Below are 56,364 nucleotides of genomic sequence, written 5' to 3' on the forward strand. Positions count from 1 at the left end.
CCAAGCACTGCACGTACGGCTGATTCCTGTGCTCGTAGTGTACGTCAGAAGGGTTGCCCATTTCGAGGTAATCAAGTATGTACGCGGAAGGCTCATACCTAGAACTCGGTACGTGTTTTGACCTATGTGGTGGGTACCTATACAAAACTAAAACCCTCGGAACTATATGGTTAGAAGCCCTTATGTCTTACTCCGTGCAGTATTCTTTGAGCAGGTTAGCAATCCTATCTAGTTGCTCTGCTTCAAGAACTTTCTCCTCGAGAACAAGGAGAGGCCTTATCTCGTCGTGGGATTGAGGACAAATATTCATTAACATAACAATGGTTTCTTCCTTTAAATTGAGGGAACTCAGCTTTTCACGTAGCTCCTCCGCCTTCTCCGGCGGGATCTTCACGAACTTGTACAGGTACTCTATAACGCGCTGAACCAGTAGGGGGACAGTACCGGTTTTGCTCCGTTCCCTCTCGCTGTATTCCTTCAGGTACTTTAATGCCTCACTATTCGAAATCAAACGTACCTCGTATACTTTAACTTTTAGAGGAGTGGTCAAAAGATCACCATTCACTTTTTTAGGGGAAAACTATTTACTGGGTTTGCGTGTTTGTATTGGGAGCTTTAACCGGTGTTGTTTGAAGGGATGCAGGCCTAAGGTGCTCGGGCCTTATGAACAGCACTTTCTCCTTGCCACCTAGTGAAACTTTAACAACGTAGCACCTGCCCCGTTTACCTACAATCTCGCCGGTCTTTCCGTGAAACCTTCTGTGAGGCATGCCCTTATGTATGGATGGGTTTGCCACTATATGGACTCTGTCCCCCACACTGTACTGGACCATTAAGAGGCTTAAACTGGGTATTGCTCCCCGCTCCCTCACCCTTTTCCTCAACAAGCACCGCGTTCCATGCCGATAACCCCTAGGTGCCTTGACCAATCACTATCACCATTCCAAAAGCAAACCAGATTCCAGCACTTGAAGTAGTATAGAAGAGCCTTTTATTTTTATTCCTCCACGTAGATAACATCCAGCTCTATTGGAATAAGAGCCTTTCCGAGAATGCCCGCGAAACACGGTGTAGTTCTCCCGTCGTCACAATGTACGAGCTCCTTCACGTAGAGTCCACCTTCGCAGAGTACCAGCGCCTCGAAGACCTTGTCGGAGACCTGCAGTGTTTTCACAGTATAGACCTTTCTCGCACGGACCCTGTCTTTCTTACACCTGAGTATCCTTAGAGGCGTCCTCTGGCGCACTTCCCGGTTCTCGAAGAATTCCTCGAGCCTCTTCAACTCGCTTACTTCAATGCCTTCTTGGGAGTAGATAACCACCCTATACGTCTTCCTCTTACGCTTGGAGTGCTCCTTAATCAGCGTAACCAGCCCTCTAGAAGCAGTAGAGGTTATTCGTAGCTCTACCGGTACGTTTAACGATCTGAGCTCCCCTTCAACGAGCAGCCTTAACGCATCCACGTCTACGCCTCTTCTCCTAGGTGACTTCACCTCCACGATCACTGGACGCCCGCTCCCGACCATCCGGGTGTCCACATCTTCGCGCCCTGCCGCGTGGATGACGACTTCTTCTGCTTCAAAGATCTTCTTGAACACCCTTTCAACGGCTTCTTGAACACTTAGCGGATACTTTTTCACGCCTGTCTCCGTATACCAGGGTATATGCGAAATCCTCCTACCCAGCTTCCGGTAGCGCCCGGCGTAAAATAGTGGGTTGGATTGAACAGATATTTCGTAGTTGAATGTTGAGTCTAAGTTTACGATCAAGACCACTTCGGGGCTTGAAAACTGGGGGGTCGCATTACATAGCGCCATCACGGCCTTCCCCACCTCTCTCTTGATCTCCCGCTTAATGGACTCCGAGCTTTCTACGCCATGCTTTATGATCAACTCCAGCTCCTTGCCTAGAACCTCGTTACTAATGGTGACTCCTATGAGGAATTTTGATGCTCCATACTCCTTCAACTTCACGCATACATCGCCGGCAATCCTCTCTACTAGCTCCCTCCCTAGCTTCCCTCCGCAGAGGTAGCAACTGTCAACTGCCACGTCCTCGCTGAACAGCTTTCTGTACATTGACGCAATGCCGTCTCCCGCGTGAGCGGCAAGTACCTTTAAGCTATCCCTGTCGGCCACGCCTTTAGCGTAGTCGTTGTGGAGCTTCATCGCTAGTAGGGTCTTTACCATTAACCCCCTTTCGTAGTTACCTAATCCGACACCGTGCCTTGCGAATAGCCTCCCCAAACAACTATTACATAGAGGATATTCCTTGAGTATTTTCTCCGCCTTTTCGAGCAGCCTTACGACCAGTACCGCGAAGTTTTCCTGCATAGTGCACACTCCGCAGAGAAGGCCCCGTCATACCTCCAGGTCCAGGCCTTCTACCGCTTCTGGGATCTTTATGCCCAGTTTCTTTAAGACGTCTTTTCTCCTTATGGTCTTGAGGATCTTCTTGACTGCCTCGTACTGTTTAAGTAGCTCCTTAACGTCTTCGGTACTCACTCCCGCCCCGTAAGCTATTCTCTTAATCCTCGACCTATCCACGATCTCGGGGTTATCCAGTTCTTCGTAAGTCATGGAGTTTATTATTGCGATCCACTTATTGAGCTTTTTCTCGAGCTCCTTGGAGTCTACTTCAAGTGGCAGTTTAAGCTCGAATCCTGGAATCATTTGTAGCAGCTTTTTGAGAGGCCCCAGCCTCCTCAAGTTGATTAGCTGCTTGTATATCAGCCTCATGTTTATCCTGCCCTCGAAGAGCTGCTTAACGTCTTCTTCCGTGAATTCCAACCGGGCTCTCCTCACGGACTCCACGAGGCTTTCCACGTCACCTAGTCCGAGCATTCTCGAAATAAATCTCGAAGGCCTGAACACCTCGAGGTCCTCAACCCCCTCCCCAATTCCAACAAACTTTACCGAGGCCCCGGTAGCAATAACGGCGGAGAGCGCTCCACCACCTTTTGCCGTGCCATCAAGCTTCGAAATCACTATCGAGCCTATGGGTGTTGCCTCGTGGAACTTCTTGGCTATGGTGTATGCCTGCTGGCCTGTTGAGGCGTCTATCACTAGCATTATCTCGTCGGGTTTTACGGCCTCGTAGATCTCTTTCATCTCTTCGAGAAGCGATTCTTCCTTGTGGTGCCTTCCAGCCGTATCTATAATGGCTACGTCAAAGCCCCGTTGAACGAAGTACTCAACACCTCTCTTCGCTATGCTGACAGCGTCTTTTTCTCCGGGCTCGCCGTATACTGGTACGCCTATTTGGTCCCCCAGCTGCTTTAACTGATCGTAAGCAGCCGGCCTGTAGGTATCAGCTGCTATGAGCCCTACCTTGTATCCTTCTAGCTTGTAGAAGTATGCTATTTTCGCCGCAGTAGTTGTCTTACCACTACCCTGCAAGCCTACTAGGAGCATGACCCAGGGCTTTTTAGACGGCCTTACCGGAGGCTTCTTGTCGCCTCCCAGGAGCTTTAGTAGCTCCTCGTACACTATGGTGATGAACCAGTTCTTCCTGGAAATACCTGGCGGGGGCTTCTCGCCAATTGCTCTTTGTCTAATTCTACTCGCAATTTCCGAGACGAGCTTTAAGTTTACGTCTGATTTTATCAGCTCCTTTTGCAGGTCTTTTATAAACTCGTTCACAGCATCCTCGTACTTATCCTGCCGTAGAAACTTCCTCAAAGCATCCTTTACTCCATCAAACACCAATTACCATACCCCACAAGCACCAGTATCGTGTCCTCAAATACATGAACCCGCTATTATGTCTTTAGCCGGCGCGCTTCGATCGTAGCATTATCCCAGTGCAAGGAGGACTAGAGTAATGCGGGGGGTGGGATTCGAACCCACGCAGGCCTACGCCAGCGGATCTTAAGTCCGCCCCCTTTGACCTGGCTCGGGCACCCCCGCACCACTATAATTCAATTTAATTATGGGCTTTAAAAGTAATCAGCTCGTCGCGAATTAATCACTGTTCATTCTGGAGCGGCATCATCATCTAGTTTATAGTTAGTATAGACCACTTATTAAGGGGTTACCTCGAAAGCTACACTTTTGCTCTGTCAATGTATTCTCGCGCTTTTTTGAGCGTGCCCGTCGTTCTTATTGGTATTACGATGCACTTTCTCCCCTCGATGTTCTTTACAAGGCCCATCGCGGCGACTACATAGTCCACATACGTGTGTAAAACCCTCACAACGCCGCGCCCTACCTTCTCATCGAAAAGCACCACGTGGGGAGAGGCCTTGTGAAGCGTGCCTTGCCCATAGTACTCGGTGATTTTTTCTTTGATGGACTTCTCGACTTCGACTTGCGAAACACTGCCTTCGCACAGGGTCGTAAACACGATGTATCGCTTTCTAGGCTTCTTGGAGGTCGTAGTCTTAGCTTCGAGCATGCTTTTAACCGCCTTGTAGTACCTGGCGGTCTTCCTTAGCAACACGATCAAGGCGATGCTCATGGCGATTGATAGTACAAGCAATATTAAGGTGACGTATTCAAGCATCATTGTACCCCTTTACTAGACAGGATCTGCCTGGGAACGTCGGTCAGCGATAGTAACGCTGTCTTTTCCGGTATGTCATATTGCGTTGACAGGAGCTTAATTAGCGATATAGGTGGGACAAGGTCAACCCATTCCCTTGCAGACGAGCCCACAACAAATGCAATATTGCTTCTAACAAACATGTTTAACCTCCTGTAGAGCATGCCCCGCAACTCGCTACTGGTGTAAAGGAGGTGTGGTAGGTGAACTTCAAGGGCCTTCGCGTAGTACTTCATCACGCTTGCCTGCCTTTTATCGAAGATCTTCATGTTTTCCGGGGTCATTAGTATGCTGTCCACTCTACTGTCGTGTGCAGCCCACCTGGCAGTTTCTACCGTGACCGGGTACACAGTTACAAACACCTTTTTGTAATTGACATCCCGCAACGCGCTTCTCAGGTCCGAGAGCCTTTCAGCCGTAATTATTGCCTTTTCAAAGACCCTGACGTAGAAGCCTTTAGGGGTATCGGCGTGCACTTCACTACACGCTAAGGTAAAGTAGCCGAGTCTTAACGCAACTTCCAGTAACCGCGAATCACACCGCTGAACGTGCACGTCAACGAATATCCTTGTAAGCAGAATTACACCTCCATTGCCCTGCCTAGGCTATTAAACCAGTGTTCCTAAAGAAGTTTAGGGCGTCAGAGCGTTTTTTAGCGCTTTTCAGGTGAAAAACAACCTTTACTACGTCATCTGAGTCGGTTATTCTGAGACGCCCTAAAAGTAAATCCTGCTTAGAGAACCTCACCACAAATCTCCCTGTTTTGGGGTCGTATCTAAGATCGAACGTAGATTTCAACACAGCCTTCTCAAGTGGACCTAGAGATACTGCGAGGTGTTTCGTGATCAGTTCAGCGTACCGCTCATCCGAGATTCTAGCAGTAATGATGCTTATTGGATTGCCGTAGTATCCCTCCTTCTCCACGCGGTTTATTCTAATAAGCTTCCTGAGCTCCTGTGGAAAGACGTTTCTTACCGATTCCTCGACACGAAAACAGTCTTCCGTTGCATGGCAGAAAGCCGCTACTTCAATATGCGAGATTTCTACTCCTCGCCTTCTCTTAGTTTCTCTACTGCTTGCCATGGTTCACGAGCTCCCCTACTAGCTTCGTGCCGTTTCTTTAGTTCACGTTCCTTCTGCTTCCTTTTCCACTTGTAGTATACTGTCCCGCGCAAGCCTCTACTCCTCCTCAATCCCCTAACCTTCTTACCCGCGCTAGTGAGCCCCCTGAAGGCCCTTCCTCTATGTTGTGGTTCGCAGATCCACTTGATGTCAGGGTCACTACATATAGCTGGATGATTCCTGTCAACTAAGATTACTTCATACCACTTGTACTTGCCGTCCTCCCCAACGTAGTAGCTGTTTAGAACTTCTAGGTTACGGTATTTTCTTGCAGCCCTTTCCTCGGCGATAAGCCTCAAGCTTTTCGCTGGGGCGTACCCGTATACCCCCATTCTCTTAGGTCTTCTACCGCTCCGCGGTCTCGGCCTTCTCTGCCCTCCTTTTCTTACCCTTACTCTAACAACTACGAATCCCACTTTTGCCTTGTAGCCCAGAGCCTTCGCCCTGTCTAGGCGCGTTGGTTTATCTACTCTTAGCACTGTTGGTTGCCTCCTCCACTCTATGAGCCGCCTCGCTAGTAGCTCTCTGAGCTCGCCCCTGTATATCCTATGCCACGTTTCAGCAATGTAGTGGTACATGCCCTTAGCCATCCGTAATCACCACGCCAGGTGTACTTAAATTACTAAGAGGGTTTTTATAAAGTGGGCCACTAAGATGCCTCCCCCGGAGAAGCTAATCGGCATAGTCGGTAAGACTAACGTGGGCAAGTCAACACTATTTGCGGCCATGACAATGATCCCGGTGAAAATAGCTGATCATCCGTTTACCACAATAGAACCTAATGTAGGGGTAGCCTACGCGAGGAAAAAGTGCATTCACGTCGAGCTAGGCCTTGCAAAGTGCAATCCGAGAAGCGGCTTCTGTCAGCGGGGATTCAGGTTCATACCGGTCAAGGTGGTTGACGTAGCGGGGCTCATCCCGGGAGCTAGTAAGGGGAGGGGACTGGGTAACAGGTTTATGGATGACTTGAGGCAGGCAGATATGCTCATACATGTGGTAGACGCGTCTGGCTCCACGGATCCCGAGGGCAATAGGTGTAAGCCAGGTACCCACGACCCCGTAGAAGACGCGGTGCTGATTCTCTCGGAAATCAATGAGTGGTTTAAGAGCGTTGTTTTGAGGATATGGAGTAGTAAGATATCGAGAGCTATTATAACGGCGCAGAACCCCGTAGAACTCATATACCAGAATCTCTCTGGCATAAGCGTTAGGAGGAAGCACGTAGTAGACGCAATTAAACTTGCAGAGCTAGAGAGTAAGCCTCCTAGGAACTGGTCTCAATCAGATGTAGAGGAGTTTGCAGTGAAGCTCAGGGAGGTATCAAAACCCATCATAATTGCGGCCAATAAGGCAGACTACCCAGAAGCCGTTGATAACGTTAAAAGGCTTGTGAAGGCGTTCGGCGAGGATAACGTCGTGCCCGTGAGCGCGCTTGCAGAACTAATTCTTAGAAAAGCCTACGGGTCGGGAATTATCGACTACTTGCCAGGAGACCCTGAGTTCAAGTTTAAAGTACCCAGAGAGGCTGTTCCGGCCGATCATGCCAAAGTGCTTGATCTGATTCAGCGCAACGTGTTGAAAACGTACGGGTCAACGGGAGTCCAAGAGCTGCTCAGGAAAGCCGTATTTAATAAGCTCGGGTTAATAGCCGTCTACCCCGTGGAGGACGAAAACAAATACACCGACCACCACGGCAATATCCTTCCAGATGCATACCTAGTCGAACGCGGCACCACCGCGAGGGAGCTCGCATATATGGTTCACACGGAGCTTGGTGAAAGCTTTATTTACGCGATCGACGCGAAGCGGGGAAGACGCGTAGGAGAGTCGTACATCCTCGAAGACGATGATGTAGTAAAGATCGTGGCCGCGAGGGCTAGGTAGACTCCTCGAGTACCTCTTCACCCTCAGTTTCTCTAGCCGGCTTAGTCTCCCGCGTTCTTGCCACGCCCCAGTAGCGCATGGCCTGTTTGTAGTAATAGTCGTCCTCTTTCCTCCCACCGAAGGCATCTATACCCCCCTCTCTAAGCTTGGCTCTGAGCCTTTCAGCCTCCTCGAAAGACAGCTCGTTGCGCTTCACGAGGTAGTCTATGACCTCGAAGGCTTCTTCAACCGTCCGGCACCTTCTAATATAGTCAACAGCCGTCGGGATGTAACCTCTCCATGGGTCGAGGATGCTGACCCTCAAGGCCAGCTTCACGGCTTTCCCTCCGAACACCTCGTCTGCTAACCTAGGGTAGCGCCTCTTGAACTCCTCTACGTTGTACTCTGGGCACATCTTCTTCACTCATCTTTTAATGTGGGCTTCGGGGGTATATAACGTTGCTCGGTACATCTCTGTAAACAACGGTTCCAGGTAGAATCCAGCTACCAGAACCTATCTTTACGCCAGGCATTACCGATACGTTTACGCCCGTTTTCACGTTAGCACCTATGATTGCGCCTAGCTTCCTTCTACCTGTATCCACGAGAACGCCCTTCACGCTCATCTTAACGGTCTTTTCGTCGAACCGGAGATTGGCCAGCACTGTTCCGGCACCCAGGTTTACGTCCTCGCATATGACGCTATCACCAATGTATGATAGGTGGTGAGAGTGCACGTTTTCGAATAAAACGCTTTCTTTTACTTCTACCGAGAAGCCTATTTTCGAGTTATCACATATAACACTCCACGGCCTTATGTAGGCATTTGGGCCGATCTCGGCTTTTCTTCCAATGTATACGGGACCTTCAATAGTGGTGTAAGGGTAAATTGTCGAGTCCTCATCTATGAAAACCCTGCCCACCACGCGGACGGGCTCGATAATTCTGCCTTTAAGGGAGGTTTCTATTCCCCTGAGCGCGATTTTGTTTGCTTCAATGATGTGCCACGGTTTACCGACATCGATCCACTCCGTGCTAGATAGCAACACCGTTATGGGCTTCCGCGACGCTATTCTGTTAACTATATCCGTTAACTCTATCTCGCCGCGTGGACTTGGAGTTAGGTTAGCGTTTTCAAGTATGTCGCTCGTATTAAGCTTGTATATACCGGCGTTAACTATGTCGGTTTCCGGGGCTTCGGGTTTTTCAACGACTTTCTCCAGGAAAGACCCTTTCATATAGAGTATCCCGTATTCCCTTGGGTTACTAGACTTGACTCCTACAATGACGTTGCCGTTTCTCGAAGCCACCTCTGGCACGGTGTTCCAGTCGCTCAAGAAAATGTCTGAGTACACAACTAGAACATCCTCACCGTGCCCGACGGCTTCACTCGCCTTTATGACTGCATCGCCGGTGCCCCTGGGCTCTCCCTGATCGATCAGCTTGACCCTGCTACCTAGTAGTCCCCGGGCTTCAAGGTACCTGCCAATGTAATCTTTCATGTAGCTTACAACAACGTAGATCGTTTCCACGCCACTACGGAGTAGCGCTTTTAGATGCCACTCCAAGAGGGGCTTACAAAGAACCGGGATCATGGATTTAGGCCTAGTTTCCGTGACAGGCCTTAAGCGAGTGCCCTCACCCGCTGCGAGGAGTATTGCCTTTGTCAAGCCCCTCTCACACTCTTCAACAACTACTAACTGGCATTCCCTATTTAAAACCGAGAAGAGGGGAGACCAGTCTACGGGTGCGCGGGTTAACGCGATTACGCTACACGTAAAAGTGAAAACGAGGTCGCTTATGAAGGGGTCGCGCGCTTAAGCTGTATGGGTGAAACTACGACGGCGGGTCTAGGTCCTTCAGGTGTCGGTATCATCAATAACTTGGTCTTGTACACCTCGACTCTCCTAACAGGGTATACCTTTCTAGCTCGCTCGGCTATGTCGTTCGAGATCGAACCTTTCAAGACTTCTTGAATAAGCTCTGATAGCGTGAGTTCGGCTGCCTTCTGTAAAATGTAGTCCCCTACAACCCTTCTGATCGCCCTCTTCTGGCTCGTTTTACACCTATAACTCGTTAAAGACACTATTGTTATTCTAAGTACGTAGCCGTCTCTCGTCTGAACGTCGAAAATGCCCTGCACCTTACTACTTTTCCTTCTGACCAGGCTCTTCATGTAGTCTCTCGCTAGCTCGTGTCCCTTAAACCTCGTGTAAGCCCTATCGCCTTCGACTTTAACGATCTGGAAGTACAACTTGACGTGTACCTGTGTAATGTCACCGGTAAGGTCGTAAAGAGTGGTCTCCATTACCCTTCCAATAAGCTTATCGGGATCGTCCGATGGTATGGTACCCAGGCTAATGCCTCCGAAGATTTCCGGTGCTACCACCTCGTACCATCTCTTCGCCTTCCACTTATCTTTTATTACGGGTCTCGTGGACAAGCTTTTTAAGCACCTCGCGTCCTCTACTGAAAACCCCTTTAAATCTTAAAGGCTTATTAAGCGTTTCCACCAACACGCTTCTCTCTCATCGCGAGCTCGAATGCTTTACCTAGGGTTTTTACGATCGCGAGAACCTCGTTGACGGTAGACCGGGCTCTCTTCAAAGACCTCTCTGTACCCCCTTTCACCTTTATTTTAATTCTGTAAATGCACTCGCCTGTAGATGTCCATTCCATCGCCTCCTCTATTTTCATGTCTGATGGGGCCCTAACGTTATCCGGTTCCAGCGCCTTCCTTATCGCAGTTACAAGTTCACACTTTTCCGAGGAGACCTGTATGGCTACTTCTACTTCGCCGGGCATAACTGGTCGTCTCTACACGTAGCGTAAGCTTCTTCGGGTTTAACGCCTACCCTTAAGAGCTCCCTGAGAACGGTCACCTGCTCTCCTTCAAATAACAGCTTTACGGGCTTGCTCCTAGGTAATGCGTTAATGTACGATAATGTGTCTACCACGATATCGGGGCGCTTGATCGTTTCATCGCCGCTAACGGGTTCACCGGTTTTTGCCCTATCTATTTGATGCGCGAGGTAGGCCGCAACCCTATCAACGTAAACCTCGTATACGTGTATTATTTGTGAGAAGAAGCTTTTTTCAAGGGAGCTAAGAGCTATGTCTACGGGGCATAGCCTGCACAAGCTTTCGTAGACAACAAAACCACCTATTAACTCGTGTGCCTCGATCTCGCCCGCGCTTTCGAGTTCTGGTAATGAAATGTAGAAGTCCCCGAGTAGCTTAAAAGCCAACTGAGGGTCCTTCGCCCCCTCTGTGAGCACTTTTATGAGGGAAAGAATGTAGTCTTTACTTTCATCCGCGCGGAGCTCTTTTTGCTTCACGCTGAAGGGGTCCGATACCTTGAAGACATCTGCAACCAGCTTCTGTGCCTTATCGATGTTGCCCGTTACCCCGGGTATGAACGGCATGAACGTCCTGGCCATTACCTGTACGAGGCTTTTTCTCTTTGCGCCCCAAAACCTTAACCCGGTAACTTCGTATAGTACCTTTTCGCTTGCAAGCTCCTTTGCGAAGGTATTTTCGATTCCCCTAAACGCCCCCGACCTGAAATCGTAGAGTCCCCTGTAGAGGCCTGCCAGCACCGCTAGCAGTTTATCCCACTTGTCAACTCCCACGAGCTTGTCCAACATGGATACTACTGTCGCGGTTATCGAGCTATTTTCAGCGGCTGTTAGTTGCAAGTGGTTTTGCCTATTTACTGGAGATATGCTGACAACTATTGCGGGATCTGTAGGGTAGTCCACTAGGAGCTTCGTATCTAGTGAGAGCCTGACGTCAAGGCCGTGGTCTACGAATTTCCTTAGTAGAAGGCCCGCGGCTAGTAGTGAATCAGGCGACGTGTCCGGTATAACTACGAAGCTCTTATAAGCCTCGATGAATTCTGTTAGGCTCTTTTCACCTTTACTCAAAAAACCACCCATTGTAAGAGGGTGAAGAAGCGCTCGATAAAATGCTAACTACTTGATTCCGGGAACCTGTAAATGCCTGTCGAGATGACCAGCTTGGCCGCTTCGGGGTCGTATTTCCAGTCGAGGGGGAGTTTTCCTGCGCGCTTGTAGTACTTAACAAGCCTGTGAATCTTCGACTCTATTTCTGTTAACCCCCTTTCACTGTGGTAATCTTTGGGATGCTCTTCGAGGTGTCTTCTTAGGTTCACGGCTCTTTTCATTAAGTTGAAGAGGTCTTCGGGCACTACGAGCTTTATACCGTGTTTTTCCAGGATCTCCTCGACTTTCTTACCGATTACCTGTTTAACGAGCGGTATACCGAACTGATCCCTTAGAATAATCCCTATCATTGACGGCGTGTATCCCTTCTTAGCAAGCTCTAAAACCAGTAGCTCTATGTCACTTGGACTCATGTCTAGTTTCAACCACCTTGGTGGACCGGCTCTTGCAGGCCTTGTGGAGTGCGATTGTCCCCTATCCCGTCTCTTGTTCATCATAAGCACCTAATCATCTCACTAGATTTCATTTTGTGGCTTATAAATGTACAGCATTAGCAAGAACCTTAATGAGCGATTCAAAGACCCTTCTAACGGCCTTCGCACGGTGGCTGTAGAGGTTCTTTTCACGAATGCTCATTTCCGCGAATGTCCTCGTTTCACCGCTTGGCACGAATATGGGGTCAAACCCGAAACCTCCAGACCCGCGGGGAGTGCTGGGGATGACTCCGCAGACCTCTCCGGTAGAGGTGAAAACTCCCTTGTCATGTACCAATGTAACAGCGGACTTAAAGCACGCTTTACGGTTTTCGACGCCATTTAATAACTTTAAGATCCCGTCTATCCCTATCGTTCTATAAACGTAGCTACTGTAAGGCCCAGGAAACCCGTTGAGCGCTTCTATGAAGAGGCCAGCATCTTCCACGAGTACTGGCCTATTTAGGAGGATGTGTGCCAGCATTGCGGATTTTAAAACAACATCTTCGATGTTGTCGGCTTGGAACTCGAGCTTAAAGCCCTCACACATCTCGAGTTCGACACTATACTCCTTCGCGACTTCTAGGATCTCCTCGAACTTGTGTTTATTGCTTGTTACAACGCATATCCTATTCAATGTACCTTTCCCTCATCACGGTCTTTCTCAGCTCCCTGTCCACGTAGCGCCCCCTTATACTTATTTCCCTCATTCTCTTAATCACCTCTTCGGCGTTTCCCTTGTAGCTACCACTGTAAGCTTCCAGCACGTGCTCGGTGAAGCTTTTAGCTTTCTCGGGGTCTGCGACGTAGGCGCTCCTGCTCATCAGGTGCAAATCTATGGCGTACTCCTCTATGTCAGTACTGTAGCCGGCGAGCCCGAAATCTATGACTACTACACCGTGGTCGCTCAGCAGTAGGTTTGCCAGGGTGAAGTCCCCATGGTAAATCTTCATGTTGTGCATTTGAGCGGCAAACCTGCCCACTTCCCCGGCGATAGATACCAGGGCGTTGCCGTCTAGACTGTCGAATACCTGGGATGCCCGTATACCCTTAATATATTCCATTACTATCACTCCGTTCTCGTCATCGACAAGTAGCACTGCAGGGACCCTAAGACCCGCGTTATAAAGCTCAGAGAGGACTCTAGCTTCTACTCTGGTCCTGGACTGTATGAACACCTTGTCGAAAAGCGGGTTTCTATAGGGCTTGCTTACGCGCTTTTTAACTACTGCTCTCACCCCGAAGAAGTCTACTAGGTAGATCTCCGCCTCTGCTCCCCGAGAAACGGGTACAGGCCTGGTCAAGGCAACCATGGGTATGCGTCCTCATCAAGCCTAAATCTCTGCCTTACCACAATGTTTTCAGGCGTGGTGCGCACGCCGTACAGGTACTGGAGTAGCCCCACATACGCGATCATCAGCCCGTTGTCGCCTGCTATTTCGGGAGATGTGCCATAGTACTTTACGCCATAGTAGTTCGCAACGGACTCCAGCTTCTCGCGGAGAACCTTATTGGCGGCCACGCCCCCAACGAGGAGTATGCCCTCCTTGTTCGTGAGCATTAGCGTTCTTTCAGTAACTTCGACCAGCATGTTAAATGCCGTTTCCCTTAGACTTCTACATACGTCTCCAAGCCTTCTTTTATCGGGTAAAGCGCTTTTAGCAGCGCGCAGTGCTGCTGTGAGGAGCCCCGAGAAACTTAAATCGCAGCCTTTAACCGTGTAAGGGAGTGGTAAGTACTCGCTACCCCACTCGGAGCAGACATCCACGGCGTGGTTTCCATCTATCGTGTAAGGCGGCGCTATGCCGGTTTCTCTTGCGAACGTATCTAGTAGGTTACCAAGCGGTATGTCAAGCGTTTCACCGATGACTCTATATCGGTGGGTTTTCTGAACGACGACCATCGTGTTGCCACCAGATACGTAGACGATTACCGGATCGTGGATGCCGCTCACGAGTTTGCCTATTTCAATGTGGGCTACAGCATGGTTAACCGGTATGACTGGTTTATTGAAGTATGCAGACAGGAATCGGGCTAAGCTGGCACCGACCCTTATGCAGGGTCCGAGGCCGGGTCCTACGGCTACCGCGAACGCGTCTACATCCCTGAGTTTAAGCCCGCTCCTGTTCAAGGCTTCGTTCAAGACCTTGTACGCGTTGTTAACGTGGTGTTCGAATGACTCACGGGGGTGTATACCTCCGCGTGAGGGCTTGTACTGACTGGAAACGTTAGCTAAGAACCTCACTACGTCATCGTAGTGCTCTAGTACGCCGACACCGAACGTGTGGCTCGTAGACTCTATCCCTAAAATCCTCACCGTCCCGTCTGCTCGAGGGACTAACACGTTTAAAACATGTTCTCGTTGAAAAGCCGCCATGCCTTTGCGCCGTATTCTTCGAGATGGCTATTTCACGTACTCTACGTAACTGCATTTACCGCAGTGCCAGCGGGGTACTGGCTGTTTATGAAATGCCATGAACGAGCCGCAACGAGGGCACTTTTTGTTCTTTCTCTTCACGGTCCACTTACTGTAATCAACTTCGTAGAGCTTGTGTATGTAGGGCACGTATAAGCACCTCCAAGCTACTGCAAAGACATCTTTTTAAGCGATTCCTCATCCCTCTCAACAATGTATTTTGGTTCAAATTTCCTTGCACGCTCAGCGTCATCATACACGTGGGCCTCGATCAGCGTTTCGCAGAAGCCGTATTTGGACTCAGCTTTTCTTATATAGACTAGGCTAGGATCTCTATTGTAGAGTTTAGCAATACCGGTTTTGAGTGCCCCCCTACTGGGCGTGCCTTCACCCACGTGTATAACTCTTAGAACAACCTCTAATCTCCTAATTAGTGGATTGTACCTTTCCTCGACTACTTCTGCGTCGTACCTATCTAGTATCCTCACGTGTTTGCTCATTATTTAACACCACTGGCGATGTTTCATAACTATACTGTACTATAGCTGGTTTAAGTATCTTTAAAACCTTTAAAGCCATTTCAACGCGCGACCCAACCAGGACTATGCCGGTGCCCGGCTGCCCGTAGATGATCAACCTGCACTCCCGCGACAAGAACGGTACTACCAGTAGGTCCTCCTCGCCCATGACGCATAGAGAGCCCTCTTCCATCGAGGTGATCAATGATATGCTGTTTAAACTTAGATATCCCGGTGGGTTTATAACACGCACATCGCATTCGTGGGGTTTAGTGGCGTTTGAAAGACTGACGCGTTTCGTCCTGTAATCAAGCACTCTAACCTTCGCATCGTGCCTCTGCGACACGATGTCTCCCACAGCCACGTCTACGCGGAGCTTTTTCACGACCCCTTTCTCCGGGTGCACTACTAGCACTCCTTGCGGTAAGGAGAAGTCCTGCCTAAACTGATGTGGTAGCTCGAGGGCAGGTACCCTGAGAGGTTTACTCGATTTTAACAACAAACCTACCTTTACTCTTTATTTCAACCGTCTTCGCTACCTCGGAGATCCCGGGATCTATGACTATGACCACGCCGTCCCACTCGTCTGCAAAGTCCTTTGAACCGCAGAAGGGGCATGCTTCCACTTCACGTTCTACCAGCGCCCTACAGGATCTACACGCCTTAAACGGCCTGCTTTTAGACCGGCTACTCATCTATTGCGTCACCGCTCCTGCTTTCTAAGCCACTCTAATTTGCCTAATCCAGGCTGCCTCATGGTCATGTGTATTCTTAAACCCTTACCGGGTAATATGCCCGTAACGTACACTCTCGCGCGAACCACATCACCCTTATCTACGTACCTCCTACTTTCTTCGAGTAGTAAAGAGCCGCGTGCCGTATCGAATACTACCCGTTCATCTGCCACCTGGTTTATGTGTACAAACCCGTCGAGAACACTAAGGTTTACGTAGAGTCCTGCACGAGTTACAGAGACGACGTCTCCTTCAACAACCTCCCTTTCGAAGGGTGTAAATACCAGTGCCTCGAGCGAGACTTTATGATATGACGCACCGTCTCCTGGTATTATTAGGCCCACCGGATCGACCTCGGCATTTAAAATGGCCGTCACAATGCCCATTAGAACCCGCCCATCGAGCTCCATGCTCACTAAAGCCCCTTCGTATTTTTCTTTAAGCTCCTCCAATACTGCCTCTTCTAGCGACTTGTTGAATTTGGTGGGTGGCACCCTCACGTGGTCTCTCGTCCTCATGATCGCGAACACCGCTAAGCACCTCCTCGCGATGACTGGATATTACTATAGGGAGTTAGAGTTATTTATAGTATCCCTCAACTTTAACCCTTCTTCCCTCTTCCCTGAAGTAAGCTTCCGGCACTCCGAGCTCTCGGAGTTTTCTCCTCAGTATCCGATCGTTCGTGGCGACTATTGCGCCGGTTTCCAGTGCGTATCTCACGATGGCATCGTCCACGTCCTCGCCACTTAGTAACTCGTAGTCCACTACTTCGCAGAATTTGTTGACGAGTTCGAGCGCGAAGAGTGCCTGTTTTCTCGCAGTACCGGTAACACTGTTTGCTATCTTGACGAGCTCCTCGTAGACGGGCCTTATGACCACGAACCTGGGTCTCGCCTCGAGTTCTTCTTCTATGTGGTCTAGAACGGGTACTCCACTCGCCATAAGCATGGCCATGTTCGTATCGAGGACTACTATTGGGCTTTTATCAGTAGACGTCTTGGACAATACCCCAACCCGCAAGTCTCCATCGGGCCATTACACGCCTACCGAGAGCTATTCGCGAACCCCTCCACGCGGCGACGGGCTCATCTAGTTTGATTTCAACGTAGTCCTTTCTAGTTGATTTAATGGACGCGACGCGGATAGCCGAGCCAATGGCTACGATTACCTTCTCCCCTGCTTGTAGTGGTGAGAGCTTGATTGGCTGCCCCCTAATGCCTACAACTCTTTCGAGTTCGTGGTACAATATTCCAATAGCCGTTGTGACTGGTACGTCGTTACCGGGCTTAGTGACGACTGATCCTACAAGCTGGTCGGCTTTTGTAAGTGACGGATCTAACGTAGTTCTTATAGCCACTAATCCGCTGGGTAAGGCTTCTTCTACTTGTAGATCGCCATACCTTATTTCTTCGATAACCGTCGTCACGGGCTCATATGTATAGGTTCTAGCCTTACCAGTCTCCTTCGGCGTCTTTACGCCCGGGAGTATTACTATTTCATCGCCAACCCGGAGTTTCCCTTGAAGTAGGGACCCGCCGATGACGCCTCCCTGGATCATGTTGTAGGGTGTTCCAGGCCTATTGATGTCGAAACTCCTCACAACATACATTATTGGTGGCTTGGCGGGGTCTCTTTGAGGTGCAGGCACAGTTTCCTGTATAGCCTGTAGTAGCACGTCAATATTGATCCTGTGCAACGCGCTCACCGGTATTATCGGCGCACTTTCAGCTACTGTGCCTCTAACGAAGTTGCGTATTTCCTCGTAATTTTTAAGTGCATGTTCCCTACTCACTACGTCAATTTTGTTCTGAACTATGACTACGTGGTTAACGCCGAGAACCTCTAATGCCATCAAGTGCTCTACTGTTTGGGGTTGCGGGCAAGGCTCGTTAGCCGCTATAACGAGTATAGCTCCATCCATTACCATGGCCCCGCTGAGCATGGTCGTCATGTAGGCTTCGTGCCCGGGGGCATCAACGTAGCTAACTCTTCTTAGCAGTACTGCCTCGGAGCCGCCTGGACATGTTAACTCAATCGTATAGGCATCGGGCGGCTCCACGTCCGCACAGTACGCGATATTGCCGTCAGCATAGCCAAGAAATATCGTCATGCCGCGCTCTATTTCCTTGCTGTGTCTCGCCGTCCATATTCCTGTAAGCGCCTGAACGAGCGTTGTCTTCCCATGATCGACGTGCCCCACGACGCCTACGTTGATTTCCGGCGGTCTGAATTTAGCTGTGCTCAAATGACCACCCGGCATGGTTACTACTCGTACTTGATCTTCGTATTTATTTGAACAATATCGGAGGCTATGGTGTTCCCTCTCGTAGTTTTTCTACGCCGTTCACCTTCCTCCTTCGGGTGAAACCCGGGAGGCCTTGAAACCAGTGCTCGCTTCTTCACCGGTCCCGGTATGTCCGGCCTCATGGGGAAGCCGCTGATATCGCTACCTCCCGTTATTACGAGCTTTACGTTTTTAAGCCCCAATACCTCGCCCGATACTTCGTCGCCTATCTTAAGCCCTAGAAATGAGTTCGTCCTGTCATCGTTTACTCTAATCTGCCAAGCTGGCGCTCTAAAAACCTCGCCATCCAGCTCTTGCGTCCCAGTTAAGTCTATCAACTTGGCTAGGCTAACCTTTACGGTGCCTTCCGGCACACCGTCATCAATCACCACCTTACCAACCATTTTAACCTTATCGCCTGTATCGGGCCTCCTCATTCTTACAACCACGATTCCGTGCTGTGCTTCTAGTTCTCCAAGTAGCTTCGAGTTCAACTTTATGACGGGTAGCTCGAGCTGCTCTTTCATTTTATCCGTGAACGGTATATCGGGGTCTCCTTGAACCTTCACCTTCACCGTTTTCAACTTCTTCGGGGCTTCCGGGTCGCTTATGACTATTTTGAAATCCGGCATAGGTCACGCCACCAGTTACCCGGTGGCATGTATTCCCAATTAATTAAGGCGTTTATATATTCTATTGCTGGGTGCATTTGTGGTGACGGCGGCGGAAGCGCGGATTAGACAACCAATTATAACAGTGCTCGGGCACGTAGACCATGGAAAGACAACACTACTCGATAAAATTAGAGGTACAGCTGTGGCTAGGAAGGAACCAGGCGAGATCACACAGCACATCGGTGCAAGCATCGTACCGGCTAGCGTGCTAGAGAAGCTCTCAGAGCCGCTTAAGAAGCTGTTTCCAAAATTGAGAATAGAAATACCCGGATTACTGTTTATCGACACGCCGGGACACGAGCTCTTCGCCAGCTTACGTAGACGTGGAGGTAGTGTAGCCGATATGGCAATACTAGTAATAGACATCATGGAGGGCATTAAGCCCCAAACACGCGAAGCGCTCTTACTACTCAAAGAGAGAAAGGTTCCCTTCATCGTCGCGGCGAACAAGATCGACAGAATTGAGGGGTGGATCTCACACCCCGACTCCTCGTTCTTAGAGTCGATTAAAAAGCAAAGCCCTAGGACGATTAACAAGCTTGAGGAAAGGATCTACAGCATAATTGGGCAACTCTACGAATTCACCTACGAGGCAGAGAGGTTTGACAGGGTTAAGGACTTCAGGAAAACGGTCGCGATAGTGCCCGTATCGGCTAAGACTGGTGAAGGTATACCAGAACTCTTAGCCTTAATTGCCGGGTTGTCACAGCAGTTTATGAAGAAGAGGCTTATTACAAGCAACGAGCCAGCCAAGGGAATAGTGCTCGAAGTGAAAGAAGAAGAAGGGCTGGGAATAACGCTAGACGTGATAATATACGATGGCGTGGTGAGGAAAAACGACATGTTTGTCGTCGCAACGAGACACGGGTATACGGTATCCCACGTGAGGGCGTTACTGCTTCCGAGACCATTACAGGACATGAGGATGCACGAGGGTAAGTTCATTCAAGTTGAAGAGGTAACGGCTGCTGCCGGCGTGAAAATTGCCGCTCCTAACCTCGAAGACGTGATAGCCGGGACACCACTGTACGTAATACCGTCGCAAACGAGTGCCGAGGATTACACAAAGCTTGTTTTAGAGGAGGTTAAGTACATAAGGTTTAAAACTGAGAGCGATGGCGTAGTTGTGAAGGCTGATACCCTCGGATCTCTCGAGGCCTTAATTGAGGCCCTTCGAAGGGAGAACATCCCCATAAGGCTAGCAGACGTGGGGCCCGTAACGAAGAACGATACCATAGAAGCTGCTGTCGTTGGGAAATCAAAACCCGAATACGGAGTAATCCTCGTATTCAACACCAAGGTACTTAAAGAGGCGGAGGAGATTATCGAGAGAGAGGGGATCCCGGTATTCGTCAATAACGTGATATACCAGTTACTGGACGACTACTTGAAGTGGTTAAGAGAATCTAAGGAGCGAGCAAAGCTGAGAGAGCTTGAAAGCCTCGTAAGGCCGGGCAAGGTGAGGATTCTTCCTGGTTATGTGTTTAGAAGAAGCGAGCCCGTGATTGTCGGCGTAGAGGTACTCGGCGGGACGATAAGACCAGGTTACCCGCTCATGAGGGACGACGGTGTGGAGGTCGGTGTAATAATGCAGATAAGGGACCGAGATAACGTGTTAAAACAAGCGATAGTAGGGCAGAGAGTCGCCATTAGCATTAAGGGCAAGGTAATGGTAGGCAGGCACATAGACGAAGGAGATGTGCTGTATACCGATATTCCCAAAGAACACGCGGTCTCGTGGTTAACGAAATTCAGTAACGAGCTGAGAGAAGACGAGAAGGTGGTACTCGAGGAGGTCATTAAAGTAAAGAGAAAAACCGACCCGCTCTACGGTGTTATCTTTCAGGTTCCTCGGTAGTAACGCTGAGACGGTTGTTACCTAGTTTGCTGTTTGTACTTCTTAGTCCACTTCAACCTCCTCGGATCTCTACCTACTCGGTAGCTCTTAAAGCACTTCCTACTACAAAACCACAGTATAGTTCCATCGTTTAGCACGTACATTAATCCCGTACCAGGCTCTACCGGGTTTCCGCAGAATGAGCAGTTGGACTGCCGTGGCATAATCACTTCTCCTCTAAGGCTTAGTAATAGATTTTTAAAAGGCTTTAAAAGTATTATTCCTCAACGGCTTTACGAGTGGTGAACGGCTTGTCGGAGAACGATGGGCACGCCGCAAAGATCGTATTCGAACCCCCCAAGGTAAATATAGTAGAGGAGATAGGTTTTCCGGCCGAGGTCATACAAATACTGGGCCGTACAGGTGTAACAGGCGAAATAACGCAAGTTAGGGTCAGAATACTCGAAGGTAGGGATAAGGGAAGGGTTATTACTAGAAACGTAAAAGGCCCTGTAAGAATTGGGGACATAATTGTTCTCAGAGAGACTGAGAGAGAAGCAAGGAAATTAACAACAAGGAGATGAGTGGTTAAAAATCGTGGCGCTGAATGGGGTTTAAGAATATAAGAATACAAAAATATCCTAACTGTTATATTGTTGTGTACTAGTTACGTATTACCTACACACCGCGCTGCGCCCTAATTTCCTGGACTTTCTTGACGATCTCGTCAACTAGGTCTTTCGCGCCTCCCGCCTCGATGATCGCGACCGACGCTGCTGCGACTTCTATGCCTGTGACCTCGCCAAGCCTTTTTTTACTCGGTACGTAAGTGTATGGTATTTTCTTCTCATCGCAGAGTATTGGTAAATGCGCGACTATTTCGGGGGGGTCTACGTCCATTGCTATGATGACGAGTTTTGCCAAGCCTCTTTCAACCGCTTTAGTTGTCTCGTTAGTGCCCTTCTTTATCTTCCCGCCTGTTTCACGGACCTTCTTCACGGCCTCGTACGTCTTCTCGGCTAGCTCCGGTGGTACGTCGAACCTTATGTAAAACGGTTTTGACATGGTCATCCTCCTCCTCAAGTCGTCCCGTATAGTGTGTTTAATAGCGAAACAAGTCTTATAAACTTGAATCATCTACCTACTCGTGCGCGAAGATCAGCGTTATGGCGTTTTCGTGGACGCTATCTACCCTGGCAAAACCAATCCTGTATAGCTGAACGATTGAGTCGACTTTTTCGTTTAGTACACGACGCTCGATGTAAAGAGTCCTTTCCTCTAATTCCAATCCCACGGGTTTTAGCATCACCGACTTTACGTGCTCGGTCTCAGGAACCCACTGTATAATCGGTGCATTGTACTTTTTAGCGACATCGTGCTCAACACTGTGTAGTTCAGCTACGTACACTAGCATCCCTTCGGATTCCCAGGTCCCTTTAACGACGAAGTTCGCAAGGCCCATCAACCTAAATAGACCACTCCGTACGCTATGAAAATCGCTTTTAGAAACCATGACCTTCGCGCCATCTGCAATTACATAGGTATGGTGCTCTTTTCTCGAGGGGTGGATGGGTATGAGGGCTTTCAACTCGTCTTTTATATTACGCAACACCAAGTACACCGGTTCTTCAACGGCCATATACCTATTGGCAGCAGGATCCACGATTGCCCTGTTGATCGCGTACAAGTTCACAAGAGTTATCCTGGCGTCGATGCCCTTTACGCCGACACTTTTTATTAATTCCCACACAGTCTCCTTCACTATACCGCGTCTACGAAGGCCCTGGATCGTTCCTAGCCTCGGATCAGAGTAGGAAATTATGCCTTTTTCAGCTATCAACTTTTTTGTCTTGGACTTGCTGAGTATGACTCCTTCGAGTGAAAGTCTTCCGAAGTGTATTGTTTCCGGGTATTTCCAGCCCATGTGATCATAGAGGTACTTCTGTTTAACAGTGTTAGTGATGTGTTCCTTCGCGCGGAGAATGTGCGTTACACCCATTAAATGATCATCTACGGCCGCTGCGAAGTTGTAAGTAGGCCATACGATGTACTTCTCACCCGTTATCGGGTGCGGGGTCTTCGTCGTATCTATGACCCTGAAAGCGACCCAGTCACGGACACTTATGTCTACGTGGTGTAAGTCGGTTTTAATGCGTAAAACGGCCTCTCCCTCCCCGTAGGATCCTCCTAGCATTTTTTCAAACTCGTTCAGTTGATTCTCCACCGGCTTGTCCCTATGAGGGCACGCCTTGCCCTGGTTCCTGTAGACTTTAAAAGTTTTATTGTCACAAAGATCCACGTATGCGCCCCCGCGCTTGATCAGCTCCTTGGCCACTTCGTAAAATATGGGAAGCCTGATACTCTGAACGTACTCCTCATCCCAAGAGATGCCAAGCCATTTCAAGTCCATCTTGATGGACTCGTAAGTATCAGGATACGGCGCTTTAATCCTGGGATCGGTGTCTTCGAACCTCAAGATCATTTTGCCCTTGTACATCTTCGCGTACCAGTAGTTTAGAAGAGCCGGTCTTGCATTACCTAGGTGAAGTGAAAAGTCCGGGTTCGGCGCTAGCCTCGTTACGACCTTGCCTTCTATTGCGTTGGGTAGGGGTGGGAGCTCCCTCTTAAACTCCTGTACCTTTTCTTCGAGTAGCTCTGGCCAGTTGCTCTTCACTATTCTAAGCTGCTCATCGAGAGTTAGCCTATTTACTTCCTCCACGATGCTCTTCACGAGTTCAATAACTGCCTTCATATTTTTGCGTACTTCGGGAAGCTCGGCAGCCACTTTTGAGGTAACGGCCTTTAAATCGGCCTTTCCCTCGTGCTTAACCGCATTTAAAAGTGCATGCTTGTATGCGGTTTCACGTACCTTTTCTAGCAGTGACTGGTCTATAGACATTCGTAACCACCACTACTGCTTTCCTAGGCTCCTCCCAGGGCATATCCACTACGAGGGCAACTAACCCTTCACACGTAGACCTGATACTTCTTATCTCTAACTTGCCCGTTATAACGTGCGCGATGGTATGTTCTCTCTCAATACTCATGCCCTCCTTCACGTAGAGGTACATGTGGTTTCCCAATATCTCCTGGAGGCACACATTTACACCCCTTTCCAATAGGAAGCCTTCATACACTGCTTCTCCGGGCTTACCCTGTAAAATAGCCATCGATACGCGTACCCTTGCTTCCAGTAGGTCGATATAGTTTAACGCCTGTTCGTAGGGAATGCTACCGTAAACTTTAACGCAAAAGCCTAGATCACCTGCGCAGGGCACGACAACATACTTCCCGTTCTCATCGCAAAGGCACTTTTTACCTTGAACGCCGGCGACGTATACTTCGGGAAACGAGTATTGCTCGCTCACCCAATTGCGCCTCGTCTCGTTTTCTTGATATAGTCCTCGACATTTATACCTCGGGCACTCATGTAGCCGACCAGCCGGGGTCCCAGCACTATGGGCTTTGCCCGTAGCTCTCTGACATTTTCAGCACCGGCTAGGAATACTACGGCTCTTAACTCAGCAATGTACCTTTCTAGGTATTTCCTAGCCCCTTCATAGCCGTGCTCCACGAGCGCCTTAAGTATTGGACGCGCAAAGCCGGCAAGATCCGCGCCAAGCGCGAACATTTTCGCCGCATAAATACCGTTCCAGACACCTCCGCTAGCTATAATCGTTGAATCGGGACTCGCCGCCCTCGACTCAACAAGGGAAAGGGGGGTAGGTATGCCCCATTTATGGTTGGACAGCGATAGCCCAACTTCGCGTAAAAGAGACTTCTCGGGGTTCCTATATGCCTCTACCTTAACCCAGTTCGTCCCGCAAGCTCCCGCAACGTCAAATATCCTGACCCCCATTTCTCGGAAGCTCTTAATAGTCTCCATGGATAGCCCATTACCGACTTCCTTTACCATTATGGGGATTCCCAGCTCCTTGACGAGGTCAGCTATTCTAAGTAATATGTCTTTTTTAAAGTTTCTATCACCTTCTGGCTGGACGAGCTCCTGGGCGGGGTTCAAGTGTATAGCTAGTGCATCGGCTTGTATACTGTCTACAAGTCTTTTTACGTCCTCAACGCTGAGGAGGCGGATTTGTGTAATGCCTATATTGCCTATTACGGGCACGTCCCGAGCCCTTTCCCGTACAACCCTATACGTTTCGACCACTTCATCGCTGAAATTAGACGTCAGGATCGGCCTCTGGCTACCGGTCCCTATGGAAATGCCATATTCGTTCGCGATCATCGCCAACTTCTCGTTGACTGCCTTTACCTGGACATGGCCTCCAGTGATCGCCTCTATTACCAGAGGGGCTTTTAACTCGTAACCTAGAAATTCCGTTGATAGATCTACCTCGTTGTAGTCGACACCAGGCAGTGCCTGGTGTATGAGTATAATCTCGTCGAAGAGCTCTTTACAGTTGTTCTCGAACGTTGTGTCTTCTTTCAAGCATATACCTATGTGCTCTAGTTTTCGCCGGATGTGGACCTCGTCCACGCCGAGCACCAGTAGGCGTGCTGGACACAGCCTCTATTCTGCTTTTATAGGTAGAACTTTACGCTGACGTAGCCCACAACGGCTGATTTATCCCCCCCGACATCGCCACTCGTAGCGTGCATTAAAAGAGTTCCCCGCGCATTAAGGGACTTGGCTATTTCCATTAAAGTCATTATACCTCCTGGGCCACATATGCTTATGTCTCTTTCAACTATAGTTCTGTAGAACTCTTCGGTATTTAACTCAAGAACCTTGTTTATAGCTGACATGTCCTTCTCGACCGTTACTTCGTGCGGCTCGTAGTGGTTAAAGTCGCTACTGGCTAAGACCACTACGTCGCGATTAAGCTCTCTGGTAGCCTTGAGTATTGCCGATGCCAGGTCTTTAGACGCTTCAGGGGTGTGTATGCCCACGACTATCGGTAGAATCTTTACCTTATCACCGTATATGTACTGTAGGAATGGCAGTTGAACTTCGATGGAGTGCTCTTCCAAATGCGCGTACACATCAAAGTCCGCGAGCTCGCTGTACTTAGTCACTAGTGTGCCCAATTCTGAGTCGACCTGTAGTTGACCCAGAGGGGTTTCCCACAGTCCCTCCGGGTATATGGATATGGGTTTACCGTATCCCGTGTGATTAGTGCCCAGAATGATCGCGGTTTCTGGGATGCCCTCTCCTGCCATGTCATAGTACGCGTGTGCTACAATAGGGCCGCTGTACATGTAGCCCGCGTGAGGTACGACGTATCCGATAGTGTTTCTTCTCCTCTCAGTAGAGAGCTTGGGCAGGTCTCCAGGACCGAGCTTATGTTTAAAACACCACTCAATGCTCTCTATAAGTCTGCCTCTATCACTAGGGTAAAAATACCCTGCAACCGCAGGACGCCTAACTTTCCTCAAACGGCCCACCTTGCTATATCAATACTTTTATATGTTACGCGGGCTTATTTACTAGCTGATCCCCTCCACCTTGGAATGCGGGACTCGTGTCCGGTCGGCATCTAACCGGAATGCCCATCAATAGGCATGAAGGTGGACCACCAATGAAAACCGGTAATCCTGGAAACGGTGAGAAAGCGTAAAGTAAAGAACGGATAACGGACCCCCCAGTTTCCCAGATTCGTGACGAACCATGGAGGAAAGCCTGGGAGAACCGGCAGTAAGCCGCTTTAGACTAGGCTATAAAACCGGGAAGGGGGCGGTTAGACGGATGTTTCAAACTCTGTTGGTTGTTCAGGCAGGTCCGCGTTAGGGGGTATTATGCCCCGCTCCCTCAGCACCTGCCTTGTCAGGATCCAGTAGAGAAGGGCGAGGCTTTTTCTCCCCTTGTTGTTACCGGGTATTACTAGGTCGATATATTCCGTCTTGTTATCCGTGTCTACGAAGGCAACGACGGGTATTCCTATTTCAGCTGCCTCCTTTAACGCCTGAGAATCCGCCCTGGGATCGGCTAAAACAATCGCATCTGGTTCAAAGTACCATTTAAGCGTCGGATTAGTGAACGTTCCTGGTAAGAATCTGCCTGTGAACGGCTTGCACTGTAAATACTGGCACATCTTTTCAACGGGTTTCCTACCGTACAATCTAACTGACACCACGGCTATTTTCGTGGGGTCAAATCCTGCCAGGAACCTACCCGCTATTCTAAGCCTCTCGTCTATTTTCTTGATGTCAAGAATGTAAACGCCGTCTGAGCGCACCCTGTATACAAAGGGTTCTGCGAACTTTGTACAAATATGTGTTCCGATGTGGACTCCCGCAGAGAGGTACTTATCTATTGGTACGAGGAGCTCGATCGTGATCTGCTGCCTTGCCTCATCCGACATCATGATCACCTTAAGAGATCTTGGGGAAATGAAGTATTTCGTCGGCAACGTCTACGTGTGAGAGAAAGATTCTTCTACAGCAATACCTTTTAATGCCCAGGTCATCTAGAACCTTACTCGGATGCTCTCCGCGCTTAATTCTCTTAATGTACTCTTCCCAGAGATGGCCGATTGTTGCACCACATGTAAAACACCTTACAGGGAATAGCATAGCCGGTCACCTGTAGCTCTTCTGCCACCTCCTTCTAGCACTATACCTACCCCATTTTTCAGGCTCTGTTTGCCGCGGGTCACCGCTTAGCATGTGTCTATCATATTCCCTAAATATCTTCTTGAGTTCTTCTTGATGCCCACTGAAGTACTCCAGTAGGCCTCTCGCAATGGCCATGCGACACGCATCGGCCTGGCTCATGACCCCGCCTCCCCTGACACTGATCCTTATATCGACCAGCTTAGCCAGGTTTCCTGCAAGGGTTAGGGGTTCTGCGATCTTCTCACGGGCCATCTCAACCGGGTGCATTTCGAGCGGCACATCGTTGATCCAGACTCTGCCCTCACCTGGTTTTATAATTGCTCGTGCAATGCTGGTCTTTCTCTTCCCCGTCGCCACCACGATTTTATAAGTTGTCTCCGCCTCGCCCTGGCTCATTTTCTTGCACCCCTCCAGCCCATCGCGAACGCGAGCTCCTCAATTGTTATGTACTCTCCACGTAGCCTAGTGCACATCGCCTCCGGGAACCTCGTAAGATCTACTTTAGAGTATTCTGGTGGAACCCCTATATACGCTTTTAACCTCTTAAAGGCCTCCTTGCCGTGAGGCTTGTCCATTGGTAGCATTCCCCTCACAGCGCGCTTGAATATGTTAACGGGGCTTCTAGGCCTTCTAATACCGTACTTGTCGGGATTTAGATGGGTTTTTACCCTGAAGAGTAGCTTGTAACTTTCTATAACTCTTCGTTTCTCTCCACTTAGTACGGCTTTTTCGACGTTAAAAACGTAGACTCTATGCCCTTCAAGTAGCTTCTTGGCTACAATGCTTGCCAGTCTACCTAGCACGTGCCCACTGGCATCTACGTAGAGTATGGGCTGTGCTGCTTCTTGCACGTCATCACCCTATAATCTTCACATTAGATCCGTTCGGCCTCTCCCGCAGAAGCTCAAATATGCTTACCGCGCGGCCCCCCGCTCTTTGTATTTTCACGATTGCCGTTTTCGAAAAACTAAATGCTGCAACTACTACGGGGTGGTCTAGCTCGCCCGCGCCGAGAACCTTTCCAGGTACGACCACGCAGTCCCCGTGCTCAGTGTACCTGTTAATTCTGCTTATGTTTACGGCTCTCCTCATTCTGGAGGGCTTATTCAGCTCCTCCGCCACAGCCCTCCAGACCTTGGCGTTGTACTTGCTGGAGTACTTCAGTAAGATCTCAATGAGCTCTCTTAACACTAAATTAGTCTTTTTACCGGGTGGATTCATCTAATGACACCTAGGTTTTTCAATTTTTCTTCTAACTCACCGAGCTTCTTTATGAGAATGTTAGATGCCTCGAGAAGAACACTACGTGCACTCAAAGCACCCGTGAGCTCTAGGTAGAGTATGTACTCGTTCTCGCGGTGAGAAACGCTAATGGCGTGTACATCGCACACCTCTTCACAGAGTCTACAAAAACTGCAGGATAAGGCTTGCAGTTCATTTACAGCGACTTTGGAGCCCTCTACTCGTAAAATGCCACGCGGGCATGCATCAACGCATTTACCGCACGCCGTGCACGTTTCCTTAACGGTGATTACCGGTACGTATTTGTGCACAGCTACCGTGACGGGGCTCCACTTGATGTGCTCTTTACCGCGTCCAAGCCTCGCGAACGCCTCGAGCTTCACTCTCTGGCCCTTGATCAGCTTAACTATGGGGATGTTCTCGTGAACGGGAGTCACATAGGGGTCGCTTGTTACAAAGTCCTTGCTGTAAACGGTAATCACACCCGTTTCAGGGCCTTCTACCTCTAAGTCCAGCTTCGCGAAGCAGTCCATTGAAAACACCCGTTTCTCACCAGCCTCAGCGCATTCTTCGGGTGGCTTATACCTATCGTAGGCTTCTTCGCTTCTTAGTGGTATTAAGCCGAGCCTGTGAGCAATGTATTCATCGTAGAACACGCTCGAGTTTTCAACGAATATGACGTAGTCTATCGCCATAGTGGGCACCTCGCTCATGGAGGCCCTTCTAATCGAGTTCAAGAGGTGCAAAGGCACATCCTTAACGCGTAGTTTTACCGAGAATGGCGTCTTTTCGAGTATTTCCATTTTCAAGAAAAACACCTGCTAGAGCCTCTTACCTCTCCTACCACCCGGCCTCCTAGTGGTATCGTGAGGTATTGGAGTGACGTCTTCTATTCTGCCGATTATGAATCCCGAGCGTGCAAGGGCTCTAATAGCAGCTTGAGTGCCCGGTCCCGGAGTCTTAGGGCCGTGCCCTCCAGGTGCTCTTACTTTGATGTGTAATGCAGTTACACCCTTATCCATGGTCTCGGTAGCAGCTCTCGACGCCGCCAACATAGCCGCGTAAGGACTCGGCTTTTCCCTGTCAGCTTTAACTACTCTTCCCCCACTCCACATGCTAACAGTCTCGGCACCCGAGAGGTCTGTGATGTGTATTATGGTGTTATTAGAGCTACTGTATATGTGTGCGATCCCCCATCTAAGTTCCCGAAATGCGAACGCCATCCTAGCTCACCCCGTGCACGAGGACTACGAAGCGGCCTGTGCCTGGACTCCTGCAAGTGGGCTTTTGTGGTAATAGCCTATCAGCTGCTCTTCGTCTCTTGATACTATATAGCCGGGGGACCTCACCCTCCTTCCACCAACGGCGATGTGCCCATGAACGATGAGTTGTCTTGCTTCGTATATGCTCTTCGCGAGCCCCTTCCTGTAAACCAGTGTCTGCAACCTCCTTTCAAGCAGGTCTTCTACGTGGAGGTTCATTACGTCGTCTAGCTTAGCCCCCTCGTTAAGCAACCCCAACTTAATTAGCTTCTCCACGAGCACTTTTTCCTCCCTTTCACGCACTTCGGGCGGAGCGACGAGTAGGGCTCTTGCACGGTGCCTAAAGTATCTTACCAGGGTCGTTGTTTTCCACAGCTCTCTTTTATTTCGAAGCCCGTAAATGCCCACTAACCTGGATTCTTCGAGCAGCCTTTCTTTGCGCCACGGATGTCTAGGACCCATCCACATCCTTCGGGATTTCCTAGGATCGCCCATGCTGATCGCACCTGCTACTTCTTTTGTTGCTGGGTGGTCTTCTTCCTCTTCACGCCGACCGTTATGCCGGTTCTACCGGTAGTCCTAGTTCTTTGACCGCGTACTTTCAAGCCTAGTGCATGCCTAATTCCGCGCCAGCTCCTCATCCTCTTCTCGCGTTCTATGTCCTCCTTGACGTAAAATAGCAGGTTAGCACCGGTTAAGTGTATGTTTTCGCCGGTAGCGCGGTCTCTTCTTCTATTGCAAAACCACGTAGGCAAACCGTATTTACCCGGCTCCCTCACCACGGCTTCAATATTCTTGATCTCGTCATCTGTCAAATAGCCTGTTCTCATGGAGGAGTCTAGACCTAGCGTCTTACAGACCGCTAACGCGAAGTTGTGCCCGATGCCCTTGACTACTGAAAGGCCATATATTAGTGGAAGCTCCCCGTCCACGTCCGTTTCCAATATTCTGATAATCCTCCTGAATTCCCTCTTCAAACATTCTTCACCGTAAGCACTGTAGATACGTAAACCCTAGTTCATCCTTAAAGACCTTATAGGGCTTTTAAACTCTATTCTAAAAAAGCCTTAAAAACTCGAAATACGCCGGGGGCGGGATTCGAACCCGCGCGGGGGTCAAACCCCCACTGGCTTTCCAATCGTTCTCCAGGCCAGCCCCTTAGGCCGCTCGGGCACCCCGGCTTCCCACTTAGAAATATAAAAACTCGGAGGGTTAAATTCCCTTCAAAGCTCGATCTCGATCCACACCTCCGGTGGCACTCTAACCCTTATTAGTTGCTTCATTACCCGCTCGTCTTCGGCCACGTAGAGCAGCCTTTTATGTATTCTCATTTCCCATTTTTCATACTTTTTCTTGCCTTCTCCGTGAGGTAGTTTAAGTGTTCTTATCGTGAGTTTTTTCGTGGGTAGGGGTACAGGTCCACTAACCTTAACACCGCTTTTCTTCGCTATGTCAACTAGTTTTGATACAAAGTCTTCGAGTACCTTCACGTTAGTGCTCCACATCCTGATCTTAACCATTCTCTGCGAAGACAACCACGATCCCTTCTACTTATTATGTCGAAAAAGCAAATTTCTACTTTACGCTAAAAAGTACTCTTGTTGTTTACTTCTTAATAGCTATTTGAGTAGGCTTTACCTCAATTACTTGCCCTATCCCTACTGTTTTACCCATGTCTCTCATTGCGAACCTTCCGAGTCCTGGGAACTCCGCGTATTTTTCTGCTACCAGCGGCTTTATGGGCTTGAACTTCACGATCGCGATATCTCCCTGCTTAATGAACTGGGGATTCTTCTCCAGTTCCTTACCAGTTCTCGGATCGATCTTGGCCACGATTTCCGTGATTCTGCACGCGATGCTAGCGGTGTGGATGTGAATTACCGGCGTGTATCCAACTGCTATGGCCGTGGGATGCCACACGACCATTACTCTGGCTGTGAATTCGTCAACAACCGTTGGCGGGTTCTCAAGGTGCCCGACTACATCACCGCGCTTGAGATCCTTCTTTTCTACGCCCTTTAGGTTAAAACCAATGTTGTCTCCGGGCTCCGCCTTCTCTATCTTAACGTGGTGAGTCTCGATAGACTTGACCTCGGCCGCGAGCGCTGGTGGCATTACTACTACTCTATCGCCCGTTTTCAAAACACCCGATTCTACCCTACCGACTGCGACTGTGCCTACACCTGATATCAAGTAGACGTCTTGAATTGGCAGTCTAAGGGGCTTATCTACGGGCTTTGGCGGGATTTGCAACGTGTCGAGGACTTCGACGAGGGTTGGCCCCGTGTACCACGGCATATTAGGTGATCTCTCTATCAGGTTCTCGCCAGTCCAGGCGGATATCGGTATGAAAGGTATCTTGCCCGGATCGTAGCCGATGCTCTTTAGGAACTTGCTCACGATCTCTACGATCTCCTTGTACCTCTTCTCACTGTAGGGTGGTTCCGTAGCGTCCATTTTATTAATTATCACTATTAGCTGGTTTATACCCATCGTCCTCGCTAAGATGGCGTGTTCTCTCGTCTGTCCCTCCGCGCTCATGCCAGCCTCAAACTCGCCTTTTCTTGCGCTTATGACGAGTATTGCGGCGTCAGCCTGGCTTGCACCGGTAATCATGTTCTTAACGAAGTCTCTGTGTCCCGGCGCGTCAATAATAGTGAAGAAGTACTTCTTGGTCTCGAACCTCATGTAGGATAGAGATATTGTTAAGCCTCTCTCCCTCTCTTCTTTGAGCCTGTCAAGCAACCAGGCGAACTTGAAGCTCTCTTTACCCATCTTCTTGGCCTGCTCTTCCAGCTCCCTTAGAGTCTTCTCGTCGAAGTACCCTAGACGGTACAGCAAGTTACCTACCATTGTACTTTTGCCGTGGTCTACGTGCCCTATTATTACCAGGTTCAAGTGGGGTTTCTGTACAAAGCTCATATCTTAATCCCCTGTACCTTTTTCTCGGTAGATTGTAAATTATGCTTATAAAGTTTACCCTCCAGGCAAGACTCTACATGCACAAGTAGCTTTAACCATTAACGGCACCGATGCTATGAGGTCGTTTTGGCTTTTACTGGCTTATCCCAGTTGGTTGAGGTTGAACTTAGAGCGCTATTTCGCTGTACTGCTCGGGGAACGCATTCATGTAGAGGTGTTCGCAATCGTTCTAGGCGTCTTCGAGAGCAGTGCGCACGGGGACTCTTGCGGGACGATCGAAAATAAAGCTACCTGCTACTTAAGGCTATCCTCTCTATCTCGTCCTTCCTTTGAACGGCATAGCTCTTTGGATCGTTATTCGCCGCTAGTATTATCTCCTCGGCGAGCACCTCTTCTATGGGTAGTGGATTATTAAACGCCTTTAACCTGGCACCCTCCGTGATGTGCTTTAGTGCTACATCGATGCGCCTTAACGGTGATACGTCCACCGATACGTGGTAGACTATACCACCGTACATTATCCTCGTAGTGTCCTCCCTAGGCGCTGAGTTTTCTATCGCGCGCACTAAGACCTGAAGGGGGTTTTCCCCTGTCCTGAGGTATATTATCTCGAATGCCTTTTTCACGATGTTATAGGCTAGGTGCTTCTTCCCCGTGTTCCTACCAGGCATCATGAGCTTGTTTATTAGCCTCTCCACCACGGGCACTTCTGCCTTACCGAACTTTCTGTGCTCGTGCCTACCGCCACTGTGCGGTAGACGTACTGGCTTAAAGCACAAGTATTTCTTCAAGCTGGGATCTCTAACGTCAACCCAGTTGTAGCTCCACTTCCCAAACAGCTTCACTTCTTCTATTTCCAGTTGAATGCCTGCAGCTTGCTCGCTCAACTAAGTGCACCTGCTCATCTAACGGGTTTTTGCTTTTTACCTAACCATAGGGCTTTAAGCGAAACGCCATTAACCATTACTACTTTGTACTTCACTCCCGGAATGTCACCCATAGCCCCGCCGAGCGTTCCACCAATGCCTTCTATGACGACCTCGTCGTGCTCGTCTATCATGTTTATACCGCCATCCCACGGCACGAAGGCCGTAACAACCTTACCGTTTTTTACTAATTGAACCCTAACGCATTTTCTAAGAGCAGAGTTGGGTTTACGTGACTCTACACCTACTTTCTCTAATACAATGCCGCGCGCCATGGGCGCCCCTTCTAGCGGGTCCTTGGTTAGCCCGGCCTTTCTAAGCGCTCTCCACTTGTATTCTCGTTGATACCACCTGAACTTTTTCCTCTTCTCTTTAAGCTTTCTCGCCGCGTAAAGCCCGTTGGGACCCTTCTTTCCAGGCATTTATAAGCACCTCGAACGCTTGGAGCCCGTTATTCACTATTCTAAACTATCTTAAAAACACATTTAAGCAACTATTACGGAGTCCACGCCAAAGTGTCTTTTAAGTATTAACCTTAGTTTCTGTATGTTCTTACCCCCCTTACCAATAGCTATCGCCTTGTCTGAAGGGTGCACTGCTACGTAGAGTATTCTTGTACCGTCGGGTCTCGTTACGAGCTTCATATCCGTGACTCTAGCCGGCGTGAGGGCGAGTTTCACCTGATCCTCTAACTTGTCGCTGTAACCGACTATTTCAATGTTCTTATTGAGTATCTTCCTGAGTTGCTGCACGTAAAATCCGCGCGGACCTATCGCTTTACCCACTTCGTCGGGATTTACTAGGAATATTATACGGTTGCTTTCCTCGTCAATTATGCAATCCCTTACCGTCGTGTTAGTGAACTCGCTTAGTAGGGCCATGTACCGGAACTCCTCCGGTGTAATCCTCACTTGTACTTTGTTATTATTCAATTACCGTTCACCTTTAACCATCTCTAAAATACCCGACTGACCGGGATCCACTACCGCGAGAACGGCGACGCTGTGCGGTCTTCCAATAACGCCTCCAAGCTCTACATTGGTGCCATCGAAGAATATCACTGGTATGTTACTCAACTTGGCGTAGTGCGTAACGTCGTTCTTGACCTCGGGAGGGGCGTTTACCGCGATTATAATGAGCTTTGCTTTTCCATGTAGAGCAAGCTTAGTTACCTCTCTAGAACCGTACACTACGTGACCGGTTCTCGCGGCTGTTTGAATTGCTTTGATTAGTTCCGGCTTTGATACACTTGTAGACACATCACTCACCTCCTTGCTGTTCCCTTTCTCTGAACACGTTGGGGTTCATGTAGACCTGTACAAGCCCCGTACCTACAGGAATGACCTGGCCTATTATAATATTTTCCGTCACACTAGGCAATAGGTCCTCTTCACCCATTACAGCTGCTTCTACAAGCTTTTGTACCGTTGTCTCAAAAGTGGCTCTTGCGAGAACACTCGGCTTCTCCCCAGCAATGCCCATCCTACCCACTTGCCTTACGTGACCAGTCCACGTCATCATATCGGCTAGTAACATGATGTGCCTTATGTCAACGTCTAATCCCTGATCATCGAGTGTGTTCTTGATTTCCTTGATTATAGCCGTTCTAGCAGCCTCAATGCCGAGGACTCGTTCAACCTCGTGAATACTGTTCGTGTAGACCTTTCTCCAGTTCACGCCGGGAACACGCATTACCTCCTCCAAGTTGCTTCCCTCGGCAATTATGATGTACTCGTCTCCTCTTCGCTGGATGATCGTCTTCTTTATGCCTTTAATCCCTTTAACCCTCGCTTGGAGAATCCTCGTTCTCAGCTTTTCGATCTTCACGGGATCTAAGTACTCCTCGGATAGAGCTATTTGCACCTCGAAGGGGTTTTCGTCCGATACTTTAACCTCGCCTATGTCGAGTTCGCTTAATACCCTTGTAACCTGCTCGACTGTTACACCTTTATCGGCCAGCATTTCCCTGTCCAATCTTAGTATTACAACGCCCTCTGTGTAATCTATGCTGAGCTCTTCCGTAACGTTTTCAATGAAGGTTAACTCGATTTGTCTAGCTATCTCCTTGACTTTGTCTAGGTCGTACTTCACGTGATCGTTTAAGTATATTTCCATTATCGGTGTTTCCGGGTACTTTCTAGCATCAACGATCTCTATTAAACGGGGGAGGCCTAGCGTGACGTTGTATTCCCTCACACCGGCGTAGTGGAAGACCCTTAGGGTCATCTGAGTGGAGGGCTCTCCGATGCTCTGTGCTGTTATCGTACCTACAGCTTCGCCGGGGTCTATTAAGGATTCGTGGTATTTCCTTACAACCTCCTCAATAATGCCGGCTACTACCTCGGCTGTTAATTTCCGCTTTCTCACGAGGTCTTTGAGTTTCTTGGAGAGTTCCTCGTAAAGCTGGGGTGCGAGCTCATTCTTGGCTTTTTCCAGTAAAACGTCAACATCTTCTTCTCTAAGATAAGCGGCCGCCACGGTTACCACGCCGTGTATTTTTCTAGTATTCTATCCACGTTAACAGCCTTTCCATGGTCGCTTTTCATCGGGTCGACTCCATCCTCACCGTATAGCAATTGCACAACTTCCCCAGACGCCGTTCTGACCGTTCCATCATAGAACACCTTCAAATCTTGTAGTGCATTGATTAGCCTCCTCTGCATGTAACCTGATTGACTCGTCCTAACTGCTGTATCTATTAAGCCTTCTCTGCCGGCGGCCGCGTGGAAGAATAGTTCGAGCGGGTTGAGGCCATTAACGAATCCTGATTTGATGAAGCCTCTCGCTTCCGCGCTAATATCGCCTGGTTTAAAGTGTGGTAGCATTCTGCCGCCGAACCCTCTCGTTAACCTCCTACCCCTTACCGTTTGCTGGCCGAGTAAGCCGGACATTTGTGTTAAGTTTATCGGGTTTCCACGAGCACCTGTACGGGCCATGATGACTACGGGGTTGTTCAGTAGGAAATGCTGGGTGATCACGTCTGCCACCTTATCTAGTAGCTTCTTCGAGAGCGTATCGATTATCTCGTCTTCTAAACTTTCCTCGAGCGTTTTACCCGGCCTCGGCGTTAACTTCCCCTCTCTATACTGCTTAATCAGCTCGTCTACATCTTCGAGGCCGTCCTTAATTATCAATTCGACGGACTTCCTCGCGACTTCGTTTAGCACTAGGTGGTCATAACTCATAGTGAAACCGTGCATCTCGCATACCCTAATGAACATCTTATACGTCTTGTCCATGAAGAACCGGCCAAAGTCTTCGCCGTACTCCTTAATGAGCCAGTGTACTATGCTTTCAGGTTCCTCTCTACCTATACTCGCCTTATCCAGGACCCCTTCCAGCAAGATGCCGTTTTTCACTATTACTAGAGTATCGTGCGGGCAGTCTTCATCAATGCAACGGTAGGCCGACGCACTACCTAGTTTAGAGTTCCTCCTATAATTGAAGTCCTTCGGGAGGAACAAGGATATGAGCTGCTTACCGGTCCAATACTCCCTAGGCTTTAGTATAGCTGGTTCAGGTAACGGCCCGAAGTACCCGGCAGCGGATAAAATTGTAGCTACCTTATCCTTCGTGAGGATAGTCGATTTAACCGTTAAGAGGTAAGCCCCGCTAATAAAGTCTTGTAAACCCCCTATAATCGGGCCGCCATATCTAGGCGTCAATACGTGCTTTTCTACGAGCATGAGTATCCTTGCCTCGGCTCTCGCCTCCTCGCCTTGCGGTACATGCAAGTTCATCTCATCTCCATCGAAATCAGCATTATACGGTGGGCAGACCAGCGGGTTTAATCTGAGAGTCTTGTAGGGCAGTACCCTGACCACGTGAGCCATTACCGAGATCCTGTGAAGTGATGGTTGCCTGTTAAACAGCACTATGTCTCCATCCAGTAGGTGCCTTTCAACGATAAATCCAGGCTCAAGGGATTCAGCTGCTGTCTTCCTGTCAACGTACTTGAGGCTGATCTTCCTCCCATCAGGCCTTATTACGTAGTTTGCCCCGGGCCACCTGTCAGGCCCGTTTAGTACGAATTTTCTCAAGAACTCAATGTTCCACGGGGTGACCCTCTCGGGTATTGTCAGCATCTTGGCTATTTCCTCGGGTACACCAACCTCGTTAATGCTGAGGCTCGGATCGGGGCTTATCACCGTCCTCGCTGAGAAGTCAACGCGCTTGCCTCTAAGATCTCCGCGAAACCTGCCTTCTTTACCCTTCAACCTTTGCGCTATTCCTTTAAGAACCTTGCCACTTCTATGCCTAGCAACCGGCACCCCTGAAATCTCGTTATCTATGTAAGTAGCAACATGGTACTGTAGCAACTCCCACTCCTCCTCGATAATGGCGCTCGGCGCGCCGCTCTCGACGTGCTCTCTTAGCCTATTATTAACTCTGACTATGTCTACGAGCTTGTGCGTTAGATCGTCCTCGCTTCTAATACCGGTTTCAAGCGTAATTGAAGGCCTCGCAGTCCTAGGTGGTACCGGTAGGACTGTTATCACCATCCACTCCGGCCTCGCATCTTTGGGATCTCCACCTAGAAGTAGAACATCCTCGTCCGGGATTTTTTCAAGCCTTTCACGTATTTCGCTGGGTGTTAATTTCTTTAGGCCTGTTTCCGTCTGTACATAGAAGGTATAAGGCCTGTCGAGCTTAATCTTACGAGATGGCGTGCCACAGTGCGGGCAGGACGCAGTCGATGTTGCTTTTTTCCTAATGTACTCGTGAAGCCTCTTTTTAAGGTACACTAGTCCGAGGTCGCTGAGGTCTTTTAGAAGCCTTAAGTACTCCTGCCTCTCCGCTTCAGGTATTTTAAGCCTTCCACAGACTTCGCACGTGGCTTTAAGGTACATTAGAATGTACTTTACAAACCCCACGTGTATAATTGGTTTAGCGAGCTCTATGTGACCGAAGTGGCCGGGGCAGCCGTCCCTGGTATTTCCACATACAGGGCACACCTCTCCAGGTTCGATCGCGCCCATGTGCTTGTCCATGACGCCTCCGTCTATGGGCAGGCCGTCGTTGTCGTACACGTCTGTTGTTGATATCGCGGTAACGCTCATTTTCCGTATTTCGTCGGGTGAGAGGATTCCAAATCGTATCCTCGCAATACGCGTTGTGATCATGCCGTCTAGATCACCTCTTGACGACGTCTTCTACGAACAGCCTAGGCCTGATACCCATGCTCATTAGCTCTTGTATTAGTAGCTTAAATGCATAAGTTATATCAATAGGCTTTAGCACCGTCTTGTCTTTGTGAACGGGGCACATGAACTTGCCCTTGTTCTTGTCGTAGTAACCTACGAGCCCGCACTCTTCGCAAATGTAAACCCTTGTCAAATCACTCCTCTCCCTTATAGTTTCTCTCAGTAGTATGGATGCACCGTGGCCTACGAGGCAATCAACTTCCATCTCACCCCACCGCAACCCACCAGCCCTAGAGCGTCCTTGAGTTGGTTGCCGCGTCAGGATCTGAACGGGGCCTCTGGCCCTCGCGTGTATTTTATCGCTTACCATGTGGTGTAGCTTTTGATAGTAAACGATACCAATGAATACTGGTCCTTTAAGCATCTCGCCGGTCCTACCATCGTACATTACTTCTTCACCGGTTGGAGGGTAGCCGTACCTCTTGAGCTCTATTTTTAGGTTTTCGACGCGTTCTTTGTAGAACGGCGTCGCATCCACGGGCTCCCCGCGGAGAGCTGCTACCTTGCCGGCAATGCTTTCGAGGAGTTGTCCAACGGTCATTCTGCTCGGGAATGCGTGGGGATTGATGATCAGGTCCGGCGTTACGCCGTCCTCCGTGAACGGCATATCATACTGCGGTATTAGCAACCCAACTACTCCCTTTTGTCCATGTCTAGAGGCAAATTTGTCGCCTAGTTCCGGAATTCTAGGATCTCTTACTCTCACTTTGACTAGCTTGTTGCCTTCATCATCCATGGTCAGAATTACAACGTCCACTACTCCCTTCTCACCGTGCCTTACAGCTATGCTCGTGTCCTGCCTCGTTATGCTGCCTACGGCGTATTCTTGGGCGCTGATGAATCTCGGTGGACTAACCTTGCCTACTAGCGCGTCTCCTCCTACGACCTCCGTTTCAGGCGCGATAATTCCGTCGTCGTCTAATAGCTCGTAAGCACGCGGCCCCCTATACCCTCTCGCACTAGGCGAAGGCTTCGTGATTTCGTCCTGTACGCCACCGGGGTATTTGTATTCGACTGTCGAATAAAGCCGGAAGAACGTCGATCTCGCGAGCCCCCTCTCAACGCTACTCCTATTTAGTATTACGGCGTCTTCAATGTTATATCCTGTCAGGGTGAGAACGGCCACTACGAAGTTCTGTCCAGCTGGCCTTTCATCGTAACCGATGATGCTGGCCGCCTTCGTCGTTACAATGGGCTTCTGAGGATAGTGTAGGAGGTGTCCGCGCGTATCAACTCTTTCCTGGAAGTTCGCCGTGTTTAAGCTGAGCGCTTGCTTGGCCATGGCGGCTTCGTACATGTTTCTTGGGCTTTGATTATGCTCAGCGTATGGTATTATTGAAGCCGTTATCCCGAATATCCCGGGTAACCACAATTCTAGGTGCGTATGCTCTTCAATTACCTCCTCCGGGGTTAAGGCTATATAGGCATTTTCTTCTTCATCGGGGTCTAGGTACTCTACTATGCCTGCCTTTACGAGGTCATCGAACGCTATCTCTCCTTTCTTAAGTTTCTCTACGTGCTCTTTTGTAAGCTTCGGCGCGCCACCCTCCACTACTATGAGGGGTCTTCTTATGCGCCCCGCATCAGTGTTAATCACCACTTCGTTGATGTGTTCCGTCTTAAAGTACGCGACGTTTACCTCGGAGCTAAGTCTACCTCGTCTTCTGAGGCTTCTGAGGTTTTTAGTTAGTAGTTCGCCGTCTGGGTGGTAGCCTACGAGCTTGCCGTTGAGGAATACCCTAGCCCACCCCACGTACTCGTCTCCTTTGAGCTCTCCGCGCTCTAGCCTTTCAACGACGTCGTCTAGGTAGCCTCTATGCACCTTACCCTTAATTTTCATGGTGATGACCGGCACTGTTCCGAGCTCGTAGAGCAGCTCTTCTATTTCCCTGTCATCTATACCCACGCTCACGTTCACTAGCAGTGCAAGGTTCTTCACTAAACCGATGTTCGCTCCTTCGGGCGTTTCGAAGGGGCAGATCCTGCCCCACTGCGTACCGTGAAGCTCCCTCGCCTCAAAGTGCGGTTGCCCCCTTGCTAACGGTGATACCACCCTCCTCAAGTGGCTTAGTGTACTTAGCATGTTAGTTCTATCTAGTAGCTGACTGACACCGGTTCTGCCCCCAGGCCAGTTACCGGTTGCCATTGCGTGTAGTATTCTATCCGTTATAATGCTGTGTTTAAATGCCGCTTTGATTTCGAGTTTCCTAGTCTTTGAAAGCTGTTTCTCGAGTTCTTCGCGCAGTTCCCTCGTAAATGCCACAAGTGCCGTTCTCACTAACGTTGCGAGCATGTCTCCGGCTAGTTTTAACCTCTTGTTCCTATAGTGGTCCTTGTCATCGGGCTTCCTGCGTCCTAGCATTAGTTCGATGATCCTCGCCATCATTTGACCTATGAACACTGCTTTGAGGATTCTCGTTTCTCTAGTAGAATCGATTCCTATATGTGGCAACAACCTCTCATCTAATAGCCTACGGGCCCTTTCAATCCTCTCTTCGCGCGGTCTCCCCACAGCAAACCTCGATCCAACGTAATCTAGGGCTTCTTCGACTATTCTTCTCCTGTACTCCTCCACGTAAGCCTTGATCTCCTCTTCTGAAAGGTTTGGTGGGATTTCCAGTCTAGGTAGGATCTGCTCTGCCTGAAGAATTGATGGTAGTACGTAATTGTGATATGAAGGGTCGGGACTTACGGCATAGAGCACTTCCCTTGTGTCAAGCCCGAGAGCTATCATTAGTATGACTGCCGGTATCTTGTGTCCTTGAAAGTTAGCGTAGAATATGCCGTCCTTCCTGCGGTCTACTATTAACTGGGCTCTCCTACCTTTAGCCGCGCTGACGACCTTGGCGGTGTGGGTTATGCCGGCACCTTCCTGCCCATAGTCTACTAGGATAGTATTGCTTGCAAGGTCTTCCTGGGCGACCAGTACGCGCTCGCTACCGTTAATTATGAAGTAACCCCCTGGATCTCGCGGATCCTCACCGTATTCTACGAGCTCCTCCGGGCTCGCCTTACTCAGCGGGTCTATTTCCGATTTGAGCATAACGGGCAAGTCCATGAGCTTTAAGTTCATTTCCCTGTAAATACCGTCTCCTTCTACTCTAATAGTAACGTAAACGGGCGCCATGTATGTCAGGTTCCTTATTCTGCACTCCAGCGGGGTTTTATAACTTGCCGTGCCGTCAATATCTATCCACTGCGGTCTATCTATTCTCGGTTTTTCGATATATATTTTAATGGACTCGGTTATGGGTATCACTCTGAATTCTCCAATAATTGCTGGAAGTATTTCCCGCGTAAACCTGTTGTAACTATCTAAATGCTGCCTGACTAAGCCCTTTTCTTCGAGATACCTCTTCGCCACGATCCAAAGGTCTTCATGCGACAGTTGAACCTTCAAGACTTCCTAGTCACCTCTACAACTACGTACCTATAGGCAGCCGACACACCGGCAGTAGGGCTTTTTCTTATAACTCTTATTATATCTCCTGGTCTAGCACCTATAGCCTTTACAACGGGGTCATCCGCTGAAATCCAAGGTAGCTGCCACGGCTCAATACCTAGTTTCTTCAAAATCTTCATGGCCTCCTCAGGCGGCACTATTTCGTGCTTCGGGACTAGTTCGTGTTCAAGGATGTTTACCTCTTCGTCCATATCTATCAACTTCCGAAGCATTTTAGCCTCTTATTATCTCCAAGGTTACAGGGGCTTTTATAAAGTTAGTTAGTGGAGTACGGAATGAAGTGGACCGGCCGGGATTTGAACCCGGGACCTCCCGGATTTTGGTGTAATATTGCCAACCGGGCGCTCTTCCAGGCTGAGCTACCGGCCCACCCGTTAATTTAAACGGTACTTTTAAGTTTAAAAGTATTTTTGTGTTGCTCCTTATAATTTAAGTGGTTGGTAGTGTGACGTTTCTCACAGGGCTCAGTTTACATTTAGGGGTGTCACAGTGGTTAACCTAAATAGCTTGGACATAATAGAGGAGGTTATAAGGAAACGGGGATTGGTGTCTCGGGTATTTGCGAACAGGGAAGTTTTGCATCCAGATTACATACCTGAAACACTACCTCACCGGGAAAGGGAGATCACGAAGTTGGCAGAGATAATGATCGTTTCCGCTAAGGGCGAAAGGCCAAGTAATGTGTTCTTATACGGGTTTACGGGCACGGGCAAGACGGTGGTAGCTAAGTACGTGGTCAAACGGCTAGTTGAAAAGGCATCGGTACTGGGCGTGAGGATCGATCACGTGTACGTAAACACGAGAAAAGTCGACACCGCCTACAAGGTTTTAGCTACAATAGCGTCTAGTCTCGGCCTCAGGGTACCGTATACAGGGCTAGCCCTTAGCGAGGTGTACAGGAAATACATTAATGCCCTAGACAGCTGGGGCGGGCTCCACATAGTAATACTCGATGAAATAGACTATTTCGTTAAGCGTAACGGCGACGACGTGCTCTATAAGCTGCTTAGAATAAACGAGGACTTGGCAAAGGCCAAGGTCTCTATAGTCGGTATAACAAACAACTTGTACTTCGTAGAAAACCTAGATCCCCGTGTTAGGTCCAGTCTAGGGGAAGAGGAGATAGTGTTCCCGCCCTATACGGCGGACCAGCTTTTCACTATACTCAAGCAGCGTGCTGAAAAGGCATTTCACTCGGAGGTAATAGATGATAGTGTAATATCGTATTGCGCTGCGCTAGCCGCTAGAGAGCACGGTGATGCGAGAAGAGCGCTGGACTTGTTGAGAGTAGCCGGAGAGGTAGCGGAAAGGGAGAACGTCAACAAGGTTACGGTAGAGCATGTTAAGAAGGCGTTACTCGAAATCGAGGAAGGGCGAATATATCAAAGCATAGTTGCCCTCCCCCTGCAACAAAAACTCGTTCTAAAGATCATCGTGGATCTGGTCATGAAAAAACGCTTCACAACTACCGGAGAAGTCTACACCGTGTACGTTGAAGAAGCCAAGAAGCAGGGCCTAGAACCCCTTTCCATGAGGAGCATCAGTTATATAATTTCACAGCTAGATATGATGGGCATCATCGTTGCGGAAGTTAAGAGCCTCGGTAGACACGGCCTTACCAAGGTCATAAGAGTAAAGGACGAAGTAATAAAGGCAGTGAACGAGGCATTAAAGCACTTTGTTTAAACGCACAGTAGAAGCATACGACGATGGTTTTTTCCCCGTGCGCTATAAGGGTGGCAGGGGAGTAACTTACATCGTAGGAGTAGAGGTTAGCGAGCAAATAGATGTTAGAAGAATTGCCTGGTCCATGGTAAGGGTAGACCTAAACACCACTGAGCACGCGATAACGGCGATTTCAAGGAACTTGAAGGGGTCATTAATACTACTTGACGGAGTAACCTACGCGGGTTTTGACGTAGTAGATCCGGCCAGGTTATCAAACTCTACGGGTAAAGGTGTCGTCGTCATTCAAACACACCCGTTGAACCTGCCGAGAATACGTTCGGCTCTTCAAAAGCACTTCGCGGACTGGTATGAGAGATACAGAGTCATCGAGGACGTGTACAAGAACATGATCTACGTGGAGACGCCTTGGAGGACGATCAAAATACATGTCCAGGGTGTGGGCGTGTACGAGGCGATCTGCACGGTGAAAAGACTGTGTCTGTACAGTCCAGTACCGGAACCCCTAAGAATAGCGGATAAGGTGTCCTCGGCGTTATCGCGCTTGCTCTTAAGGGCCTAGATCCTCTTTGAAACGCTAAATAACTCATAATAACCTCATTGGTTAAAGTATGTACGCGCGGGGAGGCTCCATGCCGCTGGAAAACACCAGAATCCTAGAAGAAGGTGGGAATGGAAGAGATGAAATCGTTCGGAGGCTCTCCAAGTACACGGATAGCTCTAATTTAGAGAAGATATCTAAGATAAAGAATACAGAGTTATTGAAATGGATACTCGACGTAGCGGAACTGACGACGCCCGCCAAGATATTCGTTATCACCGGTTCTCGCGAAGATCTCGATTACATTAGGAAGAAAGCCATTGAGAACAGGGAGGAGGTGCCCTCAAGGTACAATCCGCTTCACACCGTGCACTTCGACGGGCCCAAGGACTTGGCCCGAGATAGAGAGAACACTAGGATCCTCGTTCCCCCGGGAGTGACCATTCCCATGATCAACACGAAAGAGCGGGGGGAGGCCTTAACCGAAGTGACGGAGCTCTTCAGGGGGATCATGAAGGGTAAGGAGATGTACGTTGGGCTTTACTGCTTCGGCCCCAGGGACTCCTTATTCACGCTCTATGGTGTGCAAGTGACCGACTCGGCGTATGTTGTCCACAGTAGTAACATACTGTACCGGGTATGCTATGATGTCTTTACGAGTAGAGAAGACCTACGCTACATGAGGTTCCTACACAGTGCAGGTGAAAGGGACGAGAATGGCTGGTCCCTCAATATACACAAAAGGAGAATATACATAGACCTCGACGACAGGGTTGTCTACAGCGTGAACACGCAGTATGCTGGTAACACCGTTGGCTTGAAGAAACTCTCGCTAAGAATATGCGTAGACATGGGTTACAAAGAAGGCTGGCTTTGTGAGCACATGTTTATAGTTGGTGTTAAGGGACCTGGCGGCAGAATTTCGTATTTCACAGGTGCATTTCCAGCTGGTTGTGGTAAGACGGCAACGGCGTTAATAGCGGACACGGTAGTAGGTGACGACTTAGCTATAATCAGGAACGTCGACGGCTTAGCGAGAGCTGTTAACCCGGAGGTGGGGATGTTCGGTATAATAGATGGTGTAAACCCGAGCGATGACCCGGAGATCTACGAGATACTGACCCGGAAGGACACCGAGGTCATCTTCGCGAACGTTCTGCTTACAGAAGAGGGAGAAGTGTGGTGGAATGGAAAAGCATCCCCTCCTAAACCGGGTATAAACTACGCCGGTAATTGGTGGCCTGGAAAAAAAGATGAAAGAGGCGCGGAGTTACCGCCATCTCATCCAAATGGTAGGTTTACAACCAGTATCTTCTACCTGGAGAAAGTAGATCCGAGGATAAACGACCCGATGGGGGTGCCCGTGAAGGGGATGATCTTCGGGGGGCGAGACCCTGACACATGGGTCCCGGTTGAGGAGTCGTTTGACTGGGATCACGGCGTAGTCACGAAGGGGGCATCGCTAGAATCCGAGAGGACCGCTGCCGTGCTCGGACAGGTCGGCAAAATGGAATTCAACCCGTTTGCAATACTAGACTTCCTACCACTGTCACCCGGGGCATTCGTAGAGCTACACTTCAAATTCGGTGAAAAACTAATAGAAAGACCTAGAGTCTTCGGAGTAAACTACTTCCTGAGAGATAAGCACGGGAGGTACCTAACAGAAAAAGTCGATAAAAGGGTCTGGCTCAAGTGGATGGAGTTAAGGGTTAACGGTGATGTAGATGCCATCGAAACGCCTACAGGCTATATTCCACTATATGAAGACCTGGTAAAACTGTTCGAAAAGGAGCTCGGTAAGGAATTCGGCGAAGGACTTTACCAGAAACTATTCACGGTGAGGGTAAGTAAACACTTAGAGAAAATTGAACGAATATGGAGAACATACGAAAGCGTAGCCGATACGCCGCGGAAATTCTACGAAATAATGTTGTGGCAGAAGCGGAGGCTTGAGAGTGCGAGGTACAGGTACGGCGATGAAATCAGCCCCTTCGTGCTAGACAAGAGGTAAGAATAGCCGGGCGGGGATTCGAACCCCGGTCACGGGGTTTCTTCTACTCGGCCAAAGCCCCGCATCCTTGGCCGCTAGACGACCCGGCTACCTGTACCTCTATCTCCTAGTTGTAGGAAGGCTTATTAACCTTTCGTGAAATTAGATATTTAAGGTTTTTAACAGTTCTTCATTAATTGATTTTTAAGCCTTGCGTTAAGTTTATAAGGGGCTAATGCACCCTTAGTGAATGCCCTGGGTGTTTTTATGGTTACCGAAGAAGATAACTTAGAAACTCCTGGGAGTGAACGATCTCCGCAAAAAAATAGAGCGCAATGTCCTCCCGACAAGATTGTCTACGACGTGGCCAGGGCCGAGTATATATGCCTTGAAACAGGCGAGGTTATCGAAGATAGGGTAATAGACGACCGCGCAGAGTGGCGCGCATTCACACCTGAGGAACGGGAGAGAAGGGCCAGGACTGGAGGGCCCATTACGCCGACCGTACACGACATGGGATTCACCACAACCATAGATTACTCAGATAGGGACGCTGCAGGGCACGCTCTTGTAAACAAGAAGTATCAACTGTACAAGTTACGGAGATGGCAGGCTAGAACTAGAATACTTACCAGCGTTGAAAGGAATTTAGCTCAAGCGATGAACGAGCTTGACAGGCTCGCCGATCTACTAAACCTACCGTCTTACATTAGGGAAGAGGCGGCGAAGATATACAGAGAGGCAGTTGAAAAAGGCCTAGTTAGAGGTAGAAGCATCGAAAGCGTAATTGCCGCGGCAGTTTACTTAGCCTGCAGGATGAGAAAGCTCCCGAGAACGCTTGATGAAATCGAAGAATACTCGCGCGTTAGTAGAAAGGAGATCGCCAGGTGCTACAGGCTACTGCTAAGGGAGCTAAGCATTAAAGTGACGACGAGCGATCCAGCCGACTTCGTGCCGAGGATCGCTCATGCCCTTGGACTGTCGGGAGCAGTCGTGAGAACAGCCATTGAAATACTATACAAGGCGAGAGAAGCCGGCATACTAGGCGGTAAGGACCCCGTAGGGCTGGCTGCCGCTGCCGTCTATCTAGCATGCGAGAGGCTGGGTGAAGAGAGGTCTCAGAAGGAAATAGCAAACGTCGCAGGGGTAACAGAGGTTACCGTGAGGAATAGATGTAGAGAACTCATGAAGGTCCTAAGCGTTGAGGTAGAGGAGTAGCGGAGTTTCGTGGAAAAACAGCTAAGAATATCTAAACTGTTCTGATCGTCCTAGCTCATTATTAAAATGTTTTCTGGCGGCATGCCTAGCTCTTCTACCAATAACTGCTTTACCCGCTGCCTTTGATCTCCTTGAAGCTCTATTCTACCCCCCTCCTCCCTAAACGTACCACCGGTAGCTAGTTTAGACTTGAAAAACCTCGCAAGCTGTTTTAACAGCTCCTTGTCCGTCGGAAACCCATCTACTACCGTTACCGCTTTCCCGAACTTTCTAGTATCAAGCCTTATTTTTATTAGTGGTTGTTCCACTAGTAGCCTTTCGCAGATCTCGGAGGGTAACCCACCACACTCTAAGCCAGACATGTTTTTGCGCATCACCGAGCTCTACCTAATAGTTTACGCGTCAAGACTTAAAAACCTACCTTCCACATGTTAGACCAGGATATAGTGTACTTGGTGATTACCATGGTCAAATACAAGTGCGGTAGGTGTGGTTACGTGTTTGACCTCGAGGAGATGGTTAGAACGTATGGTAGACAGGTGAGGTGCCCTAAGTGCACTTACGAAATCGTATACAAGGTTGCTCGAACGTACAGAATCGTGAAGGCTATTTGATTCTCGAGACCTCTCTCCCTTTTAAATAGAGCCCGGAGGCCTCTATTACGATCTTGGCAGCTAAAATGCTAGTCACGTCTCCAACATCAACGAGCGGGTTCAACTCCACGATGTCTAGTGCTACAACCTCGCTGGATTTTTCAAATATCTTCTTCAGTACACGCATAAATTCAAAGTGATTTAGCCCGAAGGGCTCCGGATTAGAGACCCCTGGAGCTATTGAAGGATCAAACACATCCATATCAATGCTTATGTAGACTTTGTTGAGGTCGTTTAAATCCACTTCCCCTTTAAGCGCTTCAAGAACGCCGATGACCTTTACGTCCTTACCCGATATGTACTCGAGCTCTTCCTTGCTGTAAGCTCTTGAACCTATGTGAACCACCTTCGTACCATCTTCAACGAGTTTTCTCAGAAATGTTGCGTGGTTTAGTGTTGAACCAAGGTACTCGTTTCGCGCATCTAGATGTGCATCGAACACCACGAGGGTATCTATGTTGTTTTTCAGAGCGCGAACCACCGAGTACGTTAATAGATGCTCGCCCCCAAGCACGACCATTAACCCTGCGTGTTCCTTTACAATACTCTTAGTTACAAACTCGATTCTGTCCAGCGCTATACCGACGTCTCCCGGTGGTAAAACCAAGTCGCCGTAATCTTTAAAACCGGTGTCTTCTATTACGGTGCCCGCCGCTAGGCTGTAAAGCTCTATGTTACATGCAGCATCGCGTATTTTCTGAGGCGCGTATCTTGAACCAGGCCTATAAGTGCTACTCACGTCTAGCGGTATTCCTAGAACCGCTATAGGTGACTCCTCATTTTCTAAGCATGCAAAGGTGTAACTCAGAAGTAGCGTTTTCCACGCCATTTTATTCCTCACGCTTCTGGGCATTTAGTACATATATCAACCAACTAGTTATTTAACTCTAGGCAGCGTGGCTACCCACGTTAAGTAAGGTGATGAGGCTTGGTCAACGGCGACCTTTACGACAAATTAGTAGAAATAGCGAAAAGGAGAGGGGTATTTTGGTCATCGTTTGAGATATACGGCGGTGTAGCGGGATTCTACGATTTCGGGCCCGTGGGGGTACTGATCAAGAGGAACATAGCGAGCTTGTGGTTAAGGCTGTTCGTGTACTCCAAAGAAAACGTTATTGAGGTGGAAACACCGGTAATAAACCCTAGGATAGTGTTCAAAGCCAGCGGCCACGAGGAACACTTCACGGACCCCGTACTTGAGTGTTCGAGGTGCAAACGGGTCTACCGAGCCGATCACCTGATAAGAGATCTCCTGGGATTAAATGTAGAGGGGTGGAGCATCGATGAGATGAATAGGGTTATCGAAGAGCACAACTTAAAGTGCCCTGATTGCGGAGGGGAGTTTAACCCCGTGTTCAACGCATTGCTTCTCTTTACAACGCAAATAGGCCCGTATAGAGGCGAGCTAGCTTACTTAAGGCCAGAGCACGCGCAGGGGATGTTCATAAACTTTCCACACATCCTCAGAATATCGAGGAACAGGCTACCGTTGGGAATAGCGCAGATCGGTAAAGTCGCCAGGAATGAGATCTCTCCACGGCAGGGCCTACTTAGGTTGAGGGAGTTTACAATCATGGAAGTCGAGTTCTTTTTCGACCCCGAGGAAGCCGAGAGAGAAGTCGCTGAAGTGCTAGACGAAGTTAGAGACGAGAAGCTGAGAGTGGTAACGGCTGAAATGAGGCTCCGTGGCGTTGAAGAGCCAGAAGAGTATAGCGTGGAAGAGTCTATCAGCAAGAAGATCGTGAAGACGCCGTGGCTAGCTTACTGGATGGGAATTGGAAACAAACTCGTTAAGAGCCTCGGCATACCCCACGACAAGGTCAGGTTCGTGGAGAAGCTTTTACACGAAAGAGCTCACTACTCGGCTCAAACGTTTGATCAGGAGGTGTATACGAGCCGGTTTGGCTGGATCGAGGTCGCAGGGTATGCCTATAGAACTACTTACGACCTCGAAAAGCACGCCGAGTATAGTAAAGGAGATTTCACGTACTTCAAAAAGTATGAAAAACCCGTAACACTCAGGGTAGAAAAGGCCGTTCCAAATCCTGAATCCATTGAGAGGGTCGCTGGTAAGGACAGGTTTGCGGAGGTAATGAGGTTCTTAGTGGAGCGCAAACCGGAAGACCTGTACATGGAATTAAAGAGCATGGGGTACATAGAAGTGGGCGGGGTTAAATTAACCCCTGACTGCTTCTTTACAAAGACGGAAGAAGTTAAGGTTCACGGTAAGAAAATATACCCGCACGTCGCCGAGCCATCCTTCGGGCTCGAGAGGCTACTCTACGTTGTGCTAGAATACTCGTACACCGAGAGGGATGGGAAAGTCGTCTTGAAGTTACCACCGTATATTGCACCTTACCATGCGGCAGTATTCCCGCTACTCGCGGGCAAGAAACATGAGCACTTGAAAATGGTTGAAGTCGCCAAGAAGGTCTACAAAGACCTCATCGCACGAGGCTTCAGGGTGTTATATGACGAAGAAGGCAGCATTGGTAGGAGGTACGCTAGAGCAGACGAGATAGGGATACCTTATGCAATAACAGTGGACTACCAGACGCTTGAAGACAGCACTGTCACTATCAGGGATAGGGATACAACACAGCAAATACGTATAGGTATAGATGAAGTTGCAAGCTACTTACTAAAGGCCCTCGGTCCCGGCGTACTCGTATATTAGCCTGGCGAGCAAAACTATACTCGAGGCCGGTGAAAACCACATGTCTTTAGAGAGGCCGGAGGCGCCTGAACACCAGGAAAAAGCAAAAGTAGACTTATCAAAACTACTTGCAATAATTCCACCCGCTACGGAACTTAAAGGAGAGAAGAAGGCTATCCGAGAAAAGCGCGTTAGAATACGATTTGATAGAAGCTTGGATAAGCCCATTGCGAGGATACCGGTGCACGTGGCGAACGATATAGGTGTGAAGAGCGGAGACCTAGTAGAGATAGTCGTTGCAGGCAAACGAAAGGCGATCCTCACCGCCGAGGTCGTAGAGTCGCGTGAAACATCCATTACCGTGTACCCTGCGGATTTGGAGAAACAGGGCGTGGCTGACAACAGCATAGTTACCATTAGGAGGAAGGAACCCCAATGAGCCTTTACAATGCGCTAACGTCGCTTAGAAGGCTGGTGGGCAGTTGCGAAGAGGCTATAAGTGAGGGGAAATTAGCCCTATCTACAGGCGACGCCGATTTAGCATCGAAGTTCGTGAGCTCAGCGAGGGTAATAGCGGTTCAGGCGCCATCCATATTGACCGAGGCGAAGAATCTTATCGAAAAACACGACAAAGAAGACAAGCTCGTGAAGTACATTAGTGTATACTATAGGACGCTAGTCCTTGTCAGCGTGCCCTACATCATCCTGATCTTGAAAGATCTTGCCGATCTCCTGAGCAAACGCGGACACGTGGATAAGGTTAACGAGGTGCAGAACATCATTGAGAAATTCGAGGTCGCTCTGGACACTCTAAAATAGAGATGAGAATGCCGCGTACAAATCTACTATTCACGCTGACCACCTTTACGAGGCCCTTGCAACCACTTACACGTCTCTTCATGGTTTTCTTGACAAACACGACGGGACCGTGCTTAACTGGGTAACCGTAAGTGCGTTTTCCTTCTTCGAGGAGGAACACTTCGATCCCCTTACCTATGAGGTCCCTTTTCGCGATCATGTTATACCTATCCACGAGTCTTTTTAGTCGAGTGATGTACTCCCTATGGCTCTTACTGTCCGGTAGCAGCTCCTCGAACGCTGTTGCCGGTAGGTTAACGTACTTGTAGAGCGTAATTTTTTCAACGGGAATTTTCCCTAGCCTTTCAACGGCTTTTAGTGTTTCTAAGTAGACTTCTCTCGTCGCGGCGGGCAATGCATACATTAAATATATGTAGGGCCTTAACCCATGATCCTTTAAGATCTTAGAGGCCTTAATTACGTGTTCTACCGTGATCGGCTTTCCCAGTACCCTTTCATTAAACCAGTCGCACCCAGTTTCAAGACCGATGTGGATGGTTGTCCCTTTCAAGTATCTACCCAGGATCTTACCTACGTCCTCGTTAACCAAGCAAGCTTTAATGTTCTCAATCATGATCGCTATTTTACCCCCTTTGACTTCTTCAAGTGACGCAAGTTCATTCAGCAGTTTCTCAATGGCATCTACGTTTGCCGGGGGGTAGCAGGGGTTTGTAAGAGGCCCTTTAACTAGCTCATCTCTACCATAGTCTAAGAAGTCGGGCGCGCTTAAAACTATTCTTCGTGCACCATGACTTACCAGGTCCGAAACCTCTTTAATTATAGATCGCGGCTCCCTGCTTCGCGGAGGGCCAAACATGTAAGGTACACCGCAAAAACCACATCCCGGTAAGATGCCGGCAGGGCATTCAAGCCTCTCCTCGAGAACTTGACTTTTACACCTTAAGCACTCAACACAACTCGTTCTCGGTAGCCTGATCATGGGTCGCTGGAAATTGCTGCACCCCCTTACAACTTCAACGTAAAATCTGTATATTTGGGGGTGTTCAAATGCCTGATCTACACGTGTCCAAGGCCTTATGCTGGAAAGAACTTCTTTAGGTGTATGGACGTGTCTTGATGTGAGTTTTACTAGTCCACCCGGCCCTCTATACGCTAGAGCAGGAATAGAGTCCAGTGAGCCGTGCTCACCCCTTGAGATGCGTAAGAGGAGCTCTCTGAGCGGTATTTCAGCCTCTCCTACTACAACAACATCTACCGTACCTTCTCTAAGTAGCTTAGCGTACTCGAAGCTTATTGGCCCTCCCGCAATGATGTAACCCTTAAAGTTCCGGTTACGTAATTTGGTAACTATCTTGCAGAGGGCAATAAAGTCGCTACTCATGGCCGAGATCATTACTATGTCTGCCCTAAGTAGCTCTGAGGTTCTTCCCGTAGCCTTTTCATAGGGATAAAAACTCACTTCTCCAAACTCTTCTGAGATTCCGGCCACGATGCGGGGCCCGGATCCCACAACATCGAAGGTAGCGTACCTTTCCCCCTGGGCCCGTGCAAGGGCATCTATAACTGCGATTTGCACCGCTATTCTAACCCCCTACTTAGATATTCCTTAAAAGCCTCTTAGCTGATTATTCTAGAGTGAGCATTACAATGGGATTGAGGATGTTCGAGGAGAGAGGGGAATCACTGGTTGAGATGACGGCGGTCGAGCAGCTCATTAACATGTGCAGAATCGTAAGAGACGAGCTTGAAATACTTGGTAACATGTTGAAAAACTATAACGAGCAGTCTGAGGCATCCATGGAGAAAATATATGAAAAGGTTAGAAGCGTCAAGAACCGCGGCGAAGACGCCGTAATGCTAGTCATGGAGTACCTGGTCAAGAGTAGTGAGGTGATGCTATACTCCTCGAGCTACATAAACATGATCAGGGGGCTCGACAAAATAGTTCAGCAAATAGATGGAGTTGCTTACCGAATACTACTAGCACATGAAAGTAAGGTCTTGCTGGATAAAGGAGTGCTGGAGACATTCATGAAGATGATAGAACTCGAAAGACAGCAACTAGGTGCAATTGAGAACGCGGTTTCAAGGATAAGACTTTCACCGAAGAAGGTGATGGAAGAGGTGAACGTGGTCTTCAAGATCGAAGAGGAGATAGACACGATGTTCAGGAAGAGCTTATTTGATATATACACAAGGTATTCGGGCTACATAACGGCACTCTTAATATTGAAAGACATATTCGAGCACCTGGAGGACATAAGCGACTTCCTCAAGAACGTTGGTGAGGAAATACGCTACTTGGCACTAGCAAGGTCAGCGAGGTAGGCGTGGAGCTGAGAGGTTGTTATGGATTCCTACTCGGTAATAGAGTAGTAGTATTTGACTATAAGTGCGCAAACGACACGTACTGGACCGGGTATTACGGAACCTTTCTTGGCGTAAATAAACCGAGAAACAAGGATATAAAGGCCCCCCTCGAACTCTCAATAATTGAAGCGACTTACTTGGTTGAGAAGGGCTTACTGAACGTCATTGAAAACGGGCACCTGCTAAACCGCGAGGAGCTGCTCGAAACCGGAAGACGCCGTGTAAATAAGTTCGATGCTTTGTATAAAGTATACTGCGACTTAAAGTCTCGCGGCTTCATAGTGAGAAGGGGGCTCAAGTTCGGTTGCGACTACCTTGTATACCGTTACGGGCCTGGAATAGATCACGCGCCTTTCGGGGTCTTGGTTTACAACCATAACGAAGATATCGACCCAATAGAGCTTGTGAGGTCTGGCAGGTTGTTACACTCTGTTAGAAAGAAACTTTTAATAGCAACGGTGAGCAGTGATAGAGTAAAGTACTTCGTGCTTTCTTGGTGGAAGCCGTAAAGGTGAAGCGAGTTAGCGCGTTTTAATAGCGCTTAAAGTCGCTCACGTCGTATTCCTCGAACTGCATCATCTGCTTAAAGAGTTCTTCGTCTGATACTCTACCCACTTTCTTCTCCAGTGCCTTGGCGCACCTGTTATCTGGCAGTAAGCTGTTAACCTTGCAGGACGAGTACTGGCATTCGCCGCCGATGCACTCGCCTCCTGTGAGTCTACATTGAGCGGTCTTGACAATTCTACCCTTAAATGGCTTGTTCGCAACAAACAACGCGTTTCTACCGCACATGAAGAGCGGGCATAGAGGATTACATTTTTCCCCTATTGGCTGTGGCGTAACCTTCTGCTCACCTACATAATGTGACGGTTGCGGTGTGGGTTTTCGTGGTATTTGCGTGTAGGAGCGGCCCTTAGAGTCGCCTACGGGGTTTTTCATTAATAAGCACCTACAGCGCAATTGCGTGTTCCAGGTGTATTTTTGCCCTCATACCTTTATATTTTTATACCCTTCAACTAACCACGCATCCTAACTGTAAGCCGGAATGTAGCTACGTTGACGCCCACCTGTCGTACAAGCTATGAGCGATACCGAGCACGTCTAGAATTTTACCGGTGATGAAGTCTAGGATGTCTTCGATGCCCTTAGGTCGAGGATACATGGCTATCGTAGCTGGGAGTATTATGGCACCTGCACGCGAGAGTCTATACAAGTTCCTCAAGTCTATTGGAGAAAGCGGGGTCTCCCTGACAACGACCACGAGTTTCCCCCCTAAACGGAGAATGCTACCTGCCGCCCTTGTAACGAGGTTGTCCTGGATCCCATTAGCTATCTTTCCCGTAGTATTGAGGGATGCCGGTACTATGACCATGTCTGAGTGTACAAGGCGACTCGAGCTCGCTATAGGGGCTTCTAGGTCGTTTTCGAAGTACACAGCATCAACGTCTAGTGATCGCAAGTAGTGCTGCAGGTCTACGCTCTCCTCTATTCTCGCAACCTTCATCGCTCCTTCCGTGTAGGTAGCATATATGCACTCATAGTAACTCTTTAGGATGCTGACGTGCTTTAGGAACCATAGTCCAAGGGCTATGCCGCTTGCCCCCGTTAACGCTGTTATTAAAGAACGTTTGCAGTCAACCCTGCGCGGGCTCATCACCTTTCAGGCCTTTAGAGCTCTATCACCACAAATTATAAGGTCTTACCGAGCAATAAATAGGTTGCACGAGGTGCAAGTTGTTGTTTCCAAGGGGGGTAAACGCGAAGGTGTTGAACGGTCTCGTTCACGAGCTTCGAATGCGCGGTCTGTGGGCCGAGAGACACTCGTACAGTATCAGGATAGCGTATAACGGGTTATTCGTCGCCAGCCTGCACTTGTACCCAGGCTTTAATGAAGCTGTTCTGCGGCTTTATGGTCGTAGTGACGTCAACCGCCACGTGCAGAAGGAAGTGGAGGCGCTGATCAGGAAGTACTTCCCAGACTACGTACTCAGAGCGGTGGTTCTCAGACAGACGTTAGGCTAGTAGCGCTCGCTAAGCTTTAATCACCGTCTTTGAAGCCTTCCTCAACCTATTCATGACCGCTAAACCCAGGCCACGCTCCTCTACACCCTCGACGACTGCAACATCGCAGTCCAGGTCGTCAAGGCTTCTTAACGTTTTGAACAGGTTTTTAGCAATTTCAAACACGTTAAACCGCGAACCTAGTTCCAGTATAATAGAGTTGGGTAACGATGTGTAAGTGGAGGCTGTTTCGCGCGTTGCAACTATGCATACCTTTAATCCCTCTTTGACATATTTCAAGGCGCTAGTCAATATCGTCTTTTTGAGGCTTTCAATGCTCCCGGAGAGGGGCTCTACGAGGATTAGGGGGGTGTCTGGGGCATAGTGCCTATACTTCATTCCAGGTGC

The 56,364-nt window shown here is 49.0% G+C and carries 71 protein-coding genes and 4 tRNA genes (2 of these 75 only partly in view); 14 read left to right on the forward strand and 61 right to left on the reverse strand.

Annotated elements, in window-relative coordinates:
- The 10 genes from QXU03_02435 to QXU03_02480 all read right to left on the reverse strand — a co-directional run.
- Positions 1-145 carry the start of a DUF655 domain-containing protein gene (locus QXU03_02435; protein MEM2170597.1) on the reverse strand. It extends 491 nt beyond the left edge of the window, so only the first 145 of its 636 coding nucleotides appear in the window; the start codon lies at positions 143-145; the stop codon falls past the left edge of the window.
- A gap of 42 nt (positions 146-187) precedes the next feature.
- Entirely contained in the window at positions 188-511 is a 324-nt protein-coding gene (locus QXU03_02440) for an RNA polymerase Rpb4 (protein ID MEM2170598.1), read from the reverse strand.
- Between the two features lie 73 nt (positions 512-584).
- Entirely contained in the window at positions 585-929 is a 345-nt protein-coding gene (locus QXU03_02445; GenBank protein MEM2170599.1) for a 50S ribosomal protein L21e, read from the reverse strand.
- 68 nt (positions 930-997) lie between these two features.
- Positions 998-2,332: a tRNA pseudouridine(54/55) synthase Pus10 gene (locus QXU03_02450; GenBank protein MEM2170600.1), complete on the reverse strand. Its 1,335-nt coding sequence runs from the start codon at positions 2,330-2,332 to the stop codon at positions 998-1,000.
- A 27-nt stretch (positions 2,333-2,359) separates the two neighbouring features.
- Positions 2,360-3,706, reverse strand: coding sequence for a signal recognition particle protein Srp54 (locus QXU03_02455; protein ID MEM2170601.1), 1,347 nt, complete (start codon positions 3,704-3,706; stop codon positions 2,360-2,362).
- 116 nt (positions 3,707-3,822) lie between these two features.
- A tRNA-Leu gene (locus tag QXU03_02460) sits at positions 3,823-3,907 on the reverse strand.
- 136 nt (positions 3,908-4,043) lie between these two features.
- A complete protein-coding gene (locus QXU03_02465; protein ID MEM2170602.1) occupies positions 4,044-4,502 on the reverse strand; it encodes an Rpp14/Pop5 family protein in 459 nt (152 codons plus the stop codon).
- On the reverse strand, positions 4,502-5,095 hold the full coding sequence (locus tag QXU03_02470) for a hypothetical protein (protein MEM2170603.1): 594 nt from the start codon (positions 5,093-5,095) through the stop codon (positions 4,502-4,504). Before QXU03_02470 ends, QXU03_02465 begins: the two co-directional genes overlap by 1 nt.
- 46 nt (positions 5,096-5,141) lie before the next feature.
- On the reverse strand, positions 5,142-5,624 hold the full coding sequence (locus QXU03_02475) for an RNA-binding domain-containing protein (protein ID MEM2170604.1): 483 nt from the start codon (positions 5,622-5,624) through the stop codon (positions 5,142-5,144).
- Positions 5,585-6,253, reverse strand: coding sequence for a 50S ribosomal protein L15e (locus QXU03_02480; GenBank protein MEM2170605.1), 669 nt, complete (start codon positions 6,251-6,253; stop codon positions 5,585-5,587). The genes QXU03_02475 and QXU03_02480 overlap by 40 nt, the downstream gene beginning before the upstream one ends.
- A gap of 64 nt (positions 6,254-6,317) precedes the next feature.
- On the opposite strand from QXU03_02480, the gene QXU03_02485 reads away from it, so the two are divergent.
- Positions 6,318-7,547 (forward strand): redox-regulated ATPase YchF, encoded by a 1,230-nt coding sequence (locus tag QXU03_02485; GenBank protein MEM2170606.1) that lies wholly within the window; start codon positions 6,318-6,320, stop codon positions 7,545-7,547.
- Here the strand turns inward: QXU03_02485 and QXU03_02490 are convergent.
- From QXU03_02490 to QXU03_02570, 17 genes are all read right to left on the reverse strand, one after another.
- Complete coding sequence (locus tag QXU03_02490) at positions 7,540-7,941, reverse strand: DUF2095 family protein (protein ID MEM2170607.1); 402 nt, start codon at positions 7,939-7,941, stop codon at positions 7,540-7,542. The two genes, QXU03_02485 and QXU03_02490, sit on opposite strands and share 8 nt — an antisense overlap.
- Before the next feature lie 16 nt (positions 7,942-7,957).
- A complete protein-coding gene (locus tag QXU03_02495; GenBank protein MEM2170608.1) occupies positions 7,958-9,196 on the reverse strand; it encodes a sugar phosphate nucleotidyltransferase in 1,239 nt (412 codons plus the stop codon).
- A gap of 128 nt (positions 9,197-9,324) precedes the next feature.
- Positions 9,325-9,969: a 30S ribosomal protein S3ae gene (locus tag QXU03_02500; protein MEM2170609.1), complete on the reverse strand. Its 645-nt coding sequence runs from the start codon at positions 9,967-9,969 to the stop codon at positions 9,325-9,327.
- 56 nt (positions 9,970-10,025) lie between these two features.
- Positions 10,026-10,331, reverse strand: a complete 306-nt coding sequence (locus tag QXU03_02505; protein MEM2170610.1) for a KEOPS complex subunit Pcc1 — start codon at positions 10,329-10,331, stop codon at positions 10,026-10,028.
- Positions 10,316-11,452: a hypothetical protein gene (locus QXU03_02510; GenBank protein MEM2170611.1), complete on the reverse strand. Its 1,137-nt coding sequence runs from the start codon at positions 11,450-11,452 to the stop codon at positions 10,316-10,318. Before QXU03_02510 ends, QXU03_02505 begins: the two co-directional genes overlap by 16 nt.
- 44 nt (positions 11,453-11,496) lie before the next feature.
- On the reverse strand, positions 11,497-11,985 hold the full coding sequence (locus QXU03_02515) for a 30S ribosomal protein S15 (GenBank protein MEM2170612.1): 489 nt from the start codon (positions 11,983-11,985) through the stop codon (positions 11,497-11,499).
- A 40-nt stretch (positions 11,986-12,025) separates the two neighbouring features.
- Positions 12,026-12,601, reverse strand: a complete 576-nt coding sequence (locus QXU03_02520) for an XTP/dITP diphosphatase (protein ID MEM2170613.1) — start codon at positions 12,599-12,601, stop codon at positions 12,026-12,028.
- Positions 12,594-13,277 carry a Kae1-associated kinase Bud32 gene (locus QXU03_02525; GenBank protein ID MEM2170614.1) on the reverse strand — a complete coding sequence of 228 codons (684 nt, stop codon included), beginning with the start codon at positions 13,275-13,277 and terminating at the stop codon, positions 12,594-12,596. Before QXU03_02525 ends, QXU03_02520 begins: the two co-directional genes overlap by 8 nt.
- Complete coding sequence (gene kae1, locus QXU03_02530) at positions 13,265-14,308, reverse strand: KEOPS complex N(6)-L-threonylcarbamoyladenine synthase Kae1 (protein MEM2170615.1); 1,044 nt, start codon at positions 14,306-14,308, stop codon at positions 13,265-13,267. Before kae1 ends, QXU03_02525 begins: the two co-directional genes overlap by 13 nt.
- A 60-nt stretch (positions 14,309-14,368) precedes the next feature.
- Positions 14,369-14,530, reverse strand: a complete 162-nt coding sequence (locus QXU03_02535; GenBank protein MEM2170616.1) for a 30S ribosomal protein S27ae — start codon at positions 14,528-14,530, stop codon at positions 14,369-14,371.
- A gap of 17 nt (positions 14,531-14,547) precedes the next feature.
- On the reverse strand, positions 14,548-14,880 hold the full coding sequence (locus tag QXU03_02540) for a 30S ribosomal protein S24e (GenBank protein MEM2170617.1): 333 nt from the start codon (positions 14,878-14,880) through the stop codon (positions 14,548-14,550).
- Positions 14,852-15,397 carry a DUF359 domain-containing protein gene (locus tag QXU03_02545; protein MEM2170618.1) on the reverse strand — a complete coding sequence of 182 codons (546 nt, stop codon included), beginning with the start codon at positions 15,395-15,397 and terminating at the stop codon, positions 14,852-14,854. The genes QXU03_02540 and QXU03_02545 overlap by 29 nt, the downstream gene beginning before the upstream one ends.
- Positions 15,381-15,593: a transcription elongation factor subunit Spt4 gene (gene spt4 / locus QXU03_02550; GenBank protein ID MEM2170619.1), complete on the reverse strand. Its 213-nt coding sequence runs from the start codon at positions 15,591-15,593 to the stop codon at positions 15,381-15,383. The genes QXU03_02545 and spt4 overlap by 17 nt, the downstream gene beginning before the upstream one ends.
- A gap of 8 nt (positions 15,594-15,601) precedes the next feature.
- Complete coding sequence (locus tag QXU03_02555) at positions 15,602-16,162, reverse strand: DNA-directed RNA polymerase (GenBank protein MEM2170620.1); 561 nt, start codon at positions 16,160-16,162, stop codon at positions 15,602-15,604.
- Between the two features lie 49 nt (positions 16,163-16,211).
- Entirely contained in the window at positions 16,212-16,637 is a 426-nt protein-coding gene (locus tag QXU03_02560) for a 30S processome protein Utp24 (GenBank protein ID MEM2170621.1), read from the reverse strand.
- Positions 16,618-17,877 (reverse strand): translation initiation factor IF-2 subunit gamma, encoded by a 1,260-nt coding sequence (locus QXU03_02565; protein MEM2170622.1) that lies wholly within the window; start codon positions 17,875-17,877, stop codon positions 16,618-16,620. The genes QXU03_02560 and QXU03_02565 overlap by 20 nt, the downstream gene beginning before the upstream one ends.
- Positions 17,878-17,897: 20 nt before the next feature.
- A complete protein-coding gene (locus QXU03_02570; GenBank protein ID MEM2170623.1) occupies positions 17,898-18,548 on the reverse strand; it encodes a 30S ribosomal protein S6e in 651 nt (216 codons plus the stop codon).
- A gap of 79 nt (positions 18,549-18,627) precedes the next feature.
- Between QXU03_02570 and infB the strand changes: the two genes are divergently transcribed.
- Positions 18,628-20,448 carry a translation initiation factor IF-2 gene (gene infB / locus QXU03_02575; protein ID MEM2170624.1) on the forward strand — a complete coding sequence of 607 codons (1,821 nt, stop codon included), beginning with the start codon at positions 18,628-18,630 and terminating at the stop codon, positions 20,446-20,448.
- Between the two features lie 17 nt (positions 20,449-20,465).
- Here infB and QXU03_02580 read toward each other — a convergent pair whose 3' ends face one another.
- Entirely contained in the window at positions 20,466-20,651 is a 186-nt protein-coding gene (locus QXU03_02580; protein ID MEM2170625.1) for a 50S ribosomal protein L24e, read from the reverse strand.
- A gap of 87 nt (positions 20,652-20,738) precedes the next feature.
- On the opposite strand from QXU03_02580, the gene QXU03_02585 reads away from it, so the two are divergent.
- On the forward strand, positions 20,739-21,011 hold the full coding sequence (locus QXU03_02585) for a 30S ribosomal protein S28e (protein ID MEM2170626.1): 273 nt from the start codon (positions 20,739-20,741) through the stop codon (positions 21,009-21,011).
- A gap of 94 nt (positions 21,012-21,105) precedes the next feature.
- Here the strand turns inward: QXU03_02585 and rpl7ae are convergent, their stop codons facing one another.
- The 26 genes from rpl7ae to QXU03_02715 all read right to left on the reverse strand — a co-directional run bounded on the left by rpl7ae (position 21,106) and on the right by QXU03_02715 (position 42,391).
- Positions 21,106-21,492, reverse strand: coding sequence for a 50S ribosomal protein L7Ae (rpl7ae, locus tag QXU03_02590; GenBank protein MEM2170627.1), 387 nt, complete (start codon positions 21,490-21,492; stop codon positions 21,106-21,108).
- A 76-nt stretch (positions 21,493-21,568) separates the two neighbouring features.
- Positions 21,569-23,326, reverse strand: a complete 1,758-nt coding sequence (locus tag QXU03_02595) for a glutamate--tRNA ligase (GenBank protein ID MEM2170628.1) — start codon at positions 23,324-23,326, stop codon at positions 21,569-21,571.
- Positions 23,289-23,795: a DUF2118 domain-containing protein gene (locus QXU03_02600; protein ID MEM2170629.1), complete on the reverse strand. Its 507-nt coding sequence runs from the start codon at positions 23,793-23,795 to the stop codon at positions 23,289-23,291. Before QXU03_02600 ends, QXU03_02595 begins: the two co-directional genes overlap by 38 nt.
- A complete protein-coding gene (gene fni, locus QXU03_02605; GenBank protein MEM2170630.1) occupies positions 23,792-24,925 on the reverse strand; it encodes a type 2 isopentenyl-diphosphate Delta-isomerase in 1,134 nt (377 codons plus the stop codon). The genes QXU03_02600 and fni overlap by 4 nt, the downstream gene beginning before the upstream one ends.
- Positions 24,926-24,969: 44 nt before the next feature.
- Entirely contained in the window at positions 24,970-25,833 is an 864-nt protein-coding gene (gene amrB / locus QXU03_02610; GenBank protein ID MEM2170631.1) for an AmmeMemoRadiSam system protein B, read from the reverse strand.
- A gap of 293 nt (positions 25,834-26,126) precedes the next feature.
- On the reverse strand, positions 26,127-26,750 hold the full coding sequence (gene rpsB, locus QXU03_02615) for a 30S ribosomal protein S2 (GenBank protein MEM2170632.1): 624 nt from the start codon (positions 26,748-26,750) through the stop codon (positions 26,127-26,129).
- A 10-nt stretch (positions 26,751-26,760) separates the two neighbouring features.
- On the reverse strand, positions 26,761-26,961 hold the full coding sequence (locus QXU03_02620) for a DNA-directed RNA polymerase subunit N (GenBank protein MEM2170633.1): 201 nt from the start codon (positions 26,959-26,961) through the stop codon (positions 26,761-26,763).
- A gap of 6 nt (positions 26,962-26,967) precedes the next feature.
- Entirely contained in the window at positions 26,968-27,399 is a 432-nt protein-coding gene (locus tag QXU03_02625) for a 30S ribosomal protein S9 (protein ID MEM2170634.1), read from the reverse strand.
- On the reverse strand, positions 27,396-27,854 hold the full coding sequence (locus QXU03_02630; GenBank protein MEM2170635.1) for a 50S ribosomal protein L13: 459 nt from the start codon (positions 27,852-27,854) through the stop codon (positions 27,396-27,398). The genes QXU03_02625 and QXU03_02630 overlap by 4 nt, the downstream gene beginning before the upstream one ends.
- A 4-nt stretch (positions 27,855-27,858) precedes the next feature.
- Complete coding sequence (locus QXU03_02635) at positions 27,859-28,224, reverse strand: 50S ribosomal protein L18e (GenBank protein MEM2170636.1); 366 nt, start codon at positions 28,222-28,224, stop codon at positions 27,859-27,861.
- Positions 28,221-29,048 carry a DNA-directed RNA polymerase subunit D gene (locus tag QXU03_02640; GenBank protein MEM2170637.1) on the reverse strand — a complete coding sequence of 276 codons (828 nt, stop codon included), beginning with the start codon at positions 29,046-29,048 and terminating at the stop codon, positions 28,221-28,223. Before QXU03_02640 ends, QXU03_02635 begins: the two co-directional genes overlap by 4 nt.
- A gap of 18 nt (positions 29,049-29,066) precedes the next feature.
- Positions 29,067-29,468, reverse strand: coding sequence for a 30S ribosomal protein S11 (locus tag QXU03_02645; GenBank protein MEM2170638.1), 402 nt, complete (start codon positions 29,466-29,468; stop codon positions 29,067-29,069).
- A 24-nt stretch (positions 29,469-29,492) separates the two neighbouring features.
- Entirely contained in the window at positions 29,493-30,002 is a 510-nt protein-coding gene (locus QXU03_02650; GenBank protein MEM2170639.1) for a 30S ribosomal protein S4, read from the reverse strand.
- Between the two features lie 14 nt (positions 30,003-30,016).
- Positions 30,017-30,484 carry a 30S ribosomal protein S13 gene (locus QXU03_02655; protein ID MEM2170640.1) on the reverse strand — a complete coding sequence of 156 codons (468 nt, stop codon included), beginning with the start codon at positions 30,482-30,484 and terminating at the stop codon, positions 30,017-30,019.
- A gap of 106 nt (positions 30,485-30,590) precedes the next feature.
- Positions 30,591-30,688 (reverse strand) — tRNA-Ser (locus tag QXU03_02660).
- 42 nt (positions 30,689-30,730) lie between these two features.
- Complete coding sequence (gene rpsJ, locus QXU03_02665) at positions 30,731-31,042, reverse strand: 30S ribosomal protein S10 (protein ID MEM2170641.1); 312 nt, start codon at positions 31,040-31,042, stop codon at positions 30,731-30,733.
- A 70-nt stretch (positions 31,043-31,112) separates the two neighbouring features.
- Positions 31,113-32,429: a translation elongation factor EF-1 subunit alpha gene (tuf, locus tag QXU03_02670; GenBank protein MEM2170642.1), complete on the reverse strand. Its 1,317-nt coding sequence runs from the start codon at positions 32,427-32,429 to the stop codon at positions 31,113-31,115.
- A 287-nt stretch (positions 32,430-32,716) separates the two neighbouring features.
- On the reverse strand, positions 32,717-33,316 hold the full coding sequence (locus tag QXU03_02675) for a 30S ribosomal protein S7 (protein ID MEM2170643.1): 600 nt from the start codon (positions 33,314-33,316) through the stop codon (positions 32,717-32,719).
- A 14-nt stretch (positions 33,317-33,330) separates the two neighbouring features.
- A complete protein-coding gene (locus QXU03_02680; GenBank protein ID MEM2170644.1) occupies positions 33,331-33,777 on the reverse strand; it encodes a 30S ribosomal protein S12 in 447 nt (148 codons plus the stop codon).
- Positions 33,778-33,840: 63 nt separating this feature from the next.
- A complete protein-coding gene (locus tag QXU03_02685; GenBank protein MEM2170645.1) occupies positions 33,841-34,287 on the reverse strand; it encodes a NusA-like transcription termination signal-binding factor in 447 nt (148 codons plus the stop codon).
- Positions 34,288-34,614: a 50S ribosomal protein L30e gene (locus tag QXU03_02690; protein ID MEM2170646.1), complete on the reverse strand. Its 327-nt coding sequence runs from the start codon at positions 34,612-34,614 to the stop codon at positions 34,288-34,290.
- A 1-nt stretch (position 34,615) separates the two neighbouring features.
- The gene (gene rpoA2, locus QXU03_02695; GenBank protein ID MEM2170647.1) at positions 34,616-35,842 is read right to left on the reverse strand and encodes a DNA-directed RNA polymerase subunit A''; all 1,227 of its coding nucleotides are present in this window, start codon (positions 35,840-35,842) and stop codon (positions 34,616-34,618) included.
- The gene (locus QXU03_02700; protein MEM2170648.1) at positions 35,836-38,478 is read right to left on the reverse strand and encodes a DNA-directed RNA polymerase subunit A'; all 2,643 of its coding nucleotides are present in this window, start codon (positions 38,476-38,478) and stop codon (positions 35,836-35,838) included. The genes rpoA2 and QXU03_02700 overlap by 7 nt, the downstream gene beginning before the upstream one ends.
- Before the next feature lie 10 nt (positions 38,479-38,488).
- Entirely contained in the window at positions 38,489-41,959 is a 3,471-nt protein-coding gene (locus QXU03_02705; protein MEM2170649.1) for a DNA-directed RNA polymerase subunit B, read from the reverse strand.
- On the reverse strand, positions 41,956-42,213 hold the full coding sequence (locus tag QXU03_02710) for a DNA-directed RNA polymerase subunit H (GenBank protein ID MEM2170650.1): 258 nt from the start codon (positions 42,211-42,213) through the stop codon (positions 41,956-41,958). Before QXU03_02710 ends, QXU03_02705 begins: the two co-directional genes overlap by 4 nt.
- 90 nt (positions 42,214-42,303) lie before the next feature.
- Positions 42,304-42,391 (reverse strand) — tRNA-Ala (locus tag QXU03_02715).
- A 120-nt stretch (positions 42,392-42,511) separates the two neighbouring features.
- On the opposite strand from QXU03_02715, the gene QXU03_02720 reads away from it, so the two are divergent.
- From QXU03_02720 to QXU03_02730, 3 genes are read left to right on the forward strand one after another with little or no spacing between them, the layout of a single operon-like run.
- A complete protein-coding gene (locus tag QXU03_02720) occupies positions 42,512-43,708 on the forward strand; it encodes an orc1/cdc6 family replication initiation protein (protein ID MEM2170651.1) in 1,197 nt (398 codons plus the stop codon).
- The gene (locus QXU03_02725; protein ID MEM2170652.1) at positions 43,701-44,270 is read left to right on the forward strand and encodes a DUF99 family protein; all 570 of its coding nucleotides are present in this window, start codon (positions 43,701-43,703) and stop codon (positions 44,268-44,270) included. Before QXU03_02720 ends, QXU03_02725 begins: the two co-directional genes overlap by 8 nt.
- Before the next feature lie 49 nt (positions 44,271-44,319).
- The gene (locus tag QXU03_02730; GenBank protein ID MEM2170653.1) at positions 44,320-46,260 is read left to right on the forward strand and encodes a phosphoenolpyruvate carboxykinase (GTP); all 1,941 of its coding nucleotides are present in this window, start codon (positions 44,320-44,322) and stop codon (positions 46,258-46,260) included.
- A gap of 3 nt (positions 46,261-46,263) precedes the next feature.
- Here QXU03_02730 and QXU03_02735 read toward each other — a convergent pair.
- Positions 46,264-46,349: transfer RNA gene (locus tag QXU03_02735), tRNA-Gln, on the reverse strand.
- A gap of 157 nt (positions 46,350-46,506) precedes the next feature.
- On the opposite strand from QXU03_02735, the gene QXU03_02740 reads away from it, so the two are divergent.
- A complete protein-coding gene (locus QXU03_02740) occupies positions 46,507-47,457 on the forward strand; it encodes a transcription initiation factor IIB (protein MEM2170654.1) in 951 nt (316 codons plus the stop codon).
- Between the two features lie 50 nt (positions 47,458-47,507).
- Here the strand turns inward: QXU03_02740 and yciH are convergent, their stop codons facing one another.
- A complete protein-coding gene (gene yciH / locus QXU03_02745) occupies positions 47,508-47,819 on the reverse strand; it encodes a stress response translation initiation inhibitor YciH (GenBank protein MEM2170655.1) in 312 nt (103 codons plus the stop codon).
- A gap of 102 nt (positions 47,820-47,921) precedes the next feature.
- Here yciH and QXU03_02750 point away from each other — a divergent pair, with 102 nt between their 5' ends.
- Positions 47,922-48,071: a DNA-directed RNA polymerase subunit P gene (locus QXU03_02750; protein MEM2170656.1), complete on the forward strand. Its 150-nt coding sequence runs from the start codon at positions 47,922-47,924 to the stop codon at positions 48,069-48,071.
- Here QXU03_02750 and speB read toward each other — a convergent pair.
- On the reverse strand, positions 48,064-48,963 hold the full coding sequence (gene speB / locus QXU03_02755; GenBank protein ID MEM2170657.1) for an agmatinase: 900 nt from the start codon (positions 48,961-48,963) through the stop codon (positions 48,064-48,066). The two genes, QXU03_02750 and speB, sit on opposite strands and share 8 nt — an antisense overlap.
- 75 nt (positions 48,964-49,038) lie before the next feature.
- Here speB and glyS point away from each other — a divergent pair, with 75 nt between their 5' ends.
- Genes glyS through QXU03_02770 form a run of 3 tightly spaced genes read left to right on the forward strand, consistent with a single transcriptional unit; the run spans position 49,039 to position 51,585 of the window.
- Complete coding sequence (glyS, locus tag QXU03_02760) at positions 49,039-50,787, forward strand: glycine--tRNA ligase (protein ID MEM2170658.1); 1,749 nt, start codon at positions 49,039-49,041, stop codon at positions 50,785-50,787.
- A 40-nt stretch (positions 50,788-50,827) separates the two neighbouring features.
- Entirely contained in the window at positions 50,828-51,205 is a 378-nt protein-coding gene (locus QXU03_02765; GenBank protein MEM2170659.1) for a hypothetical protein, read from the forward strand.
- Positions 51,202-51,585: a hypothetical protein gene (locus tag QXU03_02770; GenBank protein MEM2170660.1), complete on the forward strand. Its 384-nt coding sequence runs from the start codon at positions 51,202-51,204 to the stop codon at positions 51,583-51,585. Before QXU03_02765 ends, QXU03_02770 begins: the two co-directional genes overlap by 4 nt.
- Here QXU03_02770 and QXU03_02775 read toward each other — a convergent pair.
- Positions 51,545-53,161: a radical SAM protein gene (locus QXU03_02775; protein ID MEM2170661.1), complete on the reverse strand. Its 1,617-nt coding sequence runs from the start codon at positions 53,159-53,161 to the stop codon at positions 51,545-51,547. The genes QXU03_02770 and QXU03_02775 overlap by 41 nt on opposite strands.
- 59 nt (positions 53,162-53,220) lie before the next feature.
- On the opposite strand from QXU03_02775, the gene QXU03_02780 reads away from it, so the two are divergent.
- Both QXU03_02780 and endA read left to right on the forward strand, forming a co-directional pair.
- Entirely contained in the window at positions 53,221-53,913 is a 693-nt protein-coding gene (locus tag QXU03_02780) for a DUF47 domain-containing protein (GenBank protein MEM2170662.1), read from the forward strand.
- Positions 53,914-53,915: 2 nt separating this feature from the next.
- Positions 53,916-54,464: a tRNA-intron lyase gene (endA, locus tag QXU03_02785; GenBank protein MEM2170663.1), complete on the forward strand. Its 549-nt coding sequence runs from the start codon at positions 53,916-53,918 to the stop codon at positions 54,462-54,464.
- A gap of 22 nt (positions 54,465-54,486) precedes the next feature.
- On the opposite strand, the gene QXU03_02790 is transcribed toward endA, so the two are convergent.
- Both QXU03_02790 and QXU03_02795 read right to left on the reverse strand, forming a co-directional pair.
- The gene (locus QXU03_02790) at positions 54,487-54,894 is read right to left on the reverse strand and encodes a hypothetical protein (GenBank protein MEM2170664.1); all 408 of its coding nucleotides are present in this window, start codon (positions 54,892-54,894) and stop codon (positions 54,487-54,489) included.
- A 112-nt stretch (positions 54,895-55,006) separates the two neighbouring features.
- Entirely contained in the window at positions 55,007-55,609 is a 603-nt protein-coding gene (locus tag QXU03_02795) for a UbiX family flavin prenyltransferase (protein MEM2170665.1), read from the reverse strand.
- 83 nt (positions 55,610-55,692) lie between these two features.
- On the opposite strand from QXU03_02795, the gene QXU03_02800 reads away from it, so the two are divergent.
- Entirely contained in the window at positions 55,693-55,977 is a 285-nt protein-coding gene (locus QXU03_02800; protein MEM2170666.1) for a hypothetical protein, read from the forward strand.
- A gap of 9 nt (positions 55,978-55,986) precedes the next feature.
- On the opposite strand, the gene QXU03_02805 is transcribed toward QXU03_02800, so the two are convergent.
- Positions 55,987-56,364, reverse strand: partial view of an L-threonylcarbamoyladenylate synthase gene (locus QXU03_02805; protein MEM2170667.1) — the final stretch only. It continues 687 nt past the right edge of the window; the window shows 378 of its 1,065 coding nt (coding positions 688-1,065); its start codon lies off the right edge, out of view; it ends in the stop codon at positions 55,987-55,989.

It is taken from the genome of Desulfurococcaceae archaeon (assembly GCA_038845865.1).
Taxonomy (GTDB): Archaea; Thermoproteota; Thermoprotei_A; order Sulfolobales; family Desulfurococcaceae; genus UBA285.

Excerpts from the sequence above, each read along its gene's own strand:
- QXU03_02650 (MEM2170639.1), bottom strand. The coding sequence starts at position 30,002 with ATGGGCGATCCTAGGAAATCCCGAAGGATGTGGATGGGTCCTAGACAT.
- speB (MEM2170657.1), bottom strand. The coding sequence starts at position 48,963 with ATGCCCAGAAGCGTGAGGAATAAAATGGCGTGGAAAACGCTACTTCTG.
- QXU03_02770 (MEM2170660.1), top strand. The coding sequence starts at position 51,202 with ATGAGCCTTTACAATGCGCTAACGTCGCTTAGAAGGCTGGTGGGCAGT.
- QXU03_02700 (MEM2170648.1), bottom strand. The coding sequence starts at position 38,478 with ATGATCACAACGCGTATTGCGAGGATACGATTTGGAATCCTCTCACCC.
- QXU03_02645 (MEM2170638.1), bottom strand. The coding sequence starts at position 29,468 with ATGGCGTTCGCATTTCGGGAACTTAGATGGGGGATCGCACACATATAC.
- QXU03_02475 (MEM2170604.1), bottom strand. The coding sequence starts at position 5,624 with ATGGCAAGCAGTAGAGAAACTAAGAGAAGGCGAGGAGTAGAAATCTCG.
- QXU03_02490 (MEM2170607.1), bottom strand. The coding sequence starts at position 7,941 with ATGTGCCCAGAGTACAACGTAGAGGAGTTCAAGAGGCGCTACCCTAGG.
- QXU03_02640 (MEM2170637.1), bottom strand. The coding sequence starts at position 29,048 with ATGGAAATACTCGAAAAGACGCCATTCTCGGTAAAACTACGCGTTAAG.
- QXU03_02485 (MEM2170606.1), top strand. The coding sequence starts at position 6,318 with ATGCCTCCCCCGGAGAAGCTAATCGGCATAGTCGGTAAGACTAACGTG.
- QXU03_02570 (MEM2170623.1), bottom strand. The coding sequence starts at position 18,548 with ATGCCGGATTTCAAAATAGTCATAAGCGACCCGGAAGCCCCGAAGAAG.
- QXU03_02740 (MEM2170654.1), top strand. The coding sequence starts at position 46,507 with ATGGTTACCGAAGAAGATAACTTAGAAACTCCTGGGAGTGAACGATCT.
- QXU03_02680 (MEM2170644.1), bottom strand. The coding sequence starts at position 33,777 with ATGCCTGGAAAGAAGGGTCCCAACGGGCTTTACGCGGCGAGAAAGCTT.
- QXU03_02515 (MEM2170612.1), bottom strand. The coding sequence starts at position 11,985 with ATGAACAAGAGACGGGATAGGGGACAATCGCACTCCACAAGGCCTGCA.
- QXU03_02795 (MEM2170665.1), bottom strand. The coding sequence starts at position 55,609 with ATGAGCCCGCGCAGGGTTGACTGCAAACGTTCTTTAATAACAGCGTTA.
- QXU03_02790 (MEM2170664.1), bottom strand. The coding sequence starts at position 54,894 with ATGAAAAACCCCGTAGGCGACTCTAAGGGCCGCTCCTACACGCAAATA.
- QXU03_02620 (MEM2170633.1), bottom strand. The coding sequence starts at position 26,961 with ATGCTATTCCCTGTAAGGTGTTTTACATGTGGTGCAACAATCGGCCAT.
- QXU03_02710 (MEM2170650.1), bottom strand. The coding sequence starts at position 42,213 with ATGGACGAAGAGGTAAACATCCTTGAACACGAACTAGTCCCGAAGCAC.
- spt4 (MEM2170619.1), bottom strand. The coding sequence starts at position 15,593 with ATGAGTAGCCGGTCTAAAAGCAGGCCGTTTAAGGCGTGTAGATCCTGT.
- QXU03_02580 (MEM2170625.1), bottom strand. The coding sequence starts at position 20,651 with ATGCCACGGCAGTCCAACTGCTCATTCTGCGGAAACCCGGTAGAGCCT.
- QXU03_02525 (MEM2170614.1), bottom strand. The coding sequence starts at position 13,277 with ATGGTTGCCTTGACCAGGCCTGTACCCGTTTCTCGGGGAGCAGAGGCG.
- QXU03_02625 (MEM2170634.1), bottom strand. The coding sequence starts at position 27,399 with ATGAGCCAGGGCGAGGCGGAGACAACTTATAAAATCGTGGTGGCGACG.
- QXU03_02730 (MEM2170653.1), top strand. The coding sequence starts at position 44,320 with ATGTACGCGCGGGGAGGCTCCATGCCGCTGGAAAACACCAGAATCCTA.
- QXU03_02765 (MEM2170659.1), top strand. The coding sequence starts at position 50,828 with ATGTCTTTAGAGAGGCCGGAGGCGCCTGAACACCAGGAAAAAGCAAAA.
- rpsB (MEM2170632.1), bottom strand. The coding sequence starts at position 26,750 with ATGTCGGATGAGGCAAGGCAGCAGATCACGATCGAGCTCCTCGTACCA.
- QXU03_02480 (MEM2170605.1), bottom strand. The coding sequence starts at position 6,253 with ATGGCTAAGGGCATGTACCACTACATTGCTGAAACGTGGCATAGGATA.
- QXU03_02595 (MEM2170628.1), bottom strand. The coding sequence starts at position 23,326 with ATGTCTATAGACCAGTCACTGCTAGAAAAGGTACGTGAAACCGCATAC.
- tuf (MEM2170642.1), bottom strand. The coding sequence starts at position 32,429 with ATGAGCTTTGTACAGAAACCCCACTTGAACCTGGTAATAATAGGGCAC.
- rpl7ae (MEM2170627.1), bottom strand. The coding sequence starts at position 21,492 with ATGTCAAAACCGTTTTACATAAGGTTCGACGTACCACCGGAGCTAGCC.
- QXU03_02540 (MEM2170617.1), bottom strand. The coding sequence starts at position 14,880 with ATGAGCAAACACGTGAGGATACTAGATAGGTACGACGCAGAAGTAGTC.
- QXU03_02505 (MEM2170610.1), bottom strand. The coding sequence starts at position 10,331 with ATGCCCGGCGAAGTAGAAGTAGCCATACAGGTCTCCTCGGAAAAGTGT.
- QXU03_02750 (MEM2170656.1), top strand. The coding sequence starts at position 47,922 with ATGGTCAAATACAAGTGCGGTAGGTGTGGTTACGTGTTTGACCTCGAG.
- QXU03_02635 (MEM2170636.1), bottom strand. The coding sequence starts at position 28,224 with ATGAATCCACCCGGTAAAAAGACTAATTTAGTGTTAAGAGAGCTCATT.
- yciH (MEM2170655.1), bottom strand. The coding sequence starts at position 47,819 with ATGTCTGGCTTAGAGTGTGGTGGGTTACCCTCCGAGATCTGCGAAAGG.
- QXU03_02465 (MEM2170602.1), bottom strand. The coding sequence starts at position 4,502 with ATGCTTGAATACGTCACCTTAATATTGCTTGTACTATCAATCGCCATG.
- QXU03_02450 (MEM2170600.1), bottom strand. The coding sequence starts at position 2,332 with ATGCAGGAAAACTTCGCGGTACTGGTCGTAAGGCTGCTCGAAAAGGCG.